This window comes from Streptomyces sp. NPDC005151 (genome assembly GCF_053599875.1).
Genome location: NZ_JBSFYR010000006.1, coordinates 1 through 57,671, shown reverse-complemented (window position 1 = coordinate 57,671; position 57,671 = coordinate 1). Strand labels below are relative to the sequence as shown.

Annotated in this window: 46 protein-coding genes and 3 pseudogenes; 14 read left to right on the top strand and 35 right to left on the bottom strand. The window is 69.1% G+C overall.

What is annotated here, in order from left to right:
* The first annotated feature begins 387 nt into the window (after positions 1–387).
* Both ACWD6R_RS05465 and ACWD6R_RS05460 read left to right on the top strand, forming a co-directional pair.
* Entirely contained in the window at positions 388–651 is a 264-nt protein-coding gene (locus ACWD6R_RS05465; RefSeq protein ID WP_451817516.1) for a CopG family transcriptional regulator, read from the top strand.
* Positions 648–1,061: a type II toxin-antitoxin system VapC family toxin gene (locus ACWD6R_RS05460; protein WP_451817515.1), complete on the top strand. Its 414-nt coding sequence runs from the start codon at positions 648–650 to the stop codon at positions 1,059–1,061. The genes ACWD6R_RS05465 and ACWD6R_RS05460 overlap by 4 nt, the downstream gene beginning before the upstream one ends.
* Before the next feature lie 557 nt (positions 1,062–1,618).
* On the opposite strand, the gene ACWD6R_RS05455 is transcribed toward ACWD6R_RS05460, so the two are convergent.
* Positions 1,619–1,849 (bottom strand): hypothetical protein, encoded by a 231-nt coding sequence (locus ACWD6R_RS05455; RefSeq protein WP_451817514.1) that lies wholly within the window; start codon positions 1,847–1,849, stop codon positions 1,619–1,621.
* A gap of 56 nt (positions 1,850–1,905) precedes the next feature.
* Here ACWD6R_RS05455 and ACWD6R_RS05450 point away from each other — a divergent pair, with 56 nt between their 5' ends.
* The 3 genes and pseudogenes from ACWD6R_RS05450 to ACWD6R_RS05440 form a co-directional block, all read left to right on the top strand.
* Entirely contained in the window at positions 1,906–2,262 is a 357-nt protein-coding gene (locus ACWD6R_RS05450) for an HAD family hydrolase (protein WP_451817594.1), read from the top strand.
* On the top strand, positions 2,259–3,272 hold the full coding sequence (locus tag ACWD6R_RS05445) for a zinc-dependent alcohol dehydrogenase (RefSeq protein WP_451817513.1): 1,014 nt from the start codon (positions 2,259–2,261) through the stop codon (positions 3,270–3,272). Before ACWD6R_RS05450 ends, ACWD6R_RS05445 begins: the two co-directional genes overlap by 4 nt.
* Before the next feature lie 127 nt (positions 3,273–3,399).
* Positions 3,400–5,617: pseudogene (locus tag ACWD6R_RS05440) on the top strand (DEAD/DEAH box helicase); the annotation flags it as partial.
* Positions 5,618–5,715: 98 nt separating this feature from the next.
* On the opposite strand, the gene ACWD6R_RS05435 reads toward ACWD6R_RS05440, so the two are convergent.
* The 5 genes and pseudogenes from ACWD6R_RS05435 to ACWD6R_RS05415 form a co-directional block, all read right to left on the bottom strand.
* Complete coding sequence (locus ACWD6R_RS05435) at positions 5,716–7,149, bottom strand: ATP-binding protein (RefSeq protein ID WP_451817512.1); 1,434 nt, start codon at positions 7,147–7,149, stop codon at positions 5,716–5,718.
* Between the two features lie 395 nt (positions 7,150–7,544).
* Positions 7,545–7,781 carry a hypothetical protein gene (locus ACWD6R_RS05430; protein WP_451817511.1) on the bottom strand — a complete coding sequence of 79 codons (237 nt, stop codon included), beginning with the start codon at positions 7,779–7,781 and terminating at the stop codon, positions 7,545–7,547.
* 721 nt (positions 7,782–8,502) lie between these two features.
* Positions 8,503–9,132 (bottom strand): hypothetical protein, encoded by a 630-nt coding sequence (locus ACWD6R_RS05425; protein ID WP_451817510.1) that lies wholly within the window; start codon positions 9,130–9,132, stop codon positions 8,503–8,505.
* A gap of 259 nt (positions 9,133–9,391) precedes the next feature.
* A pseudogene (locus tag ACWD6R_RS05420) lies at positions 9,392–9,592 on the bottom strand (DUF397 domain-containing protein); the annotation flags it as partial.
* 254 nt (positions 9,593–9,846) lie between these two features.
* Positions 9,847–10,134: a hypothetical protein gene (locus tag ACWD6R_RS05415; protein WP_451817509.1), complete on the bottom strand. Its 288-nt coding sequence runs from the start codon at positions 10,132–10,134 to the stop codon at positions 9,847–9,849.
* Between the two features lie 450 nt (positions 10,135–10,584).
* Between ACWD6R_RS05415 and ACWD6R_RS05410 the strand changes: the two genes are divergently transcribed.
* Positions 10,585–11,556 (top strand): ParB/RepB/Spo0J family partition protein, encoded by a 972-nt coding sequence (locus tag ACWD6R_RS05410; RefSeq protein WP_451817508.1) that lies wholly within the window; start codon positions 10,585–10,587, stop codon positions 11,554–11,556.
* Positions 11,557–11,619: 63 nt separating this feature from the next.
* On the opposite strand, the pseudogene ACWD6R_RS05405 reads toward ACWD6R_RS05410, so the two are convergent.
* The 3 genes and pseudogenes from ACWD6R_RS05405 to ACWD6R_RS05395 all read right to left on the bottom strand — a co-directional run.
* Positions 11,620–11,805: pseudogene (locus ACWD6R_RS05405) on the bottom strand (pyridoxal phosphate-dependent aminotransferase); the annotation flags it as partial.
* A 115-nt stretch (positions 11,806–11,920) separates the two neighbouring features.
* Complete coding sequence (locus ACWD6R_RS05400; RefSeq protein WP_451817507.1) at positions 11,921–13,147, bottom strand: 3-deoxy-7-phosphoheptulonate synthase; 1,227 nt, start codon at positions 13,145–13,147, stop codon at positions 11,921–11,923.
* A gap of 402 nt (positions 13,148–13,549) precedes the next feature.
* Complete coding sequence (locus ACWD6R_RS05395) at positions 13,550–15,148, bottom strand: FAD-dependent monooxygenase (protein ID WP_451817506.1); 1,599 nt, start codon at positions 15,146–15,148, stop codon at positions 13,550–13,552.
* A 236-nt stretch (positions 15,149–15,384) separates the two neighbouring features.
* On the opposite strand from ACWD6R_RS05395, the gene ACWD6R_RS05390 reads away from it, so the two are divergent.
* A complete protein-coding gene (locus tag ACWD6R_RS05390; RefSeq protein ID WP_451817505.1) occupies positions 15,385–16,158 on the top strand; it encodes a DUF6081 family protein in 774 nt (257 codons plus the stop codon).
* Here the strand turns inward: ACWD6R_RS05390 and ACWD6R_RS05385 are convergent.
* Genes ACWD6R_RS05385 through ACWD6R_RS05345 form a run of 9 tightly spaced genes read right to left on the bottom strand, consistent with a single transcriptional unit; the run spans position 16,151 to position 24,935 of the window.
* A complete protein-coding gene (locus ACWD6R_RS05385) occupies positions 16,151–16,852 on the bottom strand; it encodes an SDR family NAD(P)-dependent oxidoreductase (RefSeq protein WP_451817504.1) in 702 nt (233 codons plus the stop codon). The two genes, ACWD6R_RS05390 and ACWD6R_RS05385, sit on opposite strands and share 8 nt — an antisense overlap.
* A gap of 56 nt (positions 16,853–16,908) precedes the next feature.
* Positions 16,909–17,547: an isochorismatase family protein gene (locus tag ACWD6R_RS05380; RefSeq protein ID WP_451817503.1), complete on the bottom strand. Its 639-nt coding sequence runs from the start codon at positions 17,545–17,547 to the stop codon at positions 16,909–16,911.
* A gap of 29 nt (positions 17,548–17,576) precedes the next feature.
* Entirely contained in the window at positions 17,577–18,362 is a 786-nt protein-coding gene (locus tag ACWD6R_RS05375; protein ID WP_451817502.1) for a 2,3-dihydro-2,3-dihydroxybenzoate dehydrogenase, read from the bottom strand.
* Between the two features lie 2 nt (positions 18,363–18,364).
* Positions 18,365–19,552 (bottom strand): FAD-dependent monooxygenase, encoded by a 1,188-nt coding sequence (locus tag ACWD6R_RS05370; protein WP_451817501.1) that lies wholly within the window; start codon positions 19,550–19,552, stop codon positions 18,365–18,367.
* A 10-nt stretch (positions 19,553–19,562) separates the two neighbouring features.
* Positions 19,563–20,879, bottom strand: coding sequence for a phenylacetate--CoA ligase family protein (locus tag ACWD6R_RS05365; protein ID WP_451817500.1), 1,317 nt, complete (start codon positions 20,877–20,879; stop codon positions 19,563–19,565).
* Positions 20,876–21,637, bottom strand: coding sequence for an amidohydrolase family protein (locus tag ACWD6R_RS05360; protein ID WP_451817499.1), 762 nt, complete (start codon positions 21,635–21,637; stop codon positions 20,876–20,878). The genes ACWD6R_RS05365 and ACWD6R_RS05360 overlap by 4 nt, the downstream gene beginning before the upstream one ends.
* Positions 21,638–21,672: 35 nt before the next feature.
* A complete protein-coding gene (locus ACWD6R_RS05355; protein ID WP_451817498.1) occupies positions 21,673–22,776 on the bottom strand; it encodes a 3-dehydroquinate synthase II family protein in 1,104 nt (367 codons plus the stop codon).
* A gap of 50 nt (positions 22,777–22,826) precedes the next feature.
* Positions 22,827–23,651, bottom strand: a complete 825-nt coding sequence (locus ACWD6R_RS05350) for a 2-amino-3,7-dideoxy-D-threo-hept-6-ulosonate synthase (RefSeq protein WP_451817497.1) — start codon at positions 23,649–23,651, stop codon at positions 22,827–22,829.
* Between the two features lie 15 nt (positions 23,652–23,666).
* Positions 23,667–24,935 (bottom strand): aspartate kinase, encoded by a 1,269-nt coding sequence (locus ACWD6R_RS05345; protein WP_451817496.1) that lies wholly within the window; start codon positions 24,933–24,935, stop codon positions 23,667–23,669.
* A gap of 237 nt (positions 24,936–25,172) precedes the next feature.
* On the opposite strand from ACWD6R_RS05345, the gene ACWD6R_RS05340 reads away from it, so the two are divergent.
* Complete coding sequence (locus ACWD6R_RS05340) at positions 25,173–27,182, top strand: anthranilate synthase family protein (protein ID WP_451817495.1); 2,010 nt, start codon at positions 25,173–25,175, stop codon at positions 27,180–27,182.
* 23 nt (positions 27,183–27,205) lie between these two features.
* On the top strand, positions 27,206–27,577 hold the full coding sequence (locus ACWD6R_RS05335) for a DoxX family protein (protein ID WP_451817494.1): 372 nt from the start codon (positions 27,206–27,208) through the stop codon (positions 27,575–27,577).
* A gap of 49 nt (positions 27,578–27,626) precedes the next feature.
* Here the strand turns inward: ACWD6R_RS05335 and ACWD6R_RS05330 are convergent, their stop codons facing one another.
* Together ACWD6R_RS05330 and ACWD6R_RS05325 are read right to left on the bottom strand one after the other, a co-directional pair.
* Positions 27,627–29,609, bottom strand: coding sequence for a multicopper oxidase family protein (locus tag ACWD6R_RS05330; protein ID WP_451817493.1), 1,983 nt, complete (start codon positions 29,607–29,609; stop codon positions 27,627–27,629).
* The gene (locus ACWD6R_RS05325; RefSeq protein ID WP_451817492.1) at positions 29,606–30,073 is read right to left on the bottom strand and encodes a DUF6220 domain-containing protein; all 468 of its coding nucleotides are present in this window, start codon (positions 30,071–30,073) and stop codon (positions 29,606–29,608) included. The genes ACWD6R_RS05330 and ACWD6R_RS05325 overlap by 4 nt, the downstream gene beginning before the upstream one ends.
* 225 nt (positions 30,074–30,298) lie before the next feature.
* On the opposite strand from ACWD6R_RS05325, the gene ACWD6R_RS05320 reads away from it, so the two are divergent.
* Positions 30,299–30,991, top strand: a complete 693-nt coding sequence (locus ACWD6R_RS05320) for a response regulator transcription factor (protein ID WP_451817491.1) — start codon at positions 30,299–30,301, stop codon at positions 30,989–30,991.
* Between the two features lie 299 nt (positions 30,992–31,290).
* Here the strand turns inward: ACWD6R_RS05320 and ACWD6R_RS05315 are convergent, their stop codons facing one another.
* The gene (locus ACWD6R_RS05315; RefSeq protein ID WP_451817490.1) at positions 31,291–32,991 is read right to left on the bottom strand and encodes a solute symporter family protein; all 1,701 of its coding nucleotides are present in this window, start codon (positions 32,989–32,991) and stop codon (positions 31,291–31,293) included.
* Positions 32,988–33,323, bottom strand: coding sequence for a DUF485 domain-containing protein (locus ACWD6R_RS05310; protein WP_451817489.1), 336 nt, complete (start codon positions 33,321–33,323; stop codon positions 32,988–32,990). The genes ACWD6R_RS05315 and ACWD6R_RS05310 overlap by 4 nt, the downstream gene beginning before the upstream one ends.
* A 259-nt stretch (positions 33,324–33,582) precedes the next feature.
* Here ACWD6R_RS05310 and ACWD6R_RS05305 point away from each other — a divergent pair, with 259 nt between their 5' ends.
* Positions 33,583–34,182 carry a VOC family protein gene (locus ACWD6R_RS05305; protein WP_451817488.1) on the top strand — a complete coding sequence of 200 codons (600 nt, stop codon included), beginning with the start codon at positions 33,583–33,585 and terminating at the stop codon, positions 34,180–34,182.
* Positions 34,183–34,292: 110 nt separating this feature from the next.
* On the opposite strand, the gene ACWD6R_RS05300 is transcribed toward ACWD6R_RS05305, so the two are convergent.
* A complete protein-coding gene (locus ACWD6R_RS05300; protein ID WP_451817487.1) occupies positions 34,293–34,700 on the bottom strand; it encodes a DUF6223 family protein in 408 nt (135 codons plus the stop codon).
* Positions 34,701–34,791: 91 nt separating this feature from the next.
* On the bottom strand, positions 34,792–36,972 hold the full coding sequence (locus ACWD6R_RS05295; RefSeq protein ID WP_451817486.1) for an MMPL family transporter: 2,181 nt from the start codon (positions 36,970–36,972) through the stop codon (positions 34,792–34,794).
* 233 nt (positions 36,973–37,205) lie between these two features.
* On the opposite strand from ACWD6R_RS05295, the gene ACWD6R_RS05290 reads away from it, so the two are divergent.
* Positions 37,206–38,444 (top strand): sensor histidine kinase, encoded by a 1,239-nt coding sequence (locus ACWD6R_RS05290; RefSeq protein WP_451817485.1) that lies wholly within the window; start codon positions 37,206–37,208, stop codon positions 38,442–38,444.
* 349 nt (positions 38,445–38,793) lie between these two features.
* Positions 38,794–40,257 carry a DUF6851 domain-containing protein gene (locus ACWD6R_RS05285; RefSeq protein WP_451817484.1) on the top strand — a complete coding sequence of 488 codons (1,464 nt, stop codon included), beginning with the start codon at positions 38,794–38,796 and terminating at the stop codon, positions 40,255–40,257.
* Positions 40,258–40,348: 91 nt separating this feature from the next.
* Here the strand turns inward: ACWD6R_RS05285 and ACWD6R_RS05280 are convergent, their stop codons facing one another.
* The 9 genes from ACWD6R_RS05280 to ACWD6R_RS05240 form a co-directional block, all read right to left on the bottom strand.
* Positions 40,349–41,998 carry a prenyltransferase/squalene oxidase repeat-containing protein gene (locus ACWD6R_RS05280; protein ID WP_451817483.1) on the bottom strand — a complete coding sequence of 550 codons (1,650 nt, stop codon included), beginning with the start codon at positions 41,996–41,998 and terminating at the stop codon, positions 40,349–40,351.
* Positions 41,999–42,272: 274 nt separating this feature from the next.
* On the bottom strand, positions 42,273–43,160 hold the full coding sequence (locus tag ACWD6R_RS05275; RefSeq protein ID WP_451817482.1) for an aromatic prenyltransferase: 888 nt from the start codon (positions 43,158–43,160) through the stop codon (positions 42,273–42,275).
* 67 nt (positions 43,161–43,227) lie between these two features.
* Positions 43,228–44,403 carry a hydroxymethylglutaryl-CoA synthase gene (locus ACWD6R_RS05270; RefSeq protein WP_451817481.1) on the bottom strand — a complete coding sequence of 392 codons (1,176 nt, stop codon included), beginning with the start codon at positions 44,401–44,403 and terminating at the stop codon, positions 43,228–43,230.
* A 2-nt stretch (positions 44,404–44,405) separates the two neighbouring features.
* Positions 44,406–45,467: a hydroxymethylglutaryl-CoA reductase gene (locus tag ACWD6R_RS05265; protein WP_451817480.1), complete on the bottom strand. Its 1,062-nt coding sequence runs from the start codon at positions 45,465–45,467 to the stop codon at positions 44,406–44,408.
* Positions 45,464–46,585, bottom strand: coding sequence for a type 2 isopentenyl-diphosphate Delta-isomerase (gene fni, locus ACWD6R_RS05260; RefSeq protein ID WP_451817479.1), 1,122 nt, complete (start codon positions 46,583–46,585; stop codon positions 45,464–45,466). The genes ACWD6R_RS05265 and fni overlap by 4 nt, the downstream gene beginning before the upstream one ends.
* Positions 46,582–47,691, bottom strand: coding sequence for a phosphomevalonate kinase (locus tag ACWD6R_RS05255; protein ID WP_451817478.1), 1,110 nt, complete (start codon positions 47,689–47,691; stop codon positions 46,582–46,584). The genes fni and ACWD6R_RS05255 overlap by 4 nt, the downstream gene beginning before the upstream one ends.
* Positions 47,688–48,737, bottom strand: coding sequence for a diphosphomevalonate decarboxylase (mvaD, locus tag ACWD6R_RS05250; protein ID WP_451817477.1), 1,050 nt, complete (start codon positions 48,735–48,737; stop codon positions 47,688–47,690). The genes ACWD6R_RS05255 and mvaD overlap by 4 nt, the downstream gene beginning before the upstream one ends.
* Positions 48,727–49,830, bottom strand: coding sequence for a mevalonate kinase (gene mvk, locus ACWD6R_RS05245; RefSeq protein ID WP_451817476.1), 1,104 nt, complete (start codon positions 49,828–49,830; stop codon positions 48,727–48,729). Before mvk ends, mvaD begins: the two co-directional genes overlap by 11 nt.
* The gene (locus ACWD6R_RS05240; protein ID WP_451817475.1) at positions 49,830–50,918 is read right to left on the bottom strand and encodes a polyprenyl synthetase family protein; all 1,089 of its coding nucleotides are present in this window, start codon (positions 50,916–50,918) and stop codon (positions 49,830–49,832) included. Before ACWD6R_RS05240 ends, mvk begins: the two co-directional genes overlap by 1 nt.
* A gap of 440 nt (positions 50,919–51,358) precedes the next feature.
* Between ACWD6R_RS05240 and ACWD6R_RS05235 the strand changes: the two genes are divergently transcribed.
* Positions 51,359–54,046: an AAA family ATPase gene (locus ACWD6R_RS05235; protein WP_451817474.1), complete on the top strand. Its 2,688-nt coding sequence runs from the start codon at positions 51,359–51,361 to the stop codon at positions 54,044–54,046.
* Positions 54,047–54,238: 192 nt separating this feature from the next.
* On the opposite strand, the gene ACWD6R_RS05230 is transcribed toward ACWD6R_RS05235, so the two are convergent.
* The gene (locus tag ACWD6R_RS05230; protein ID WP_451817473.1) at positions 54,239–56,176 is read right to left on the bottom strand and encodes a LuxR C-terminal-related transcriptional regulator; all 1,938 of its coding nucleotides are present in this window, start codon (positions 56,174–56,176) and stop codon (positions 54,239–54,241) included.
* A gap of 651 nt (positions 56,177–56,827) precedes the next feature.
* Positions 56,828–57,622, bottom strand: a complete 795-nt coding sequence (locus tag ACWD6R_RS05225; protein WP_451817472.1) for an ISAs1 family transposase — start codon at positions 57,620–57,622, stop codon at positions 56,828–56,830.
* Positions 57,623–57,671 lie beyond the last annotated feature (49 nt).

Below are 57,671 nucleotides of genomic sequence, written 5' to 3'. Positions count from 1 at the left end.
CGCTACCAGTCGGCCGTCCCACGTCGCCCTGCACTGTGGGACATGCGTGGGACGCGAGCAACATCCCTTTCTGCCCTGGCGCTTGGCACTCCGCGCATGCGAGCCGATGGCCCAACCGCCTCCCCCGCGATAGGGAGTGGGCTCCCGACGTCCCGCGCCTCCGCTCGCTGATCCACCCCCTACCGCGGGGGAGGCCGACGAATACGGCCCCGCAACGAGCCTCGGCCGGGGGCAGAGGCGAAGCGGAGCGCTACCAGTTGGCCGCCGCACGACGCCCCGCGTTACGGGACATGCGTGGGACGCGAGCGCGCATTGAAACGGGCGGGGCCATCCCCCCTTTTCCAGCTCCGCCCGAGCATCGGGAGGATCGCAGGTAGGATGGATAGTATGAGCGAGCCTACCGGTAAGTACTCGATCACCATGCCCCGCGACATCGCCGAAGCCGCCAAGGCCCGCAGCGGCCCGTCGGGGCTGTCCGCCTACGTGGCCGCCGCCGTCGCCCGCCAGATCGAGCGCGACAACCTCAACGAGCTCATCCAGGTTGCCGAGGCCGAACACGGACCCATCACCGAGGACGAGATCCAGGGCCTCCGCGACCAACTCCACCAAGCGCGCCGGCAGCAGGCCCACAATGAGGCGAACGCGGCGTGACGCGCTCCCCTGCGGTCCCGGGCGGCACACTCGTCCTCGACAGCGAAGGACTGGCCAAGGCCGTGCTGCGCGATCGCACCGTCACTGCCTGGCTCACCCTTGCCCGCACCGACGACCTGCGCGTGATCACGTCCGCCGCCACCTTGGTGGAAGTGGCCCACCCTCGCATCAACCGTCCAGCCCTGGAGTGGACCCTTTCCCGCCTTGTCATCGAACCGATCACCGAGCCGATCGCTCGCCACGCTTCCACCCTCCTCGCCGACGCCGGCCTGCACGGCCACAAGTACGCCATCGACGCCATGCTCGGCGCGACCGCCCTGGCCTCACCCGGCCCTGTCACCGTGCTCACCTCCGATCCGGAAGACCTCACCGCACTGTGTGGCAGCCGAATCACCGCCATCAAGATCTGACACTTCACATTTCGGGGCGTACAACGCATTTCGTAGGACATACGCGGGACGAGGCACCCGACGACCCGTCACCTAAGCCTTTGACCTGCGAAGACGCGTGAGACGTTTACGGCCCTCCGGAGCCGGGTGCGCAGGTTCGAATCCTGCCGGGGGCACCCACAAGATGGGAACGGGATCGGTGGTTTCCACGAGTATTCCGCCCATGGGTGCCACGATCGGGTGTCAGTACTTCGGTACTGGCGCCCGATTTTTTGTTCCATGGGTCCAGCTCGCGGGCGACGGCCACCAGTCCGTCAACCAGATGTGCCGGGACCGTCACCCGTAGCGCGAGCTCTTCGCGGGGGCGGCTGTAACGGGCTTCCAGGCCGAAGGGAGCGAGATACTCAGCGACATCACACGCCCTCGCCTTCCGTAGCCGCTCGGTGATCCCGGCGGGCCTTGCCGATCGCCCTGGCCAGCAAGGCAGGGGCAGTCAGCGGCCGGGGCCCGGGAGGCAGCGCGTACCAATGCGGCCCCGGCGGAGTCACGGCGGTGGCGGGCGGCACTATGACGTGGCATCAGGCACCCAGGGCGATGGTGCCCGGCTCCGTCCAGACGGCCGCCGTTCCCAGCGGCGTGAGGAAGTACATGCGCGGCCCGGGGCCCTCGTCCCCGAGGAAGACCGGCCCGACGGTTTCGCGCTCCACGCGGAGCCGTTGTACTGCGCGCCGACCAACGTCCTCGGGTACGCGGATGACGTCCCACCACTGCCCGACGGGGCACAGTTCGGGGTCGTCGCCGATCGGCATCCAGCGGGGAGGTACGGCAGGAACTCGGGGGCGCTCTACGAGGTGCCGGAGCACGTCTGGCGCTGCTCAGCGACGCGTCGCCTGACATCGCCGAGTCATGGGCCGAGGCGCCCCTCTCGTCGTACTTCGAGGTGTCGGTGTTCAGCTGCCGCGAGGGGGCGGTAAAGCCGTCCGCCCGCCTCTTCTCTTTGGTACTCACCCAGCTCGGTGTCGCCGGTCGAGCCATCGTGTACTGCGGTGACGGCGGGGGCGACGAGTTGGCCGGCGCACGGCGCTCGGGGATGCGGGCCCTCCGCGTGGTACGTCGAGGCGGCCCGCACGGGCTCGCCTTCGGCGAGACACCGTGGCACGGCCCCACGCTCCCGGCGGTGGAAGCCCTCCCCGCCGCCCTGCGCGAGGGACGGTCTCGATGAACACGCCCACCGCGTGGGCGGTCCGCGCCGGCACACTACGGCGCACCGCCGCTCCGGCCGATACCGCCACCCCCACCCACGACACAGTGCTGATCCGTACGCGGTACACGGCCCTGTGCGGCAGCGACACCGCCAAGCTGCTCCCGGGCTGGCACGGCCCCACGCCCGACCCATGGTTCCCGGGGCACGAGATCGTGGGCGTCGATCCCCGGAACGGCGACTGGGTGGTGGTGAACCCACTCGTGGGCTGTCGCGCATGCCACGAATGCGCCAAGGGCCGGACCCAGTTATGCCAAGGGCTCCGCCGCATCGGCTGGGATCTGCCCGGCGGCCTCGCGGAGTCCGTCAGAGTGCCGGTGTCCAGCGTCGTCAGGCTCCCGGCCGGCCTGGCCGACCCCGCACACGGCGTCCTCGCCGACCCCATGGCCGTAGCCCTGCACGGAGTCCGCTGCGGACTGCGACTGCGTACGTCACCTGGCCGCCTGGGGGTCATCGGGACCGGGCCGCTCGGGATATGTACCGCTGTGTACGCGGCATCCGTCGGCTGGGACGTCCACGTCACGGCTCGATCGGCCGCGCGACGAGAGGAGTTGAGCCAGGCTCTCGACGGCTCCGGCGTGATGGTGCACGACAAGAACCTCCCGTCCTGCGACGCGGTGATCGACGCCGCGTCCGGACACGACGACTCCCCGCTTCTCCAGGCCGTGGAGTCCGTCCGCGACGGAGGGACCGTGGTCGTCCAGAACGCCTACGCCCCACCCGTCACACTCTCCCTGCCGCTCCGTGCCCTCTTCCGCCGATCCATAACCGTCCGGGGCTCCTTCTCGTACTGCCGCGCGGACGACCGCGACGACTTCGGGGACGCCCTCCGTCTCATCGCGCGGGGCGGCGCATGGGCCGGCGCACTGACACGAGACCGGTTCCCGCTGCTCGACCTCCCGCAGGGGCTCTCCGCACTCCGCCGAGACGCCCGCCGCCCGCTCAAGGTTCTGCTCACCTCCAACACCTGATCTCCAGGAGCACCGTCCATGGCCACTTCCATCCCGCCCCTCGTCCACAGGATCAACTCCCCTGCGGGCATCGACCCTCACGACATCTATGACGGTGTCCTCCGTGTCCTCTCCCTCCCCGCCGACGGGCAAGACCCCGGTCGGGATGGTCGCGGCGCTCGACGCGCATGCGCGCGGTCGCAAGGCTGCGTGGCTGGTGCCGCAGCGCTCGCTGACCGACGAGCTCGACCGGGATCTTGAGCTGTGGCGGCGGCGCGGTCTGCGGGTGGTGCGGCTGACCGGTGAGGCCGTCGTGGACACCGAGCTGATCAGGTCGGCCGATGTGTGGGTGGCCACCACGGAGAAGTTCGAGTCGCTCTGCCGTGCGGGTTCGCTGCGTGACGCACTCGCGGAGGTCGGATGCCTGGTCGTCGACGAGATCCACCTGCTCGGCGACCCCGCGCGGGGTGCCGTCCTGGAGGCGGTGCTGACCCGCGTACGGGAGGACAGTGCGGCGACGCGGATCGTCGGTCTGTCCGCGACGGTCGCCAACGCGGACGAGGTCGCCGACTGGCTGGGTGCCCGCCTGGTGCGTACCGCCTGGCGGCCCACCCGTCTCGCCTGGCAGCTGCCTCATCTGCCCGCCGTCGACGAGGCGGACTGGGTGGCGCGGGCCGCCGTCCGTACCGAGGCGGCTGCGCGGATCGCCCGCGAGGTCACCGCGGACGGCGGCAGTGTCCTGGTCTTCTGCGGCAGCAAGCGACGCGTGCGGGCGAGTGCGCTGGCGCTGGCCGCCGACCGGGGTGTGCCGACGGCCGGGGTCGACGCGGACGACGCCGAACTCGTCGAGCGGCTGTGCACGAAGGCGGGTGTACGGCTGCACTACCGTGACTGGCCCTACAAGCGTGAGGCGGAGCAGGCGTTCCGCGCCCGCGAGGCGGATGTGCTGGTCGCCACCTCGACCGTGGCCGCAGGCGTCAACCTCCCGGCCAGGGCGGTGATCGTCAGCGACACCACCATCGGCCTGGACCGTATCGAAGTCTCCATGGTCCAGCAGATGTTCGGGCGCGCGGGGCGCATCGGCGCCGGCGAACGCGAGGGGTGGGCCTTCCTCCTCGCCGACCCGGCGGAACGCGCACACTGGCAGGCCCGGCTCGCTGCCGGATACACCGTCCGGTCCCGCCTTGCCGATCATCTGCCCGACCACCTACTTGCCGAGACCGTCCAGGAACGCCTTGCCACTCTTGAGCAGGCCGAACAGTGGTGGGCGGGTACGTTCGCCGCGTACCAGGGGGACGACAGTGTCGAGGCCCTGCACGAGGCGGCGCGGTTTCTCACCGCGGCGGGCTGCCTGCGCGCCGACGTCGATGCGGGTCGGCTCGGACCGAGCCCGTTGGGCCGGCTGACCAGCCGCTTCATGGTCGACGCCACCCTCGCCGACGAGCTGGCCGCGGCGGTGCGCGAGGCCCCCGTACCCGAAGAGCCCTTCGCCGCCGAGCGGCTGCTCGCAGCCTTCCTCAGCACTCGCCTGCCCGTACTCGAACAGGCGCCCTTCACCGACCGGGCCCGCACTGCACTGCGCCGCGTACTGCGCGAGATGGAAGACGAAGACGGCGAAGACACCGACGAGCAGACCGGCAGCCCCATGGCAGCGGACGAGGACCCCGACCGGAAGCCGCAGGCCGGTGATCTTGCCCGCGCGGTCCTGCTGCTTGTCGCGAACCGCCCCCGCCTCTTCCGCGGCCGCCCCGCCTACGTTCTGGGCATCCCCGTCGGCTCCATGACGGGCATCCTGGAGGAGGCCCAGCGCTATCTGGCCTGGCTCGGTGCGCAGGGTCCCATCGGCACGGTCCACCCCTGGGCGGCCGTGGCTGCCGAGGACCTCGCCCTACGTATTCGCTGGCGCACTCTGGGACCTGGCCGAGGCTCCGGACGGCTGCTGTGGATGTGCGAGCGGATGGCCACCGCTCCGCTCGCACCCCGCCTCGTCCCGCGCATGTGGCGCGCGGCCCGCGACCACGGCATCGGCGCGCCCGACTGGAGCGGCACCACGCCACCAGGAGACTGCGCTCTGCCTCCCGACCGCTACCGCGCTCTGCTCGCGGAGCGCGCCACCGGTGCCACTCTCCTCTGTGAAGACGGCACGTTCCGGGTGACGGCCCCGCCCGGCTCGGTGATGCGGCTGTGGAACGGCACGACTACCACCCTGCGCATCAGCGACGGCGAGGAGACCACCCTGCTCCCGCCGCCCGCCGCCCGCCGACTCGTCCGACCCGTCGGCGGGCCGCATCGGGGCGGCCGTCTTCACCCGCGCGGACCGACTGGCAGCAGGGTGGCTCGCGGCGTACGCGGCGATCCGTCCCTGACAGCAGCTGAGCTTCCCCGAGTCGGGCGGAGCCGACGGGCTGCCCTGACCGGCATCGCGAACGCCGTGGCCCGCACCGTGAAGACCGGGGTGTGCGCCCTACTGCCAGGCACGCACCAGGTCTTCGGGACCCCAGTGCGCCGCCAGCGGCAGCCCGCCCTCGACTCCGCAGCGGGATACCGCGACCAACGGGGTGTCCGGCACGGCCCCGGGCACTGCGAGCAGGTCCCGGGCCAGGGTGTCGTACTCCCGCCGCCCGAACGGCTGGTTCTCCAGCCACTTGACCGAGCCGACGAAGTGCAGAGCGCCCGCAGTGGGTGCGCGGTCGGCGCCGATCAGATCGACCTCGGGATTGTTCTGCCGGTTCCACCAACCACCGACCGTCTCCGTCTCGGGCCACACGTCATCGGGCAGCAGTCGCATCAGCGACTCTCTGATGACGGGTTCGACGGCCCGTCCGCGCCAAGTGGTCCAGGACTTCTCGATGCGCGCCAGGGCCAGGTCCCCGCGGCCGCGTTCAATCAGCGGAATGGCCCGTTGGAGGAAGGCGAGCCAGAACCGCAGATAGGGGTCGGCAATGCGGTAGCGCTTGTTCTTGGTGTCGGCCTTCGTGGACAGCGGAAGGTCGGCGGCGAGGATCCGCTTGGCCTGCAGGGTGTTCAACAGCGGCGACAGCGTGCCCGAGGGCAGCGCCCCCCTTCCCCCCGCCTGAGCCGCGATGGCACTGAAGGTGCGCTCGCCGCTGCCGACCGCTTCCAGTACCGCCCGCGAGTGGGACGCCTCGGGAAACTCACCCAGGAGTGACAGCTCTCCCGCGACCAGAAGCGGCGACAGCGGATTCGAGACGGCGTCGTCGAGAAAATCGGCGCGGCCCATACCCGGCCGCCAGGACTGGACGATCTCCGGGAACCCCCCGGTGATCAACAGCGCATCCACCGCCTCAGCGGCGCGAAGATCGGTCATGGCCTGCACATCGGCGAGGTTCAGCGGCTGCACGACCATCTTTGCCGCTCTGCCGAAGAACGGCCGCCCGTAGGACTGCAACGCCTCCATGACCGACATGTCGCTGCCGACGAGAACCATCAGGACCGGCTTGGCCGACAGCTGACGATCCCAGACGGTCTGCAGGGCGCCGTCGAACTCCCGGTCCTGCTCCACCAGCCACGGCACCTCATCGATCACCGCGATGCTCGGTACGTCGTCGGGCAAGGCCAAGGCCAAGGAGCGAAGTGCCTGGTTCCAGTCAGCGGGCTGCAGCCCCGACACCAGCTCCGCCCCCGGCACAGTGGACTGCGCCACAGCCGCGATGAAGTCGGCACGCTCGGCCACCGGGTTACGCCCTCGGGTGGCCTGGAAGACCGCGTACGGCCGCGCCGAACGGTCACAGAACTCCTGAACCAGGCGAGATTTCCCGACCCTGCGGCGCCCCGTCATGATCACGGCCTGCCCCCTGGTGGCACCACGCCCCTCGGAGACAAGACCCAGCTGACGCGCCAGCAGGTCGAGATCAGCTGCCCTGCCCTTGAAGTCCATGAGCACCCACCTCAACCCACCATTAGAAGGTTGGTTCGATATTACGTAGATTGAATCTTACTTAGATGCTAGCTCGCCCAACGCCTGACCCGCAACCGATCCACCGACCCCCGCACGGCCGGCAACCGTCACGGCAGTCGGACGACGGCCCCGATCGCCAGATCACCCCGGCCCATCTGCGGATTTCCGCGTTCCCATGTTCTGGGTGCCGGACCGGGGGCACTTCGCAGGAAGTGCCAAAAAGACCTTCTGACCTTCTGACCAGTGGAAACACTGAGCAGAGGGTCTTTTTCATGTCTCGGAAAGCTGGGTACTCCGCCATGGCGGAGCCCGGCATGCGGACGCGCATACGTCTCTGTCGCACAACTCTCGGGCCAGGCTTGATCTCAGGGGTATTAGACCGCCGTGGCCGCGAACGCGTTCCGGCTCAGTTCACGCCCGCCCGGTCCTTGGGCGGCGGCGGTCAGTTCCCCGCTCCGGGCGCGGACTTCGTGCAGCAGCCAGTAGCTGTCGGCCAGCGTCTCCGGCTGCAGGGCGAGGATGCCCCGCCCAGGCACAACCGGAACCTCGTTCAGGACGGCGTGCACGCCGTCCTCTCTGGTCGCCAGCAGCAGGGACTGCGGAGCACGCACGGAGTCCGCGTCAGGAGAGGCGAGCCAGGTATCTGTCCGGGAGATGTACGGCAGGCCCCTGCGCAGGACGTCCGCGGGCGCGAGGAAGGGGATTTCCTGCGTCTACGGCTGGGGGCGGGCGCGGCATGGGCCCGCCACGGGACCCGGAGTCGCGCCTCACGCACCACCGGAAGCGTCATCCCCAACGCTACGCGCACGCCCGCGGACCCGGCCCCGATCGTATCGGCTGCAGGAACCGTGCGGCGGTTCGGTCGGTAGGGGTGACGAGATCAGAAGGCCCGTGCCGGGACCGCCCGCAGTGGTCGAAGCGGCCCGGTGCCTGCGTCTGTATCCGGACAACGAGGCGTGGGCGCTGCTGGCACGCGGCACATGGCTGCCGTACGGCGACCTGTACCACTACGCGCACCCTGCCGTGCGCTGGAACTACCTGCCGGTCCTGGAGCAGAACATCCTCGGCACCCCGGCGTACACCCAGGTGCGCTGGTGCTCGGTGACGAGGCGGTCGTACGACATCACTTCCGGGCGCTCACGACGCGTGACGAGGCGGCAAGCGGTGGTGCTGCTGGTGCCGCGGCAGTGCGTGGCGGCCGCTGATTCCTCGGGGGCAAGTCGCCGTCCGCCTGCTCACAGGGCACCGGATCGGAATGGCCGGGATGTTTCATCCAGGCCCGGTTGCCGCGTCAGGCCGCAGGCCGGCGTTCGGGACATGCTGTTCAGCGCTCTACGGAATGCTGCTCGCAGGAGGGGGCGTCACGGACGGTTCGATCGTCGACCGGACGTAGATTCGAGTGGTGTCGGGCTTGAACTCGTGGGTGAAGAGGTCGATGCAGCGCTGGAGATACTTGCCTTCTGGGGTCGTGAGTTCATCGGGGCACAGGCTGATCCTCCGCAGCCCTTGGACGAACGTTTCCGGCTCGGCCAGTCCGAGGTGGCCGAAGGCGGCCGCAGGGCGGTAATCCTTCTCCTCGGGGTGGAAGTTCTCGATCATCTTGGTGTAGCTCTGCATGAGCCGGTCGGTGTACGTCTCCGCCTCGTCGCTCGGGAGGACGAAGGACAGCAGGCCGGTGTCGTAGCGCTGCCCGACTTTGTAACCTGCACGACGGTCCGATGCCGCCTCCGGAATGCGGATGCCCATCTGGCCGCTCATCCAGGCAGGCGTGGCTCCGTCCTCCCAGCAGCAGGTCATCTCCTGGTCCGACAAGTCCGACGACACGTCGTCAGCGACGCAGGAGACCACGCTGATCGTGGCGGCGACGCAGGCGAGGAGCACCAGAACGACGACGACTGCGACCGGCATTCGACGGCGACGCACGGGCTGCTCGCCGACAGCGATCTTGCTGGAACTGTCCATCGGTGGACTTCTATCGTCCTTCCTGCTGTTCACGACCTGGATCCGTGCGGTCGCCCTCGAGCTCGGGCTCGCCGCTTGACCAGCGGAGAGCGCAGTCCGGCAGCGAAAAGGCCGCCTTTGTGACGGTCCACAACTCCGCACGACCCTGCGGACTCAGCGACGACCAGTCGCCGTCCTCTGGTGCCCGGTGGAGAACGCTGATGCCGTGGGTGGTCCCCGAAGGGTCCGGGACCACCCACGCGTGACTGTCCGAGGCCGGGAGCAGCTTGCTGACGAACGCGTGCCAGGCGTCGTGGCCGAAGGCGATGACGGGGCCGGTGGGGCGCTTGCTGTCGCGGACGGGGACGAGGTGGGGGAGGTTGTTGGCGACCTCGACGTACTCGTTATTGCCACCGCTGTACGTGCTTGTGCGCCACCTTGCGTTCGGTGACCCCGGCATGTTGTGGCGCCCGTCGGGCATGACGCTTCCTCCCCGAGGGCCGACAGCTACAAATTCTCGAAGTCCCCGGCGTCCATACCGGCCACCTGAATTCCCCGCGCCGCCACCGCAGTTACCCTCGCAAGGTCAAACGGGTACGGCGCAGCCGCTTCCCGGCTAAACGGCCCGGCGATCGCGGTGTCCGCCATACCGGGCCACCCACCGTGTGCCTGGTCAACCTGCCGGAGCAGACCACCCGGACAGCATGACCAACCTACGCTACGTGGCATTGGGCGCTAGGGGACCAGGGCGTCGAACCACGGCATTTCTATCTGCATGGCGTGGTCCACGGTCAACGTGACAGAACGGCCGAAGCTCACTTCGGGCGACACTCGCTGGAACTTGGGATAGACGACCTCGGTCAGAGCGTTCCCGTGATCGAGGTCGAATTCTGTTCCCTCCTGCGAGGACGCCGGCACGGCCTTGGTGGGCGAATACCCCGGGTGCGGCTCCGCAGTCGCCTTGAACTCGCGACCGGAAATTCTCCGTGCGGTCGACCTGTCAAGTCCGGAGGCGATCGTCAACGGAATGAATCTGCTGCGCTGTCGATCGCCTGGCCCCGCACATGAGGGCGCTTTCCCGGGATTCTGGTGTGTCGCGGCCGCCAGCTGGTCAAGCCCGGCTGAAAAAGAGGCCGGTACACCCTTGCGAATTCGGTGACGACGCTAGCCGACCGGCTTCCAGCGCGTCCACTACTCGATCGAGCAGTGGTCACTACCCACCTTGGAGCCCTAGTGGTGTTGCTCACATCCTGACCGGATGGCGATGATGCGGATGGAAGGCATTCGCTTTCCGAGGCTGGAAAACATATGTGGTGTCGGCCCTGCAGCACGGCCGGTCGCCGCGGGACCGGTTGCCGTACGCGCCCAACCCCTACCTTCTGACAGGTGAGTGGTCGTATGTGGAGCAATGTAGAGGCCCTAAAATTAGAAAACAACTCTGCCGACAGCGAATTTCCGACACGAAAGGCACAAATGGAGGGTGCCGCGGTGCTGGTGCCGATCTCCTCACTGCTGCCCGCCGATTCACCCCGACTGACCGGGGAGAACCCAGAACACGTAGAACTACTGGCCATGGCCCGGGATCTTCCGCCGATTCTCGTCCAGCGGAGCACGATGCGGGTGATCGACGGCATGCACCGGGTGCGGGCCGCGCGGCTCCGGGGCGAGAAGACCATCTCCGTCACGTTCTTCGAAGGGGACGGCAGCGAGGCATTTCTTCGAGCCGTCGACGCCAACATCAAGCACGGACTGCCGCTTTCGCTGGCGGATCGCGAGGCCGCGGCAGGCCGGATCCTCGCGAACTACCCGCAATGGTCGGACCGGACCGTCGCGGCCGCTACCGGGCTGTCCCACACGACGGTGGGAGCGATCCGACGTCGTTCCGGCGTCCCGGCCGCGGCGGAGGGCGGCCGGGTGGGCCGAGACGGACGGGTCCGTCCCGTGGACGGTGCGGCGGGCAGGCGACGGGCGAGCGAGGTCATCGCCAGGAATCCCGACGCGCCGTTGCGGGCCATCGCCCGCGAGGCCGGCCTCTCGGTGGGGACGGCCCGAGACGTGCGTGAACGCCTGCGAGCGGGCCGGGACCCGGTGCTGGGCTCGCAACGCGGCACCGCCCAGGAGCCGGGTCCGTCCGCCGACGGCCCGGCGGAGTCGCAGCGGCCCAACGCGGGCAGTACCCGTCAGAACGCGGACTGGCGCTCGGTGCTGGGCAGTCTGAGCAGGGATCCCGCGGTGCGGTACGCGGAGAACGGCCGCGCCTTCGTCCGGTGGGTCGACGGCCATGTGATCGAACCGGTCGAATGGTGCGAGCTGATCGATGCCGTGCCACCGCACTGGCGGAACTCCGTCGCCGAGCTGGCCCGGTCGTGCGCCGGAGAGTGGCTGGAGTTCGCGCGGGAGCTCGAACAGAGGGGTCGGACGAAACCCGAGCCGGGAGTGGCGTGAGCAGGGTCCCGCCGGATTCCCGCGCGGTAAGCCCGACAAGGGGGGAAAGCGTGAGCACTGCCAATGGAGCGCGCCACCGCAGATACTCACCGCGACCGCGTCGCCGACTCCGAAGCGGTGGGCCGGCTCCGCCTCCAGCGCCTGTCCCTGCGGGCCTTGGCCCGCGGGCCGGCCCGAGGAGAACACCTCGGCGACGGCGGCCAGTTCCCGCTCGCCCAAACTCGCGTGCACCAGGGGTATCGAATCTATCGTGGCCGCCTCTTGTGTTGAACGCGCTGCTGCCGGACGGGCGGCCGGTGCCCGGCCATCGTCACAGCAGCTTCCCGAAATCTGATGAGTCCTACGGCAACCCGGCTGAGTTCCCTCAGGAACGAACCGCCCCCGTTCCCTTGGCCCACGCCTCGATGAGCTCGGTGGCCTGGTCGGCGTTGAGCCTGGGATCGCACAGGGTGGTGTAGTGCCGTTGCAGTCCGTCCTCGTTCTCCACCGATCCGCCGATGCATTCCGTCACGTCATCGGCCGCGACCTCGATATGGAGTCCGGCGGCGTGCTGCCGCAGCCCGTCGAGGATGTCGCGGAATCGCAGGGCCTCGGTGATCACATCGGCGAGATGGCGTGTCTTGAGGCCGAGGCTGGATTTCACCGTGTTGCCGTGCATGGGGTCGCTCAGCCACACCACCGGGTGTCCCACGTTCGCCACCGCGCGGACGATGGGCGGCAGGGTCTGCTGGATCCGGTGGTGGCCCATCCGCGGTATCAGGACGAGGCGGCCGGGCTCACGCCGCGGGTCGAGTGCCTCGCACACGCGCAGGATGTCGTCGATGTTCGCGTTCGGCCCGATCTTGCACCCCACCGGATTGACCACGGCGGAGAGCAGGGTGATATGTGCCTGGTCCGGCTGGCGGGTCCGCTCCCCCACCCAGGGCAGGTGGGTCGAACTCAGGTACAGCTCATCCGTGTCGGGGTCGCGGCGGACCAGTCGGGACTCGTAGTCGACGACCAGGGCCTCGTGGCTCGACCACGGCCCGTCCTCGGTCGACGGCCGCCCGTCTCCGCAGCGGTGCGTCCGCATCGCTCGCTGTACGGCGGCACTGGCCTCGTAGGCCCACACCATGCGCCGTGGGTCGGGCTGCCGCGTCTGCGGCACGGCGAGCTCAGAATTGATCATGTGCCCCCGGAACGAGGGGATCACCAGTGCGCCATGGTTCTCGGTCGACTGCGACCTGGGTTTGGCGAACTGTCCTCCTATGCGGCCGACGCGGAGGACGCGCCGGCCGGTGAGCTCGCTGAACCGGCTCCCCAGCCGGTCGATGACCTGGAGTTTCTGAGCCGTGTGGCGGGGGGTGCACTCGTAGAGGCTCTCCGCGCAGTCGCCCAGCTGGATGAGGAGCGCGTCGGTCGTCAGCAGGTCCACCAGCGACCACCGCAGCTGCCGGATCTCCTCGGCCGTCACCAGGGGCGGAGCCGACTCCAGCGTCCGACAGGACTCGTGGTAGGCGGCGTGGTCCCGCCACTCCGGTTGCTGCGCCGCGGGCCTGCCCTCCCACGGCCCGCTGTGGGTGACGTCCGCCGTAACGCCTGATGGCTGCATGTGTGCTCCTGTCGAGGATCAGCACCGCCCGGTGGAGGAGTGCGGATAGCGTGTCCCGGCGCGACGGTGCTCGGTGAGCCGCCGTCGCCCGGGGGTCGTGCGGTATCCGGAGACCGATGAGCGCGTTCGCGCCGGCACGTCGCCGGCCGACGACCGGTGTGCGGCGCGAGCGCGGGAGACGGCACCGGTCGAACGTCTCAGAGCCTGTCGGGTGACCTCTGATCGGGCGGCCACGCCCTGGCACGCACGCTTCCCGCGTTGCCGAAAGGCCCTAGTAGCTCCTTCCCCAAGCTCTCAGCTTCGTTCGAGCAGGGGAGACCCCATCCGAGGGCCTTCCGGCGACTTGGAATCGCACGCACCAGACCGCGTTCGCTTTCCGATCGAAGGTCACCCGACAGGCTCTCACCCGGCACCCCGTACCCGCCGGATCACGGCGGCCGGGTCCGGATGCGGCTTGTTCCCGCGCCAGGCCACGTGGTGGTCGGGTCGGAGAAGGACGAGGTCCCGTTCCCAGATCTGCCGGGCGCCAGCGTCGGTGACCACGGTGTGGGCAACCGGCAGCCCCTGGGCGGACGCCGCGTCGAGGAGCGGTGCCGCGCGGCCGTCGCCGGCGAAGTCGACCAGGGTGAAGGACGGTGCGAAGCGATCGAGGATCGGCGTGCCGCCGTCGAGGAGGAGGCCGGGCGGGCGGCCTCCGGGCCAGGTCGTCGGCGTGTACTCCCGAGGGCTCCACAGGGGTGCGGGGGCGTCCTCGTGGCAGATGACGGGCGAGTCGCTGTAGCGGTAGCCGAGCTCGATCCCCCGGTACTCGTTCTCGCCCCGCTCGGCGTCGAGATGGGAGGCCACGACATCCAGCGGGGCGCCCTCGCGCAGGAGCGTCCCCGCCTTCAGGTGGACACCGAGGTGCCGGTGCGAGGTGTGCATGTTGCGCAGACCCACCGGGTGGCGTTCGGCCTGGTAACTGTCCAGCAGAGCCGGGCCGCCGAAGCCCTTGACGAGAGCGGCGGTCTTCCAGGCCGCGTCGATCGCGTCGCCGATGCCGGTGTTCATCCCGTAGGCGCCGGTCGGGAACATGCGATGGGCGGAGTCGCCGGCAAGGAGGACCCGTCCGGCGCGGTAACGGTCCGCGATCATGAAGCCGGGTCGCCAGCGCGAGGTCAGCAGCACCTTGTCGATCTTCAGCTCGGTGCGCATCGTATCCAGCAGGAAGGCCGCCGGATCGGCTGGCGGTGTATCGAACTCGTCCGGCTCCAAGCCGTTGACATGGGCCGTCCAGGTGTCCACCTCGTCCTGGGCGATGATGACGTATCGGAAGGCGAAGTAGTGCCAGAACCGGCCGTGCCGGTGCAGGGTGTCCAGATCCCGGCTCTTGAAGTGCACCATGAAGGCGCCGGGCAGCCCGGGAACGTCGAAGCCCTCCTCGCCGATGCCCGCAACCTCGCGGACCCGGCTCGACGCGCCGTCGCACCCGATCACGTAGCGGGATCGCAGCAGAACCTGCTCGTCGGTCATCATGTCGACCAGACGGCTGGTCACCCCCTCGTCGTCCTGGGTGAGCGTGTCGAACCGCAGGCCGCAGCGCAGCTCGACCAGCGGCTCGCGCCGGCAGTGCGCGCGCAGTACCAACTCCAACTCGATCTGGGAGATGCGCTGGCCGGGCTCGGCCGGCTGGGTGCCGTCGTTCTGCTCCGCGATACGCCGCCGTTCCTCGGCCACCGAGGGAAGTCTCCAGGTGGTGATCGGCTCACCGGCGAGGCCGGTCGACCAGATCACGTCGGCCCGGTGCTCGGGAGCGACGCCGGCGGAGCGGATGTCGTCGGCGATGCCGAGCTGGCGGAAGAACTCCATGCTGCGGCTGTTGACGTAGTCCAGCTTGGGATGGACGGAAGTCTCGACGCCCTGGTCGACGAGAACGCAGGAAACGCCCTGTCGGGCGAGCGCCAGAGCGGCGACCATCCCGACTGGGCCCGCGCCCACGACCAGTACCGGTACCGGATCCACGATTGCCCCTCCAAGAGCGGTGGCTGAATGTCTTGCTCTTCCCGGTCGGGCCCGCCCGCGCTCACGCTCACGGTGGGCAGATGTGACGGTCAGTACGCAGTCTCGGATCGACGCTCCCGCACGGGCATGGCCCATTCACGGGAATCCGACGGTCAATGAAGACATGGCGCGCGTCCCCGGCCGAACGGCGTGAACGTGTGATGGCCGGGGCCGGCGGCGGGACCGATGGTGGCGGCATGACGTCGCCTCAGACCGATGCGTTGCCTCAGACCGATGCGTTGCCTCAGACCGATGCGTGGACGCACGACGACTTCACGAGCGCAGACCTCGACCCTGCCCTCTGGGCGATCATGTCGATCACAGGGGTCGACGGCGAACGGCACCAGTACCAGGACCGCAACGCCCGGGTGCGCACCGGAGACGGGCGACTGGAGCTGACCGTCAACCCGTTCACCCGCTTCCACGACACGGACCCGCAGCAGAACAACGCCAAGCAGATGTACCGGTCGGTGCGGCGCTTCGCCGTGCCGGCGGCGGGCAGGCTGACGTTCGAGGTCACGATGGGGGTGCGGACCTACGACCAGGTCCCCTACGACCTGCTCGACGCCTACGGCACCGTGAACGTCTTCGACATGGAGACCGGTGTCGTGCTCAACGCCGCCGCGACGAACGACACCGTGTACGCAGTGATCGAACGACTGGCGCTGCCGGGCGTGACCCAGCCGCACGAGCGCTACATCCACCGGGTGGTGCTGAACGTGCCGACGGAGCCGGGACAGGAGCACCGGTATGCCATCAGCTACCGGGCCGACACGTCGGAGGCGGAGTTCCACGTCGACGGCCGGCTCGCCTATGGGACACGGCTTCCGGTAGCGGTGGCGGGCTTCAACGCCGGTATGGCCCTGTTCTCGGCCCGTGATCTCTCGCGCTACACGCGCGCGGAGCGGGAGCACGGACAGGGCGCGACCGGCTGGTGGGGGCCGTGGCGCATCACGACCGGCGTCAGATGAGCACTTCTCCGCCGTCGATGTTCAGGTTGACGCCGTTGATGGCACGGTTCTCCAGCAGAAACCTGATCGCGTGGGTGCAGTCCCCCATCGTCACCGGCCGCTTGGTGAGCGCACCCGCCGCGGCGGCCTCGCGTGCGGCGGGCTTGTCGCTCCAGAACGGCGTGTCCGAGACGATGCTCGGGTGCAGGGCGTTGACCCGGATCGGCGAGAGCTCCACCGCCAGCGTCCGCACCAGCGCGCCGATGCCGCCGTTGGCGGTCGTCACGGACGTGGAGCCGGGGTAGGGCCGGTGGCTGGCCAGGCCGCCGATCAGGACGGCCGCACTGTCGTCGGTCATCCGCGGGGCGAGGGCGTGCAGCACCTCTGTGTAGCCGGTGAGCTTCACCGTCAGCAGCCGGATCGCGTCGGCCGGCCGGTACTCGCGCACCGTGTTGTGGTCCCGGTCGAGCGCCGCGAGCACCAGCTGGTCGACGCGCCGCACATCGGCCAGCGCGGCCGCGATCCGCTCCGGGTCGGCCAGCTCCAGGGCGAGCCCGCGGGTCTGCTCGCCGATCTCATGGGCGACGCTCTTGGTCCGCTCCTCCGAACGGCCGGTGATGATCACGTCGTCGCCGCGTTCGGCGCACGACTGGGCGAAATGCCGCCCGATTCCCGACGTTCCGCCGATGACAACGACATGAGTGCGTTCGGACATGGATGTGTTCCTCCATTGATGGGTGATGGTCGGGCAGGGCACGCGGCGGGTCCGGCTCAGGGCTCCAGCCCGGCCAGCACGTCGGCCACGGTCAGAGGCACCGCGCAGCGGTCCGCGGCATAGCGGAGCGCCATGAGGTGGTCGTCCAGCGAAATATCGGCCAGGGCGTCCGCCACGAGGAACGGCTGGATGTCGCGGCTGAACGCGTCGCAGGCGGTGATGAGGCAACCCATGTGCGCGTAGACGCCGCAGACGATGAGCTGGTCCCGTCCGGACCGCCGCAGCCGCTCCTCCAGATCGCTCCGGAAGAACGCGCTGTAGCGCCACTTGGTCAGCACCGTGTCGCCCCGCTCGGGGGCGACCTCGTCGGCGATGCCGCGATCGGCCTCCTCGACCCCCATGCCGGGACCCCAGAAGTCGTGCAGCAGCCCGCGGTCCTTCCGGCTCATCCCACCCGGCTGCGCCGTGTACACCACCGGCACGCCGGCCGTACGCGCCGCCGCGAGCAGCTTGGCGACGTTGCCGACGAGCTCGGTCAGCGGCGACCGCCCGGCCGGGAACGGGCGCAGGAAGTACCGCTGCATGTCATGCACCAGTACGACGGCGCGGTCCGGCGCCGGGCGCCAGGTCACCGCCGGGGTCGGCAGATCGCCCTGACCGGGCATGCGGTACGGCTCGATCGGGGTCATGGCCATGTTCGCCTCCTGAAGTCCGTCTGTCGGCGTCACACGTGCAGGGCGGCGCCGCCGTCCACGTAGAGATCGTGCATCGTCACGTGACCGGCCTGGTCGGATACGAGATACGCGACGGCCTCGGCCACGTCCTGCGGCCGGGCCAGCTTCCGCAGCGGGATGCCGACGCGGTACGCGCTCGGCGAGCCCTCGATCACCTGGCTCGGATCGGCGCCCTCGCCGAGCATCGCGCGCAGCATGGGCGTGTCCGTCGAGCCGGGCGAGACGACGTTGCACCGGATGCCGTAGCCGGCGAGCTCCAGCCCCAGGCACCGGGTGAACTGGGCCGACGCCGCCTTGGACGCGGCGTACGCGGACATCTCCGTACGCGGCACACCGGCGGCGTTGGACGCCACGGTCACGATCGCTCCGCGGCGGCGACGGATCATCCGCCGGGCCACCGCACGGGACACGTGGAACACCCCGCCGGCGTTGACCGAGAAGATCTCCTCCCACTGCCGGTCCGACAGCTCGACCACCGGGCCGGTGTGCAGCACGCCGGCCGCGTTGACGAGGATGCCGATGGGACCCAGCTCGTCCTCGACGCGCCGCACGAGCGCGTCCACCGGCTCGCTGTCGCACACGTCCGCGGAGTAGCCGTGGACGGACGCGCCCTCGGCCTCGAGCTTGGTCACGACGGTGGCGAGCGTCTCGGAGTCGCGGTCCACGGCCGCGACATGCGCCCCCGCGCCCGCCAGGGTGCCCACCACGGCGGCACCGATGCCTCGCGCCGCACCGGTGACCAGGGCGACCGTGGATTCGATTCCGGTCAGTTCCATCATCAACTCCTGCTAGTCGTGGCGGCCTGCTCGGCGTCGTATCCGAACAGCCACTCATGCCGCTCCAGACCCGACGAGGTCTGTGTGGAGGCGTCGCGACGGCGTTGTGCGTCTCCGTCGGCCAGGTGGAAGGTCGTCGCGTTGGCGCGGGACTGCTGCTGGATGCGCGTGGTGCGGGGCAGGCGTATCCGCTCGTAGCGGCGCAGGGCCGCGCCGAGGCTGCCCGGGCCCGCGTCGGCCAGACAGGCCGCGAGCACGACGGCGTCCTCGATCGCCTGGTTGGCGCCCTGCGCCTGGAAGGGCAGCATCGGATGCGCGGCGTCTCCGATGACGGCCACCCGTCCGGCGCTCAGCCGGTCGAGGCTCTCACGGTCGTACAGCGCCCATCGGCTGACCGTCTCTGCCGCGCCGATCAGCCGGGTGACGTCCGGATGCCAGGCCGTGTACGCGGCCGCGAGCTCGGCGCGGTCACCCAGCGCCGACCAGGACTCCTCCCGCCAGTCGGAGGCGGAGACCGTCGCGCCGAAGCTCACTTGCCGCCCGGAGGACACCGGGTAGCACACGCAGTGCTGGTCCGGTCCGAACCACAACCGCACCCGGGGATCGGCGGTGCGGAAGGGCACCCGGTCGGCCGGCACCAGGCCCCGGTAGATCGTCTGCCCGGAGTACCGCGGCCGATCGGCCACGATCTGCTCGCGGGTCACCGAGCGGATGCCGTCTGCTCCCACGACCAGTTCCGCCGTCACCGTCGTACCGTCGGACAGGTGCAGCCGCGCTTCGTCGGCGCTCTGCGTCACCGCGACGAGGCGGGCGCCGAGGTGCACCCGGTCGGGCGGGACGAGGGAGAGCAGGGCGTCCTGCAGATGGGCGCGGTGCACAGCGTAGTACGGCGCCCCGAAGCGGCGGCGGCACAGGCCGCCCAGCTCCGTGCGCTGCAGCAGACCGCCGTCGTCCCAGCGGCGCATCTCGATCGCCTGCGGCGCCACCGCGACGGCTCGCAGCCGGTCGTACAGCCCCAGCCGGTGCAGCAGCCGGGTGGCATTGGGCGTGACCTGCACGCCCGCCCCCACCTCGGTCAGCTGCTCCGCCTGTTCGTAGAGGTGGCAGTCGATGCCGGCCCGGCGAAGGGCGAGGGCGAAGGTGAGGCCGGCGATTCCGGCCCCGGCCACGGCCACCCGTATCTGCGGCATGTCGTCCCCCTCAGTAGTAGAGGAGCGCTTTGCCCCAGTCCTCGTCGGGCCCGAACAGGCTGCGCGGTTTGACCACGTCGGGCATGGTCGTCAGCGCGGCGTGGGGGATCAGCGTGCCCGGGGGCAGCCCGGTGACCTCGCTGTCCACGCCGAAGGCGGACCGTACCGAGGCCGTCAGTTCCGCCACGGCGGCGGTGCGGTGCTCCTCGGCCACCTCGATCTCGATGCGCAGGACCGCCGGTTCCGCCCGCGCCCGCCAGAACAACACTCCGTAGGACTCCGGGAGGGAGAAGACGAGCTCCTCCAGCCGGTGCTGGGTGATCGTCGCGCCGCCGACCTGGTAGCCGAACGCCGACCTGCCGAACACCTGGACGGTGGGCAGGTTCCAGCCGCAGTCGCAGTCGTCGTAGGAGACCGCCACGTTGTCCTCGAGGTTGTAGCGCAGCAGGGGCATCGCCTCCCGGAACAGGGGCGTGACCACGAGCTGACCCTCGCCCTCCACGCCGACCTTGCCGGTCTGCGGGTCGTACACCTCGAACAGCGCCCGGTCCGCCCACAGGTGCATCCGGCCGTGCGGGCACTCGCCGGCGAGGCTGCCGGTCTCCGTGGAGCCGTACTCCTCGATCACCGGCACCCCCCACAGCCGGCTGATGCGGCGGCGGCGGGCGGGGGTGAGCGGCTCGCCGCCGACGAACAGCGCACGCAGCGCGGGGAAGTCGGCGTCCGGCCGGTGCCCGGCCGCGGTCGCGGCGACGGCCCAGATGAGGCATTCGGTCGGCACCGACCAGGTGAGCGTGACGCCCAGGTCGTGCATGGTGCGGACCACGCGGGCGTACGGCATGGCCAGCGACCGGTTGTCGCCCGGCACCACCGTGGCCCCGCACAGCCGGCCGGCGGCGTGCGCGAGATGCCCCGTCAGCAGCAGCGCGTAGGGGGTGCGCACCAGGAAGACGTCCTCGCTGGACATCCCGATCCACTTGCGGGCGAAGCGCTCGGCCAGGTCGGTCCAGTCCTCCGCTGTGTAGTACGACGGCGTGGGCCGGCCGGCGGTCCCGCTCGACTCGTGGTAGGTGGCCAGCCGCGCCTTCGGGACGGCGAGCATCCCGAAGGGGTAGTTGTCCCGCAGGTCCTGCTTCGTCGTCAGCGGCAGGCCGGCGAGATCGGCGGCGGTGGCGGGCAGGGCCGACGCGTCCAGCCGCCGGCGGTAGAACGGCGAGCGGGCCGCCCAGGCGACGGTCTGCGACAGCTGTTTCTCCTGGATGCGCTGCAGCTCCTCCGGCCCGTGCCACTGGCCGAGTCGAGGCAGGCTCGAATGTGGGTCGTTCACCGCTTCTCCTCTCCTAACAGTCGATGCGCGTTGTCCCAGGCGATCTGCCGCCACTGCTCGGGCGGCAGCGGCAGCACCCGGAACTTGGCCAGCTCCACGGCCGGGTGCTGGAGCGGATACTCGGAGCCGAACACCACCCGCCCGGCGCCGAGACGGCTCACCGCCGCCTCGGCCACGCACGTGTAGCCGCCGGAGGTCTCCAGCAGGATGTTGGGTTCGTCCCGTATCAGGGTGAGTGCGTGGAAGTCGATGTTGCCGATGCCGCTGTGCCCGAGCACGAAGCTCACCTGCGGGAACCGGCGGGCCAGGGCGACCAGGTCGGCCACCCCCGCACCGCGCCGGGCCAGGCAGACCACGTACACCGGGTGATCGAACTCCGCTGCCACACCGACGAGTTCGGCCACGCGGGGATCGGTCAGGCCGACGCCGTGCACCGCGGGCGAGATCTCCAGTCCGCGGAATTCGGCGGCCCTGGCCCGGTACGCCTCGGGCGAGCGGTGCGGGTTGGCGAAGAAGAACGGCACCAGGCGCCCGTCGGTGCCCGCGCAGGCGTCCAGCACCGCGTCGTTGTCGGCATCGGTCTCGACCTGCCCGCCCTCAATGAGCTGGCGGGACAGCCGGTCCAGATCGATGGTGCCGCCCGCGCACACCACCGCCCGCGTCAGCCCGCACTCGTCCAGCGTCGCCAGCAGCCGCTCCGCGGCCCCGGGCCGGGGAGCGAGACGGACGTGGAAGTCCAGCACGGGCTGTGCGTCCATCGCGGTTACCGCTCGCTCCCCCTCGTGGCCGTCGCTCACTTCTCGATGCAGAACTCGTCGATCGGGTAGCCGACATGCCGCTGCTCGACCGGCAGACAGCCGAGAACCTTCGTGCCCTCCGTCAGCTCCGTGACGTTCAGCACCGTGCCGCCCGGCCCGAGCACCCGTACGTGCCAGTCGTCCTGGACGATGAGGTTGACCTTCACGCCCGAGGGCGCGACCGCGTCGATCGCGAGCAGCGGCCGCGTCTCGATCTTGACCCGGCCCACGGTGACGACCCGTGACTTCCCCTGCGCGTCGACGGCCAGCACGCGGCCGCCGGAGCGGAGCTCGCTGAGGTAGTTGGTGCGCCCGTCGGCCGACAGCGTGTACGAGTGCAGCGCGCCGGCGTTGACCCGGAACGGCCGGGTCGGCATGTACGGGAGCGGGTGGGTCTCGCTGCAGCACAGGATCATGCCGGTGGAGTGCGAGCCGACGAGGATGCCCTCGTCGAGCCCGAAGTTCGTGCAGGTGTCGACGCAGGCCCGCTCCCCCATGCCCACCCGGCGGATCCCGGTGACCTCCAGCTCCACCAGATCCAGGTCCGCGGCCTTGCTGACCGCGGCGGCCTTCAGTTCGGTGGCCTCCCCCACGGTGCGCGGGGCGAGCATCACGCCGTCGGAGCCGTGCTCGAGGACACCGAAGACGATCTCCGCCTCCTCGACGTCGGCCACCTGCGTGATGATGCTGCCGTCCGCTCCGGCCGCGGCGGCCAGCACGATCTCCAGCGGGATCTTGGTGGGGTCGCGGAAGTACAGCAGGCTCCACCTGTCGTGGCGCGCGGCGCGGCAGGCGTCCTCAAGGCTGTCGGCGTCCGTGATCTCCACGAACCGGCCGAACTCCACATCGGGGTACTGCTGGGCCAGCTCGGCGGGCTCCCCGTGCCGGGCCGGCTCGACGATGACGAGGTCGGCGGACGACAGCTTCTCGGGCAGCGGCCCGTTCTGCGGGAACAGGACCTTCTTCACCGTCGGGGGCAGCGTCTCCAGATCAGCCGGATCGGCCGCCACGACGGCGTCCACCCGCTGGTGGACGGCCTCCTCGACTATGGCCTCCTTGGCCCCGGTGACGTTACGGATGTCCAGCCAGCACAGCTTCACAGGTATCTCCTCGGCGGAAGGTCGCAAAAGGGGCGGAAGGTCAGGGGGTGTCAGGACGTGAGGGCGAGCCGGTCGTCGACGCCGTCCCGGCCCGGGACGTGCGGCGACTCGTGCACCAGCCGCGCGATCGTGGCTGCCATCCAGCCGGGCTGGTCAGCCTGGAAGACGTTGCGTCCCATGGCCACGCCGGCCGCGCCACCGCGCAGCGCGTCGGACACATAGGACAGCACGGTGTCGGTGTCGGTCGAGCGCGGGCCGCCGGCCACGATGACCGGGATCGGGCAGGCCCGGACCACGTCGGCCATCTGCTCGGGTGTTCCCGCGTAGTCGGTCTTGACGATGTCCGCGCCCAGGTCCGCGGCGAGCGTGGCGGCGTGCGCCACCAGCTCCGGCGCCCGGGAATCGGTGATCTGCGGTCCGCGGGCGTACACCATGGCCAGCAGCGGGACGTTCCAGCGGTCGCACTCCCGCGCCACGGCCGCCATGTCGGCGATCTGCCGGGCCTCCTGGGGCGACCCCATGTTGACGTGCACGCTGACCGCGTCGGCGCCCAGCCGCAGCGCCTCGTCCACGTCGGCGACCAGGTATTTCGCGTCGGGATCGGGAGCGTGCCTCGTGCTCACGCTCAGATGCACGATGAGCGACATGTCACGGAACCAGCCGTGGCTGACGTGGCGGAGACTGCCCTTGTGCAGCACCACGGCGTCGACACCGGTGCCGGCGAGCTCACCGAGCAGGGAGTCCAGGTCGCCACGGCCCAGCGGACCGTCCGTGACGGAGTGATCGAGCGGTACGACGAGCAGCCGCCCGTCGCCCTGACGGAAGAGGCGCCGCAAGCGCAGACTCCGAGCGAACGGCGCGTTGTGTACAGCCACTGTGCCCTGCCTCTCTCAAGCGGTCGCGGAACGACCGGAGTTCGTCGCGGACGTGACGTCTGCCGGCCCAGGCTGGTCGAGGTGGAACTCGCGGTGCAGGGTCTCGACGGCGTCGACGACGCGTTCCCGCGGCACGACCACGGAGAGCCGCATCTGGGAGGTGGAGATCCAGCTCGTCGGAATCCCGGCGCCGGCCAACGCGGACATCAGCCGGGCGGTGTACTCGGGACGGCTGAGCAGGCCCATCCCGACCACCGACACCTTGCCGACGTTCTCGTCGAAGTGCACACCCCCGCCGAAGGTGGCCGTCAGCTTGTGCAGTGCGTCCCGCACAAGTTCGGCCTGGCTGCGGCGGATCGTGAACCCCATGCGGAACTCGTTCTCGTGGGGTCCGGACCTGGCGACCAGGTCCACCACCGTCCCCTGGGCGGCCAGCACCTCGAAGACGTCTGGAGCCATGTCCTGGTGGATGTCCCGGCAGTGCACCAGTACGCGCGCGACGTCGGTGTCGTGGGTCACCGCCACGACGGCCCGCCGGGTCTCCAGCGGCCCGGCGTCCTGCCGGTCGGCGACGGTCGTTCCTGGCACCTGCGTCGACGCGTTACGGACGTGCACTTCGACCCCTTCCATGGCGGCCAGTTCGATGCAACGGGTATGCAGCACCCTCGCGCCCGCGAACGCCATCTCCGCCATCACGCCGGGTGGGACCCACGGCAGGCAGCGAGCCGCGGGCAGGATGCGGGGATCGGCGCTGAAGACGCCGTCCACGTCGGTGTAGATCTCGCACACCGACGCGCGCAGCCGCGCCGCCAGCGCCACCGCGGTCGTGTCGGAACCGCCGCGGCCGAGCGTGGCGATGTCCCCGGTGCGGGTCACCCCCTGAAACCCCGTGACCACGGCGACCCTGCCACCCTCCAGAGCCGACCGCACCCGGTCGGCCCCGATGCTCGTGATGAGCGCGTCGCCGTGCCGGTCAGTGGTCCGGATTCCGGCCTGGTGCCCGGTCAGCGAGATCGCCGGCACCCCCAGCCCGTTCAGGGCGAGGGCCATCAGCGCCGCCGACTCGGACTCGCCCACGGCCAGGAGCTGATCCAGCTCCCGGGACGGATCGGCGGCACCGACGTCGGCCGCCAGCCGCAGCAGATCATCGGTCCGGCTGCCGCGCGCCGAGACGACCACGGCCACCGCCGATCCGCTCCGCCGCGCCGCCGAGATGCGCAGGGCGGCGCGACGGACGCACTCGAGCGTCTGGAGGGAAGTACCGCCGAATTTCTGGACCAACACATCCACAGTCGATTTCGCCACCCCTCGCCGAACGTTGTGTCGGATTGGGCTCGACAGTAGGCGGGCCGTCGCGCCGGGGCCCACTACTCGCCCGAGTAGTGCCACCGCATTCAGCAGTTCACGCCATGCCGCCGGGCGTAACCGGAATCACGCGATGGCGGCTTCACGTCATGTCCGGTGCCTTTCGCCACCGCAATATCCAGAGGGCGATCTGAGCTCACGCGAAGGGGAGCACATATGCACGGGACGGATTCGAGTACGGCCAACTCCCCGGACGCTCCGGCCGACCCCGGCGATGCGCTGGCCGGCCTCGGTGCGGACGGGCGCGCCTTCGCCCTGCTCTACCGGCCCGGCTCGGCGCCGGACGCGCGCGTGGAGGTTCTCACCGGCGAGGTCCGCGACGTGGGCAGCCTCGCCGAACTGCCCCTGCCCGACGGGCCGGCGGGCGGCGCGCGGCACGACCTGCTCGTGGCGGTTCCGTACCGGCAGATCACCGAGCGGGGCTTCGCCTGCCGCGACGATCACGCGCCCCTGCTCACCATGCGGGTCGCCCGGCAGACCACGCTCAGCCGCGACGATGCGCTGGCCGGCCTGCCCGAGCAGGACGTACGCGTGTCCGAGGCCGGCTTCGACATCAGCGACGAGGAATACGCGGCGGCCGTCAAGCGGGTGCTGAGCGAAGAGATCGGACAGGGCGCCGGTTCCAACTTCGTCATCAGACGTTCCTTCACCGCGCGGCTGGAGGACTGCTCGGTCCGCACGGAACTCGCCGTGTTCCGGCGGCTGCTGACCGGTGAGCTCGGGTCGCACTGGACGTTCCTGTTCCACACCGGCGCGGGAACGTTCATCGGAGCGTCACCGGAGCGGCACGTCGGCATGGCCGACGGCACCGTCTCCATGAACCCCATCAGCGGGACCTATCGGCACCCCTCGGCCGGCCCGGACATGTCCGGGCTGCTGAAGTTCCTGAACGACCCGAAAGAGGCCAATGAGCTCTACATGGTCGTGGACGAAGAGCTGAAAATGATGGCCCGCATGTGCACCACCGGCGGCCGGGTGCACGGCCCCTTCCTCAAGGAAATGGCGCGCCTGACCCACTCCGAATACATCCTGACCGGCGACAGCGAACTCGATGTGCGCGACGTGCTGCGGGAGACCCTGCTCGCACCGACCGTCACCGGCAGTCCCCTCGAGAACGCCTTCCGCGTCATCGCCCGCCACGAGACCACAGGCCGCGGACACTACGGCGGCATCCTCGCCCTCGTCGGCCGCGATGCGGCGGGCAGCCGTACCCTCGACTCGGCGATCATGATCCGGACCGCCGAGGTCGGCGACGACGGCCGCCTCCGCCTGGGCGTCGGCGCCACCCTGGTCCGCGACTCCGACCCCGGCTCCGAGGTGGCCGAGACCCGGGCCAAGGCCGCGGGCATGCTCGAAGCGCTCGGCCTCGCACCGCCCGGCAGCGGCGCCAGGGGCCGGCCCGCCCCCGTGGGAGCGCCCGCGTCACCGGCCGCCGACCCCCGGGTGCGCCGGGCGCTGGAGAGCCGCAACGCCACGCTGTCGCGGTTCTGGCTCGCCGGTGAGCACCGCGGCGGACCGGACCCGGCTCTGGACGGGCGGCGCGTGCTGCTCGTCGACAACGAGGACACCTTCATGGGGATGCTCGGCCATCAGCTGCGCGCCCTCGGCCTGAAGACCACGATCACGCGCTTCGACAGTCCGCTGCCGCGGGAGGGATACGACCTCGCCGTCGTCGGTCCCGGCCCGGGCGACCCGCGCGACGCGACCGCCCCCCGGGTGAACACGCTCCGCGCGCTCACCCGCGACCTGCTCGCCGGCTCCGTCCCCTTCCTGTCCATCTGCCTGGGCCATCAGATACTCGCCAGGGAGCTGGGCTTCGACCTCGTCCGGCGCACGGTGCCCAGCCAGGGCGTCCAGAAGCGGATCAACCTGTTCGGCCAGTCCGAACTCGTGGGCTTCTACAACACCTACGCCGCCCGCTCGGAGCACGACTTCGTTCCAGGCACGGGGCAGCACAAGCCCATCGAGGTGAGCCGGAACCCCGACACCGGCGAGGTGCACGGCCTGCGCGGCACGGGGTTCCGATCCGTGCAGTTCCACCTCGAGTCCATCCTCACCCAGCACGGCCCGCGCATCCTCCGTGACCTGCTCGTCTCGCTGCTCAGCGACGCGGGAGACACCGGCGTGGCGCGCGTCGACGCACAGCACCGCGGAGGGACACAGTGAGTAGGCGAGCAACGTCGCCGGGCGTGAGACCGCGCGGGGCCGCGAACGTCGCCCTGCTGGTGATCCAGGTGCTCCTGGTGCCGTTCTATCTGGCCGCCGGCACCGCGAAGCTCGTCGGCGCACAGCAGATGGTCGAGTTCTTCGACGAGATCGGGGCCGGCCAGTGGCTCAGGTACCTCACCGGCACCGTTGAGGTCATCGGCGCCCTCGGCCTGCTCGTGCCGCGGCTGACGGGTCTCGCCGCGCTCGGGCTGACGGGCCTGATGACCGGCGCGGTGATCACGAACCTCGTCGCCGGCACGCCCTCGGTCCTGGCGGTGGTCCTCCTCCCACTCGTCGCCGTGCTCGCGTGGGGACGGCGGGACCGCACCATCGCGCTGCTCCGCCCGCAGTGACACCGCCGGCGGCACCGGTCACGGTGCCGCCGCTTCGGGTCGCCGGCTCCTACCCGTGACTGGCGTGTGCGTCTCCGAAGGGCGTGGTGACCCCGTGGTAGGAGACGCGCAGCATCATTCCCTGCTCGGCGTGGGGCAGGTTGTGGCAGTGGTTCATCCAGATCCCGGGGTTGTCGGCTTTGAACGCCACCTCCCAGACCTCTCCCGCCCGCACGTCGAACGTGTCCACCCACAGGGGACTGCCGGATGAGGACGTCCCGTCCCTGGACAGGATCAGCACGGGATGGCCGTGCAGATGCCAGGGGTGGGTCTCCAGGCTTCGGTTGACGACCTTGAACCGGACGACATCGCCTTCGGTGACCAGCAGGTCCGGGATCGATGGGTGCCCCAGCCCGTTGACCGTCTGTGCGTAGGCCGGCCGGCCGTCGACCATGGCGACAGCGCGGTCCAGGACGAGGGTGAAGTCCCGGTCGGCGGCGTCCGGATCGAACGGGGCACGAGCAGGCGTTCCGTACCGCAGGAGATCGAGCTCCGGCCAGCCGGAGGTGTCCTCGATCCGTGGCTCGCCTTCGGCGTCCTCCTCCGGGCGCAGCAACACCCCGGTGTCGCGGTCGTTGTCGAGCACCAGCGCGACGGCCGTGTCCGGCATGACGAACACCAGGTCGTAGCGCCCGCTGGCGGGCAGCCGCAGGCTCACGTCACGGACCTGCTCGGGATGGTTGAGGTCCCGGCCGTCGACGGCCGCGATCCGGAACTGCGTCCCGGCCAGCGCGAGCACGTGCGGATCCGAATCGGTGTTGATCAGCCGCAGCCGTACCGCCGTACCGGGTGCCGCGGTGTGTGCGGTGCGCCCGTCCTGGTCCCCCACGACCGCGGTACCGGCGAACGTGTGCACGGGCAGCGTGAGGTCCACCTGCTGCGGGCCGGAGCCCTCACCCGTCGGCTGTCCGTCTCGTGGTGTGACGACGAGCGTCCCGTACAGTCCCTTGCGCACGCCGGGGTCCGATGCCTCGTGGGTGTGGTACCAGTAGGTGCCCACCTGGTCGGCGCGGAATCGGTAGACGAACTCCTCACCGGGTGCCACCGGACGCTGTGTCAGGTCCGGCACGCCATCCTCACCACACGGCACGTCGTAGCCGTGCCAATGCAGTGTGACCCCGTCCTCGATGTCGCTGTTGCGCAGCGTCACCTCGATCAGATCACCCTCGGTGGCGGTGATCGCCGGGCCCGGTACCTGGCCGTTGTACGTCCACGCGTCGATCTCCCGCCCGGACTCCAGTCGTACGGTGGCCTTCTTCGCGGTGAGCACGTGCCGGCGCCTGGCACCGCCGGGAGACGGACTCCCGAGCCCGCGCAGATCGGCCACCGACAGTGCCGGACCGGAGCTGGACGAGTGAGCTGCGCCGCCTCCGGTGACCACGGAGTCGGTGGATCGGAACAGCAGGCCGACGCCTGTGCCCCCCGCACCCACGACACCGGCTCCGACGGCGGTGTTGATGAACCGCCGCCGGTTGAAGGCGGCATGACGGTCCGTCTCTGCGCGCACCCCCTCGCCGTCCGCCTCTCGCGCCACGACACGGGCGGTCAGCACGGCGCCGGCCGACACCAGCGAGACAGTGATCAGCGCGGTCGACAAGGTGAGGGGGTACCCGGCGAGGAAGGTCACCAGGAGGCCGGCCAGCGCGGCGTAGGCGGCGATGAGCAGCGAGACGACGCAGCTCGCCGGCAGGCGCTCGCCGGCCGCCTTCCTCGCCGCCCACAGCCGAGGCCCCGCGATGAGCACCGCGGCCACCCCGGCGACACCGAGCAACGGAAGCCCCAGCAGCACCTTTTCCGCTACGAACCACCAGCCGCGGCCGACCAGGACCGACACGGTGGCGACCCGGCTGAGCGTGACCAGGACAGCCGCGATGAGCAGTCCGAATCCGAGCTGGTGGCGCCGGAGGGCCACCGCGACGCCGGCCCCGAACCACGACACGACGCCCAGCAGGGCAACGGCATGGTCCAGGAGAATCAACTGGGCCGTGGTCACTGAGCGGATCCCGGGGCGGGTCCGGCAGCTCGGGCGTCGTCGCCGGCGGCCCGCGCGGTGGATTCCGAGGAGTTCGACAGCTCTCGCGCCTGGCGGAGGATCCTGACGGCCACGGCCATCATGATCAGCGCGTTGACCGCGTGCAGGCCGAAGACGAATTGACCCGCGGTCGAGGAGTCGTCTGTGTCACCGAATGCCTTGGCGATGGTCGCGATCACGGGCTGGGCGATCCCCAGCCCGGCGAGCAGACCGGTCATGCCGACGAGCCGACCGGGCACGCGGGCCAGCGCGGCGGTCAGCGTCGTCACGAGCGCAAGGAGGACGATCATGTAGCCCAGCGCCCGGTGCGGCCGGAATGCCTCGTCGATGGGCGCAGTGTCGAACGCTCCACTGCCGGCCAGGAAGAACTGCACCACGATCGCGAACATGATCACTGCCGCCAGTCCGGCGATGGCTTTACGCATCGAAGAGCGCCCTTCGGGTTGGTGTGGTCACTGACGTGCTTGTTTCCGTCGGCGGGTTCACAAAGGAATCGTCGCGTCGACGCCCCGGAACGTCCTCCGATAGCGGATGGCTCTGCGTACGCAGATCTGCGTACGGGGTTGGCGTTTGATCGCGCTCTGCGCCGTAGGTGATCACGGATAGTCGAGCATTCGGCGTCACCCGCCCCGGCAGTATGATCCTGGGCTATGAACGCGGCAGGCACCTCCTCGCTCGGCAACGCTCCGATCAAAGTTCTGCTCGCCGATGACGAGCGTCTTGTGCGATCCGGGTTCAAGGTTCTGATCGACGTCGAGGACGACATCGAGGTGGTGGGGGAGGCCACCGACGGTGCCGAGGCCGTCGAGCGGGCCCGTACGACCCGCCCCGACGTCGTGCTCATGGACATCCGCATGCCGAAGCTCGACGGGATCCAGGCCACCAGCCAGATCGCCAAGACGCAGGGGCTTCAGCATGTCCGGGTCCTGATACTCACCACCTACGAGACCGATGCGTACGTCTTCGAAGCACTGCAGGCCGGCGCCAGCGGCTTCATGCTCAAGGACGCGGGACCGGCCGAACTCCTCCATGCCATCCGGGTCGTCGCCGCCGGAGACGCGTTGCTCGCCCCGCGGATCACCCGACGCCTGATCGCCCAGTTCACCGCGCACCGGGTCGCCACGCAGGCCGGCGAGAACCGACTGGCGGTCCTGACCCAGCGCGAACGTGAAGTGCTGGCTCTGGTGGGACAGGGCCTGAGCAACGACGAGATCGGCACTGCGCTGTGCCTGAGCCCGGCCACCGCGCGCACCCACGTCAGCCACGCGATGGTGAAACTGGGTGCGCGGGACCGCGCCCAACTGGTCGTCATCGCCTATCGGACAGGGCTCGTCACCCCTTAGAGCCTGTCGGGTGACCTCTGATCGGGCGGCCACGCCCTGGCACGCACGCTTGCCGAAATGCCCTAGTAGCTCCTTCCCCAAGCTCTCAGCTTCGTTCGAGCAGGGGAGACCCCATCCGAGGGCCTTTCGGCGCCTTGGAATCGCACGCACCAGACCACGTCCGCTTTCCGATCGAAGGTCACCCGACAGGCTCTTAGCCGCGAGCGCGGCGGTCTGCTTGGCGTTCCGCTGCGACATCTGTGTGGAGTCCGGCGGCGAACTGCCGGACTCCACACAGAAGGTCAAGGAACTGCGGCACCTCAAAGTGCTGCGCTGGGTGTCTGGCTCTCCCGGTCCTGTCCGTCCGCGAGCGGGTCCTTACGAGTGGGGGCAGTGGCGCCCGTGAAGGCACGGACCTGCAGCTCGGCGAAGCCCGCGTCGTTGCGCTCGCTGCTGGTGACTGTTCCGATGTAGCCGAGCAGGAAGGCGATCGGCGTCGAGAGCAGTCCGGGCTCGATGTCAAAGAGCTTGAAGTTGAGGTCGGGGAACATGGCGGTGGTGGGAGCACCCGACACCCCGTTGGAGAACACGACCATGACCAGAGTCACGGCCATCCCTCCGTAGACCGTCCACATCAGTCCCCGAGTGTTGAAGCGCCGCCAGTACAGCGAGTAGAGGATCGCCGGCAGGACCGTGGCGGCTCCTATGTCGACTGCGGTCGGAATGAAGACGTGGGTGAACAGGGGCACCATCGCAGAACCCAGGACGAGCGAGGCGATTCCGATGCGCAGCACATTGCGCCGTATGTCCTTCAGTTCGGCGTCCGGATCCGGCTGCCGGCCACGTGCCGCATTGATGTCCTTGGTGAAGGACGTCGCTCCGTTGATCAGCAGAGCTGCAAAAATTGCGGCGACTGAGATCAGAGCAAGCCCACCGAACAGGCCGGACGCCCACGTACCGCCGAGGTCGTCCACGAGCTTGGGCAGGGTGATGTCCCGGTGTTCGCCGCGCCCGCCGATGTTGTTTGCGCCGAGTATCGCGACGGCACCGAGACCAAGGATGATCAGGCACTGATAGAACCCGACGGCGATCATGGCCGCCCAGCCGGCCGACTGCCGCGCCTCCCGTCCGCTCCTCGCCACGTAGAAACGCATGAAGACCCATGGCATCCCCATGCCACCGACGGCGATGCAGAAGAGCTTCGACAGGTGAACCCACGGATCCTGCCCCGACAGCGGGGTGGAGCCTTCGCCGAACAGGCGGCCGGGACCCAGGAGATCAAACCCGCGATCGTCCGGCTTCGCATTGGCCTGGGCGTCATCGAGCAGGTCGAAGATGTTCAGCTTGTACTTGACCATGACCACCGCGGTCAGCACCGCCACGAAGGCGGTCATCAGAACCGCCTTGAGCACCAGCATCCGGGTGACTCCGAGCATCCCGCCCATGAACACCCACACAATGACGACCAGGCTGACGACGACGACCACGACGCCCGCGATGGCCATGTTCGGCTCGGGACTGTTGTCGAACATACGGGCGCCGACCAGACCGATAGCGGCCAGCATGGAGACCATGAACATGCCGTAGACCGTCAGAGTGACCACTGCTGATGCGATCCGTGCGGGGCGCTCGCGGGCGCGCAGCACGAACAAGTCGCCCATCGTGTGCCCGCCCACGTTCCGCATCGGCGAGGCGTAGATCAGCACCCCGAGCACCGTGCCCATCATGAAGGCCGTCAGCATGAGAATGGCGTCGAAGCCGTTCAGCGCGACGTGCCCGACTATGATGATCACAGTCGAGTACATGATGAACCCGCCGAGCATCGCGAGGGTGTTCTGACCGGCGCCGATCGTCCGGCCCGCGAGGAGGAAGTCGTCCGGGGTGCGTATGCTGCCGCGCGCCGCCCTCACGAGAGCGAAGACCACGGCCGCGAGGGCGATGGCGACCGCGGTGGCGATCGCGGGCGCCGCCCATGTGTTCTCCACCGGGGGCATATGAGGGGCCGCAAGAATTCCGGTCATCGGACACTTCCTTCCAGGTCCGCCCGGACCCGCTCACTGAGGGGATCCAGCCGGGTACGGGCGAATCGCAGGTATGCCGAAGAGACCACCACCACCAGGTTGAGCGACAGAAATACGAACAGCAGGCCCACATTTATGGGGCCGACGAGCCCTTCCCGGAAGAAGTCCGGCACGAAGGCGGCGAGCAGGATGACGAGGAACCACCACCCATAGAAAATGCCGCTCGCCCAGGCGATGAAGGTATTCGATTGGCGCCGCAAGGACCTGAACTGAGGGCTGTCGTGCAGCGTGACGTAGCGGTCACCATCTGCAGATGGATCGATCGTGCCCATGACACCTCCGCTATCGAGGACGTCGTGGTGACGACGTCGTCATATGTGCGCGGTACAGCACTCTCGGGCCATCCCGCCCCTGCGCACATGGCCCATTCACGGGATTCCGGCGTGCCGTGGCGAGATGGCGCGCCACCCCGGCCGGACCACGACGGCTCGGCCGTCGGGGACTGCCCGTCACTCCCGTCCGGCCGGAGTCGTCATGCCCCGCTGGCATATGTGCAGAGCAGCGCCGCCGTCCCCATAGAGGTCGCGCCTCGTGCCGCGCCCGGCCTGGTCGGACACCGGATACGCGAAGATCCTCGGCCGCATCACGCGGCTACGCCAGCTTCCGCAGCGGAATGCCGACGCGGTGAACGGGGTGGATGCGGCCTATGCTCTGACCGTCAACGGCCGTGCGGCAGAAGGCCGTTCCGGCCTCACCGCGCACTTTGCCGACCGCCGCCACGAGGAGAGATCCTGCATGACCGGGAACGAGAGCGAGGGCGCCCTGGCGAGCGTCCGCTACATCGTCGACGACGTCCAGGCCGCGATCGACTTCTACACCACTCATCTCGACTTCACCGTGCTCAACGCGTTTCCGCCCGCCTTCGCCGATGTCGTACGAGGGCCGCTGCGGCTACTGCTCTCCGGCCCGCCCAGCTCGGGGGCGCGCGCCACGCCCGCGGACGTAGCCTGCAGCGGGCGCAACCGCATCCACCTCGTCGTCGACGACCTCGAGGCCGAGCGGGATCGGCTGCAGAAGGCCGGCGTGGTGCTCCGCAGCGACATCGTCTCGGGGCCCGGCGGACGCCAACTGCTGCTGGCCGACCCCGCGGGCAACCTCGTCGAGCTGTTCACTCCGGCAGCCCGCCGCTGAGCCCTGGCCGAGGAAACGCGCCGCCGGCCGCCACGTGCGTGGCGGCCGGCGGCGGCGAGATCGAGCCGTACGCCCTACCGGGCCCGTCGATCAACAGATGCCCTGCCTGGTCAGGCGGTGCGGCGCGAACGGGCCAGCGCCAGGCCGCCGATGGCCATGCCGATCAGCGCGAGCACCACCGCGACGACGCCCCCGCCCTGCCCGTTGCCGGTGCCGGCGTCCGCGTCGGAGCCGGCCAGCGCGACGGCGCCGACGATGGCGCCGACCAGTCCGAGCGCCACGGCGGTGAAGGCCCTGCCCGGTCCCTGGCCGCCGCCGGCGCGACCGGCGGAGCGCAGCGCCAGCACGCCGACGACGACGCCGGCCAGCGCGAGCAGCAGGGCCACCCCGGACACGGCCCGGCCGGAGCCGCCGCTGTCCTCCTCGGCGAGCGAGACCTGTGCGGCTGCCGGTGCGGCAAGTGCCAGCACCCCGAGCAGGGCTGCCGGTGCGGCGGTGAGCAAGCGACGGACGGACATGGAGTTCCTTTCGGATGCTTGATACGTAGTTGAGAAAGCGCAGGGGGACAGCCTGGATCCACCGTGACGGTGGATCCAGGCTGCGGGAGGGTCAGACCTTGACCCCTCCCTCGACCTCGGCCGGGGGTGCCGAGACCGTCTTCGGTGCCCGGCGTCCGGGCATCCACCAGTTGGCCTTGCCGCACAGTTCCATCACCGCGGGGACGAAGATCATCCGGACGATGGTGGCGTCGATGAGCACGGCGACGGCCATGCCCAGACCTCCCTGCTTGACCGCGACGTCGGGGCCGAGCAGTGAGGTGGTGAAGACCGCGATCATGATGGCGGCCGCGGCCGTGATCACCTTGGCGGTCCGCGCCAGCCCTCGGGCGACGGCCTCGCGGGTGTCGCCGGTGCGCTCGTACTCCTCACGGACCCGCGAGATCAGGAACACCTGGTAGTCCATCGACAGACCGAACAGGACCGGGAACATCATCATCGGGACCCAGGTCGTGACCGGCATGGCCGCGGGAAAGCCCAAGGCCGGGCCGAACCATCCCCACTGCACGACCGCCACCACCACACCGTAGGCGGCGCCGATCGACAGCAGGTTCATCACGGCGGCCTGCAGGGCGATCGTGACCGACCGGACCAGCGCGATCAGCAACACCATGGACATCGCGATGACGACCGCGATCATCAGGGGCAGGCGCGAGCCGGACTCCTCGGCAACGTCGATGGTGCTGGCGTTCGGTCCGCCGACGAGGACCTGTTCGCCGCCGGTGGTCCGGGGCAGCACGTCGTCGCGGAGCTCGTGCACCAGGTTCGCGGTTGCCTCGTCCTGGTACCCGGTCGTGGGGAAGGCGGTGAAGGTGACGGCCTGCCCGTCCTCACTGACCCGGGGCGGCGTGGCGGAGGCGATGCCCTCGGTCTTGCTGACCGCTTCGACGACGGGACCCAGATCGGCGTTCTTGGAGTCGACCTCGGTGGCGAAGACCAGGGGTGCTCCGTAGCCCGGACCGAAGCCCTCGGAGAGGATCTTGTACGAGATGTAGCTGCTCCGGTCGCGGGGCTGGACGCTGGCGTCGGGCTGGCTCAGCCGCATCGACAGCGTGGGGGCGGCCAGTACCAGCAGGATCCCGCCGGCGAGGAGTGCGGCGACCAGCGGCCTGCGCTGCACCACGCCGGCCCAACGCTCGGCGAGCGTACTGCGCTCCTGGGACGGCGCACTGACCTCCTGGTTCCGGCGGGACGCGCGGCGGGGCAGGCGCAGCGAGTTGATCTTGTAACCGGTGAAGCCCAGGAGCGCGGGCAGCAGCGTCACCGCGGCGATCATGGTTACCAGCACCGTGATCGACGTGGCGACGGCCACCCCGGTCATCAGCCGCTGTCCCATGACGAACAGGCCCAGCAACGCGATCACAACGGTCGTGCCGGCGAACAGCACCGCGCGACCGGCGGTGGAGATGGCCGTGACGGTTGCGGTCTCGGGGTCATCGCCGTCCCGAAGGCTGTCCTTGTAGCGGGTCACGATGAACAGTGCGTAGTCGATGCCGACGCCGAGCCCGATCATCGCGCCGAAGACCAGAGTGAAATCCGGCGAGGGGAACAAGTGCCCCACCAGCTTCGTCAGCGCGAGGCCGGCCACAATGGCCAGGAGGGCGGTCACGATCGGCAAGCCCATGGCCACCAGTGACCCGAAGGCGATGAACAAGATCACTGCTGCGGCCAGGAGGCCCACGCTTTCGGCCGAACCCTGCGGGGGTGTCTCGGCCTTTTCCGCCATGTACCCGCCCAGCGCAAGCGTGACGCTGTCGTCGGAGGCGTCCTTGACGATGTCCACCAAGGGCTTGACCTCGGTCTTCTCCACCTCCTTGTCGCTCAGCGGGACGGTCATACGGGCGATACGACGATCCTCCGTCACCAGGCTCTTGTCCTGGTACGGCGACGTCACCGGTCCGGTAACAGGTGAGTCAGCGAGATCGGCGATGGTCTTCTCGATCTTCTGCTTGGCGGCAGGATCGTCGATTCCCTTGTCAGCCTTGATCGCGAGGGTCAGCCTGTCCCCTTGCTCCTTGGGGAAGTGCTTCTCCATCAGCTGCTGCGCCTTGGCCGACTGCGAGTCTCCTCCGGAGAAGTCGTTGTCGGGGGCGGCGCCGTAGCCGAAGCCGACGAACGCCACGACGATCACACCGACGATCCAGGTCAGGAGGACCAGGCGGCGGCGGCGGAAACAGAAACGACCCAGTCCCGCCAGAGCTCCATCCGTACGTGGAGACTCGGTTGTCGTCATCATCTGCTCCTCAGTGGTTGAGCGTTGCGGCATGGCTCGCTGCTCGATATGGGGGAGGTTGATCGGTCACAACGGCGATCGTCCCGCACGCAAGGCGGCCCTGGCCTCTGACGACGGATGGCGATGTCTACGCAATCGGGCGTAACCGGCTGTGCCGCGCTGCGCCTGTCGACGTAGCAAGTCGCGCGTCTGAGCGGAGCGTTGTCCGTGGACCCGAACAGTAGGATCACGGTATGAAACTCCGCCCCGGGTCGTTCTCGCTGCGGGTGCTGACCCAAGATGTGCTGCTCGCGCTCTTCGTCACCGTGATGCAGGTGCAGGGAACGGTCGCCCTCGCCGCCGCCAGGGGGACAGAACAGCGTTCGCTCGCCGACTTCGGATACCTCGGATACGCGCTGCTGGTGGCGGGTGGCCTGGTCGTGGCCGTCCGCCGCGTGTGGCCCGTTCCGGTGTTCGTCACCGCCGCAGTCGCCAGCTTGGTGTATTACGCCCTCGAGTTCCCGGACGGGTACGGCTGGCTCGGACTCATGATCGCCCTGTACACCGTCGCCGCCTACGGTGACGGGCGCCGGTCCTTGGCGATCGCCGGCGTGGGCACCACGGTCCTGGCCGCCGGGTGGCTGTTCGCATCCGCCGACGTGGAGCCGCGCGAGGCCATCGGCTGGGTGTTCTTCCGCATCGGTGTGACGGTCATGAGCACGACTCTCGGCGAGTCCGTCCGGTCGCGGCGGGTCATCGCTGCCGACGCTCAAGAGCGTGCGGAACTGGCGGAACGGACCCTCGAGGAAGAAGCACGCGCGCGGGTCGATGCCGAGCGGCTCCGGATCGCGCGCGAAGTCCACGACACCGTCGCTCACGCCATTGCGATCATCAACGTACAGTCCGGGGTCACCGCGCACGTGCTCGACAAGCGACCGGAACAGGCGCGCGAAGCGTTGCAGACCATCGAGCAGACAAGTTCCCGGACGCTCCAGGAGATGCGAGCCATCCTCGGCGTTCTCCGTGGCGACAACGACGACCCGGTGCCGCACGCCAGCCTGGAACAGATCGACGACCTCACCGCCGAGGCACGCGCCGCCGGACTGGACGTCACGCTCGAAGTGGACTCGCCCGCAGCGCCGTTGCCGAGCGCGGTGGACAGTGCCGCCTACCGGATTCTCCAGGAGTCGATCACCAACATCATCCGGCACACCGGCCCGACTCAGGTGACGGTCGCGGTGAACCCGGGGATCGACCATCTGGAGATCCGCGTCACCGACCAGGGCCGCGCCGGTGCCAACGGCACCCCCGTGCGTCGGCCGTCCGGCAACGGCACGGGCACAGGCGGGCGGGACAAGCCCGGCCGCGGGATCCTGGGCATGCGCGAGCGCTGTCAACTGCTCGGCGGAGATTTCAACGCCGAGCCGACTCCGGGCGGGGGGTTCGAGGTCACGGCACGGCTGCCCCTCGCACCGACCGGGTCGCTCCTTTGAACGCAGCGTCCCGCAGCCATTCGAGGCAATTCGCCGGGCGGCAGTGACAGTGCCCTGGAAAGCGATGAAGCTTTCCAGGGCACATTATTGCCAGCGGACATCATGGCGAGCAACACCCGCTCCACCTCCAACGTGAGTAGTGTCGACTACCAACACGAGCAGTGGCCAAGCGGAAGCGAACCAACTAATTTCAGTGCGGCAGAGCTCAAATTACCGTGCGGCTACTCCCGTGCCCGAAAGGAACCTCACTCTTTCCGCCGGCGACCTCCGAGGGCTCGAAAAGTCGACTGAAAGGAAGATTCCGGTGAAGGATTCAAGGCGGCCGCAAAGCAGGCGCCTCAGGTACGCGGTGGCCATCGCCACCGCGGCAGCCCTGACCGGGTCACTGACCAGTGCTGTCACGGCCTCCCCGCAGCAGGCGGCGGCCTTTGACCTCGATCACGGGAATGCCGTGACCCAGGTCGTCTATCCGAAGTTCAACACGGTGTCACGTGAGACCAACACGGGCAGCAGTCCTGTGAACAGGGACGAAACCGTCCTGCTGGAGGTGCCGTGGTTCGACGCCATAGCTCCGTATCACCCGACGGCGGTGGGCATCTTTTCGGACCTCGGCCGCCGACCGAGTGCCGAACACACGACGCGCAACAAGAACATCGCTGTCATATACTCCGCCTTCACGTCGTTGAATGCGCTCCACCCGGAATACAAGTCCAGGTGGCGCGAGATGATGGAATCAGCAGGTCTCGATCCTGACAACACAGCGGAGGACCCGACCACGCCGAGCGGTATAGGCATTCTTGCCGCCAAGAATGCCTTCGCAGCGAGAAAGCATGACGGCACCAACAGGGAAGGCGCGGAAGGCGGCCGTCAGTACAACCGGCAGCCCTACGCCGACTACACCGGATACAAGCCGGTCAACAGCGCAGACACCCTCCGCAACCCGTCCCGCTGGCAGCCGAATACGTTCGAAAAGAACGGCGTCTTCACCGTCCAGAATTTCGCGACTCCGCACTTCGGCCGGGTGCAGCCGTTCACGTACGACAGTCCCGCTCAGTTCGACGTCTCGCCGCCGCGGGAGAGCAACCACCACAACTACGCGGCCTACAAACGCCAGGCCGACCAGGTGCTGAAGGCATCGGCAAACCTGAATGATCGCCAGAAGGTGGCCGCCGAGCTCTTCAACAACAACATTGAAACCTTCGGCCCCGTCGGCGCTGTGCCGGTAATCGTCGGGGGCAACCTCGGCACCGAGGAGACGATTCGCTTCGCGACTATTCGTGACATAGCGTTCTTCGATCTCGCCATCGCCACCTGGCACTTCAAGCGCAAGTACGATTCAGTTCGGCCGTTCAGCGCGATCCGCTACTTGTACGGGAAGAAGAAGGTAACGGCGTGGGGCGGGCCCGGAGAGGGAACCGTCAATGACATCACAGGAGGCGAGTGGCGGGCCTACCTGGACGCATGGCCGATCAACCATCCCATCAAGGCATCTGACCACCCCGAGTATCCTTCAGCGGAAGCCGCAGAGTGCCTTGCCTACGCCGAGCTGACACCGCGTTTCACCGGCACCGACAAGGCCGACATCTCCTACCGCGTCGCCAAGGGCTCCTCCGTCATTGAGCCGGGAGTCACGCCGGCCCAGGATATGGCGCTGCACTGGAGCAGTTGGAGTGAGTTCGCCGGAGAATGCGGCGAGAGCCGCCTCTGGGGCGGTGAGAATTTCCGCCCCGCCATTGAGGCAGCGTCCCAGTACGCACCGCAGATCGGCGACCTGGCCTACGAGTTCGTTCAGCGCAAGGTGAACGGCGGCTGATCTTCTCGGCCAACGACAGCCGGCTGCCGGCGAAGCCCGATGGCTTCGCCGGCAGCCGGCTTTCTGTCCCGTCGACGAGTCGCGATCGCCGCTATGCCACTTCCCGGAGCAGGGACGCCGTGCCCTGCACTCGGTGGCGCACATGTCCCAGCGCGAGGAGCACGGGGGCGTCGGTCAGGATGGGGATGTGGTACGGGAACGGGCGGGGGCCGACCATGTCGGGCGGACCGCCGTACCCACCGTCCGCATTCTGGTGTGCGAGCAGCCAGGAGATGGCGCGCCCGACGGGCCGGGACTCAGTCCCGTAACACAGCGTGATCAGCCCGTAGGCGGTGCTGATGTCGTCGCTGGGATCGCCGGGCTGCATCCCCCAGCCGCCGTCGGCGTTCTGTGTCTCGCGCACCGAGCGCTCGATCCGCCCGGCCATGCGGGCCGCACGGTGGTCGTCCGGGTCCGCGGTGCATGCTGCGAGACGTGCACGGAACATCGTGTGCAGGCGACTGCGGCTCCACCCCGGCTCGAATCCGCCGTCCGGCAGCTGGCTGTCGGCGAGGAACGCCAGGGCACGCTCCCGGGCGGGTGCGGTGGAGGGATGCGGGGCGAGCGCGTTGACGGCCGCAGCCGTCATGCACGGCTCGGAGGAGGCGCCGGCGACATACGTGGGGAACCCGCCGTCGGCGCCCTGGACGGCCAGCAGACCGTCCACGCCGCGCTGCACGGCGCCGCCGTAGGCGACAGGGCCGATGGCCTGCAGGAACTCCAGGATGCACGAAGTGCAGTCGACGTCGTTCTGCGCCACATGGGGGCCGAAGGACCAGCCATCTGTGAGCGGCGCACCGCGGGAGAGGGAGAGGCACAGGGAGCGCTGCGACTCGTCGACCTCGTGGGCGGCGAACGCCTCTGCCATCGCCCGCAGCACGCCCGGCGGTGAACCGGCTGCGGCGAGCGCGATTCCGGCGGTTGACGTGCACCAGTGCTGCAGGTCCACCACGAACGGGAAGCCGCCGTCGTCATGCTGGTACCGCAGCAGTGTCTCCAGGCCGCTGCGCACGGTCTCGCCCTGCCCGGGAACGCCGGCGAGCGCGTGCAGCGACAGCAGGTGCAGCAGAACGTACCCCTCCCACACCGTCGTCGCCGGACGTACGGCGGTCAGCGTCCGCAGCGCAGCGGCCGTGGCTCCATTGCTGACCCCCGTAGCGGTGGCAAGGACCAGCGTGACCGCGGCCTGCTGGACGGCGGCCCAGGAGTGCACGGGATCCGTGGAGGCCTCTTCGTCAGCTGCGGGGGCAGCGTCGGGCGGCACCGGGCATCCGAGCAGCGACAGCACGGCGTACAGCATTCTGCGGCGGCGGGCGGAGATGAACGCCGGTGCGGCGCCGAGCAGGGCGTCGGTCAGCTTGTCGACGATGTCGGCGTCGCCGGCGGATGCCCGGTCGGTGGCCCGTCCGACCGCCAGCGTGGCGATGACCCGGTCGAACTCCTGGGAGGACCCGAGGTGCCCCTGGAGGAAGACGAGCACGCGATCCCGAGCGGGTAAGGCCGCACCGGTGCGCGTCATCAGCGTCAGCGCGAGCGCGGACTCCAGCACCCGGCTCCGGCATTCCCCGCGTATCGCACCCTCATCGTCAACCTGGCTGCTGACATACGTGACCAACCGGGAGGTGGCCTCGCGCAGGTGTTCCGGGTCGACTCCTACGGGCCACGGAATGAGGGCCCTATGCGCTTCATTCACTGGTTTCATGGCGCACTCCTATCTGGATTCCTGGTGGTCGGTGGTGGACTCGAGAACGGCACCGTGTGCCCGCGGCAAGCAGAAAGACCACACCCTCGGCATTCCGTCGTATGACGTGACCGCCTGTTCGCCGGCCGTCTCAGGGCATGGGTCAGCCGGCCGCAGATTCCTTGCCGGTGGACACGAAAGGGCCAGGAGCTGCGCGAATTATGGGTGGCCGGCGGTGCCGAACTTCACGGACGAGTGGCTCGGCAACAGGACGAGAACCGGGACCGGCGTCGGCTCAGATGAAGGCCACAGTCCCGGGGTTCCATTTGTAGTGTGTCTCGAGTTTGTAGTACTCCCCTTCGGCTGTCGCCGCGACGCCGTGGACGAACTTACGACCGGCGCCACCGTAGGGAACGCTCTGCGCGAATTTCTCGAGCTGTGGGTCGATGGGGACGGAAAGGCTCGACAGATCCGTGGTCGTCACGCCGAAGCAGAACCGCTCGATCCCCGGAGAGTCCCAGCTCAGGGTGATGTACAGCCCGAACGCCTGTCTGCCGAGCCCGAGCATCTGCTCACTCGGCTCCGGCAGTCCGATCTCACGGAGCATCGACCGGATGCCCTCGGCTTCAAAACATGCGGGGGGCACGTCGTTGAAGTACACGTTCACCGTTCTGTGCAGGTAGTCGAGCGCGACAAAGGCGATTTTGTCGTCCAGGCCATGACGGACGAAGAAGTCGACATTGCCGGCAAGGCTGCGCGGCATGGCCGGGATCTCAACGAGCTTCGACAGCTTCTGCAGGTCCTCCGGCGCGAAGCCCGCATAGACCTTCGTGAAGCCGCTCACCACTCCGAAGTCGATACCGTACCCGTCGATCGGAAATCGCTCCTCGATGTCCGAGAGCAAGGTGCCGACGGGGTGGCTCGTCTTCGGGGTGAGCCCTTTCGACAGGGCCAGGGGATATGGGTTCCGGTCCTTTGGATGCGTGACGAAGCGGCAGTCGAGATCGCCCACGTGCTGCGCGTCGGTCGCCGACCTGAAAGCCAGTGGCATGGCGTGCGTGAACGCGTCCCCGTACGCGGACAGGATGGGCCAGACCTTGTCGCGCGAGGGGACTATTCCCATCTTTCTGGCTGTTTCCGTGACGGCCGAATAGATTTCTGCCGCCTCAGAATTCCCGGACATGTGCCCTCCAAGCAATAGAGGCATGCACTTGCATGCACACAGGCAGCTGATGGGTGCGACGGTGGCCTTATCGCGTCGCGTAAATGCGCTTGTGGCCGGAGAGTCCGACGAGCCGGTACGGCCCGGTGGTCTCACTCGGCACGGGATGGTCTCCGCCGTCGACCGGGAAGGACCGCTCGTGGAGTTCGCGGTACCTGGCGTAGCCGATCTCCTCGCGCCGGCTGATCGCCTCGCGGTGCGCGTCGGAGCGCAGCTGCGCGCGGTATCCCGGGACGACGGTGCCGGCGAAGAACTCGGCGACACTGCCGGACCCGTAGCTGAGGAAGCCGATGGTCCGGCCGGTCAGGTCGTCGGCGTGGTCGAGCAGCGCGGCCAGCCCGACGTACATCGCCGCGGTGTAGCTGTTGCCGATCTCGGCGTTGTAGGCCGTCGTGTGCCCTATGACGCGGGTGATCTCGCCCTCGTCGTCGGCGTGCCCACAGTGCTGAAGCAGGTGCTGGTGCGCCTTGTAGGCCATCTTCGTGAACGGCTGGTGATAGCAGAACGCGCTGAACTCGTCGAGCGCTCGGCCGCCGCGCTCGGTGTAGTCCTTCCACGCACCTTCCACCGACTGCAGGTACGCGGAGATGGACTCACGCCCGTCGACCAGGGCGGTGGTGAGATAGTTCGGCCGCCAGAAGTCCATGATGTCGGCGGTGAACATCCCCGACCGCTCCTCGATACGCACCAGTGCGGGATCCGCGCCGACCAGCATGGCCACCGCGGCCGCGCCCTGAGTCGCTTCACCTGCCGTGCCCAGTTCATACCTCGAGACATCGCTGGCGATCACAAGGACCTGTTCCGACGGGTCACGGTGAACGAGGCCGATGGCGAACTGCAAGGCCGCCGTCCCGCTGTAGCAGGCCTGCTTGAGCTCCACGACCCGGGCGGCAGAAGGCAGCCCCAGCAGCGAGTGGACGTAGACCCCGGCCGCCTTCGACTGGTCGACGGATGTCTCCGTCGCGAAGACGACCGTCCGGATCCGGTCGGCGCCATGCCGGGCGACGACGGGGGCGGCTGCGTCGGCGGCCATCGTCACGATGTCCTCGTCAGCGGCCGGCACGCTCATCGAGCGCTGGCCGATGCCCCGGTGGTACTTGGCGACGTTGGCGCCGTTCTGGGCAGCCAGCGTCTCGTGCGTCAGGACGTACTGCGTCGTGGCGAGGGACAGATCGTGGATTCCGATGGTGACATCCCCGGGCATCACTAGCCTCCGATCGTGGTTGTCGCGTTTTTGCGTTCCAGTCGAACGTGCGCCCGCATGAGCTCGCCCGGGTTTGTCTGCGCCGCCATGAGGGAGAGTTCGCCGCACAGCACCGTCGCGGCCGCGATGACCGCGAGCCGGCGCGCGTTGTCGCCGGGTTCGCGCACCGCGCGGCAGCCGAGCCGCTCCAGGTTCTCCTCGACGAAGTCGAGGCCCTTTCCATTGCCGACCGTTCCCACGATCAGGTTGGGCAGGGTGCAGGAGAAGTAGAGGTCGCCGTCCCGGTCCTCGGCCACGGTCACACCCTGGGAACCCTCCACGATGTTCGCCGCGTCCTGGCCCGTCGCCAGATAGAAACCGAGCAGCATGTTCGCGTAATGCGCATTGGCTGAGCGAATTCCGCCGGCGAGAAGGGTGCCGATCAGGTTCTTGCCGACGTTCAGGTCGGCTATCGCAGTGGCCGATGTGCGCAGCGACCTGTGGACGATGTCACGTGGCAGGAGGAGTTCGGCGATGACCTTCTTGCCGCGGCCGAGGATGCCGTTGATCGCGGTCGCCTTCTTGTCCGTGCAGTAGTTCCCCGAGATCGACCCGTAGGTGATTCCCGGAATGGCTTTCAGGATGTGGGTGAGGAGCGCATCGGCGGCCAGCGTCGCCATATTGTGCCCGGACGCGTCGCCAGTGGTGAACTCGAAGCGGAGAAACAGCAGGTTGGCCGCGATCTCATGGTGGAACCCGATGAGTTCGACGAATCGGCCGCAGGTGCGCACGATCTCACGAAGTTCATCGAGGCGCGCGTCGACCTCCAGGGCGGCCATGTGCGCGGTCTGCGCGTCCTGGGCCCTGACGAACACCGAGCGCGTCATCCGGTCGTCAACCAGGGTGGTGACGATGCCCTGCTCGACCATGGTGGAGAGCCTCGCGCCCCGGCCGACGGAGGGCCACAGCGGTGACTCGTAGGTGGCGAGCGGCACCTCCGTCTCGAGCTCGGCCACGTTCCCCGATATACGCAGGGGACCCACCCATTTCATGGGAACGCCGGCAACCGCTGTGGCGTCGGTCATCGAGTGCCTCCAATCGTCTCGTGTTTCGTGCTATAGGAGTTGGTGCTGTAGGAGCTGGCCCGGCAAGACCGGGAGCGGGTGGCCAGCCACCGGGTCTCGATCCCCCGGTCGGCGCAGAACGCGCGCAGGTCGCCATGGACGAGCACGTCGCAGCGGGTCAGGTCGGCGGGGGTCCGCGCGCCCAGCGCGGTCATCACGGCTGTGACCTGATCGGTCCACGAGGAGAGCAGCGAGATCAGTGCCGGCGCACCGCCGTCGAGCACGGTCTTGAGGAACAGGCCGGACGCCCCGGCGGCGGAAGCGCCGAGCGCCAGTGCGCGCACGACGTCGAGCGGATGGCGGACACCGCCGGAGGCCAGCACCGGGAGACCGACGCCCTGGGCGTCCAGCAGGCAGGCCGGAGTGGACTGTCCCCAGCCGTTGAGGTACGAGTAGTCGGGCTGATCACGCCGGTCGTTCTCGATACGTGCGAAGTCCGTGCCGCCGCTGCCGGAGACATCGGCCACCCGCACGCCCATCTCCTGGAGCTGCAACAGGGTTTCGCGGCTGAGCCCGAAGCCGACCTCCTTCACGATCAGCGGGACGTCGACGCCGGCCGCGATCTCCTCGATCCGCGGGCCCCAGGAGGCGAACGACCGGTCGCCCTCCGGCATCACCGTTTCCTGGATCACGTTGACGTGGATCTGCAGAGCATCGGCCTGCAGCAGGTCGACGGCCCTCCGTGCCTTCTCGACCGTGGCGTTGGCGTTGACGTTCGCCAGGATGAATCCCTCCGGGTTCTCCTTGCGCATCACGCTGAAGGTGTCCGCCACAGATTCGTCGGCGAAGTACGGGCTCATGGACCCCGTCGCGATGGAAACACCGGTCTCGCGGGCGGCGATCGCCAGATCGCGGTTGATGACGCCGGTCTTGGGGCTGCCGCCGGTCATCGCGTTGATGTACAGCGGAACTTGCCATTCGATGCCACCGAACCGGGTGGCCAGCGAGACGTCGGAGCTATCGATACCGGACAGCGCATGATGCACGAAGGACACGTCGTCGAACTGGTTGTGCCCGCTGCGTTGGCGATGCTGCTCGGTGGCGAACCGGACGTGGTCGTCCTTACGCTCAGCGATCATGCTGCGCTCCCTTTCGTCGGCTGGATGTGAATCGGCATGGGGAGCACCCCGGCGGCGGCCCACCGCTTCCGCAGTCGCGACACCTTCCGTGCCGCCGCGGCGTCCAGGAACGCGATGCCGCAGTCGCCGCCCCCGGCGCCCGAGGGCTTTGCGGCGCCGCCGACGGCCTCGGCGGCGTCGCACAGCGCCGTCAGCCTGGTGGTGAAAATGCCGAGACGAACCGCGTCGTCCAGATCGGCGAGCATCCGGCGGGCACCGCGGATCCGGTGCAGCAGCTCGTCGTCGTCTCCCCGTTCGAGCGCGCGGATCGAGGCATGCACGCAGGCGTCGCTGCGCTCGACGAAGTCCCGCTGTGCCACGCTGCCCCGCCACTCCCCCGTCTCCAGGCGTCCTGCCAACGAGGAGGTGCTGGCCGGTTCTCCCGTCCAGCCCACCTCCAGCGCGAGTCCGCGGGGCGGCGGCAGCCGGCGCAGCGCGAAACCCGGCCACGGCGCCCGGAGGGTCTGCTCGATGCCCCCGCGCCGCGCCATGGCGAGCACGGCTGCCCGGTCGGGCGCCTGGTAGGCGACCCAGCCGCCCCAGACGCTCGCGGCGAGATCGCCGCCGGAGGAGCGGGGGTCGCGCCGCGCCGTGGCCAGCAGCGCGAGCCGGAACCGGGCATCGGGTGACAGTTCCATGCCGTAGTACGCGGCCACGGCGGTCACCGTGGCGACCGTCACCGCGCCGCTCGACCCCAGGCCGAACTTGGTCCCGTCGCGGTGCAGGCGGCTCGTGATCGAGACGCGGATCGACGGCGCGCGCCGTCCGCGCTCGGCCAGCAGCCCGTCGACCACGTCGATCGCCGACACCACATGGCCGAGGCGGTTCAGTGCCCGCGGCTCGTCGTCGGCGTCGAGCCCGCCGTCACCGCGCCGCAGGCGCGCTCCTTGCGGGCTGAGGTCGGACTCGATCACGACCTCGGCCCCGTCGGCTGCCGACACGGTGACGCTGACGTGGCGGTCGACCGCCACCAGGATCGCCGGGTGGCCCGGCTCCAGCACCGCGTACTCGCCGACGACGAACAGCTTGCCCGGGGCCTGCCGGGTGATCGCCCGGCCGACGGTCACCGCTCGGCCCCCGTCTGCAGCCAGGCGCCCGGTCCGCGCCGCGCGATGACCACCGAGCAGCCGGGTGCGGCGTCACGCGCCGCATCGGCCACCCGGGCGGCGTCCGCACGGTGGCAGAGCACCTTGACGTTGGGTCCGGCGTCCATGGTCGCGTAGGCCGAGACGCCGTCCGCACGCAGCCGCAGCACGCCGTCGAGCACGGCCACCGTGGGCGGCGACAGATAGCGCACCGCCGGTCGCGCGGCCAGCATCGTCGCGTGCATGCCGAGGGCGTTCCGCTCGGCGATCTCCCCCACCGCGTCGAGATCGCCCCGCCGCAACGCTGCCCGCAGCTCGGCCAGATCGGCCTTGCTGGAGGTCGCCCACGCCTGGTAGAGCGGCGAGGTGTCGACGGTCCGCCGCATGGCCGCCCGGCTGGACACGGCCTTGGCACCCGCGTCGACCAGCGCGATCACCAGCGCCGGGTCGAAATCCGGGGCCGGTACCGGCTCCGCGTAGGAGCCGAGGTCCGCGGCCGCGCCGGCGCCCCGGCCCGCATGGCAGATCGCGAAGCCGCTGAAGATCGACCGGGAGGCCGACGCGGACCCTCGGCGGGCCAGCCGCGACAGCGCGGTGCGATCGAGATCGAGTCCGTATGCGGCGGCGCCGGCCAGGGCCAGGGCGGCGAATCCGCTCGCCGAGGACGCCAGACCCGCCCCGGTGGGGACGGAGTTGCGGGTGACGACGGTGGCCGGCTCGGAGCGCCCGGACCTCTCCCGCAGCAGCTCCAGGAAGTCGATGACGCGCCGCCGCGCCTCGCCCTCCGCGGGCGAGCCGTCGAACGTGACGCTGTCGGCCGACGCCTCGGGGTCCAACCGGACGGTGGTGGTCGTCGGGAAGACGTCCAGGGTCATCGACAGGCTGTCGACGTACGGAATCATGAGCCGCTCGTCGCGCTTGCCCCAGTACTTGATCAGCGCGATGTTCGGATGGGCCACGGCCGTCGCGCCGTGGCCCAGTGCGCTGACGGCCGCCTCGGCCGGCTCCACCTGGTGGTCAGTCCGCATGGTGCGCATACCTTCCTGCCGGCACGATCCAGGTCCGGTCGGCCCCGGCTTCTTGGAGACCGCTCACGACCGCCTCGGCCTGGCCGGGCTCGTCGGCCAGCGCGATCATGCAGCCGCCCAGGCCGCCGCCGCTGATCTTGGCGCCCAGGCTGCCGGCGGCGAGCGCGGCTTCGACCAGGGCGTCGATTCGGTCCGTGCTGATCCCGATCTCGCGGAGCAGCCGGTGGTTCTCGGTCATCCGCGCGCCGAAGTCGCTCCACCGGCCGCGAGCGAGGTCCCGCACGGCCGCGTCCGTCAGGTCCGACACCTGGCCGACGAACGCCTCCCGCGTCTCCGGTTCGCGCTCGAACCTGTGCCGCAGCAGCTCCACCGCCTCCCTGGTGCCGCCGCTCGCTCCGCTGTCCGCAATGACGAACAGTCCGTCGGAACCGGGAGGCCGGCCGGCGTCGGCGCGGCCCTCGGTCCGCTCCCGGGTGTGCGAGGAGCCGTCCCCCGGCATCGGAAGAGGCAGCTCCCGGGCAGTGCCGGAGCGGAACAGCAGGGGGGAGGTCGCACCGGTGGCGATCGCGTCGATACCGCTCGCCCTGCCGTGCGCCACCTCCTCGGAAGCCTGTACGAGATCGAACGCCGCCCTGGCGTCGAGGCGGCGGCCGAGGAGATCCGCGAGCGCCAGCACCGCCGCCCGGGCGCAGGCGGCGCTGGAGCCGAGCCCACGGCCCTGCGGGATCGCGCAGTCGATGAGCACGTCCGCACACAAGCCGTCGACGACGCCGGCCCATTCTTTGAACTCCGCCACCAGGCGCTGCAGTCCGCTCGAGGACGACGGTATCTCCGACGTGAACCCCGGTCCTGCCAGCGCGAAGGTGACCTGGTCCGCGCCGTCACCCGACCCTGGGCGCCGCGTCGCGTTCGCGGTGACCGTCAGCTGCGGAACCGGAATCGCCAGTGCCGGAGCGCCGTACACGACGGCGTGTTCGCCGAGCAGGATGGCCTTGCCGTGGGCACGTCCGACACCGGTGCGCCGGTGCTCGGCGTCCGGCTCACCCGCGAGATCCGTGCGGTCGGTGACGGTGCGCGGATGTGTCGCTGCCATCAGTGGCCCCGCTGCGTCGCCTTGATCGCCATCTCGGCGAGCTGTTGCTTTGCGGGACCGGTGGCGCTGCTCGCCTCCAGCACGGCAATGGCCCGGTCGGCGCGGCGCGCGATCTCCCGTTCGATGTGATCCACGGCGCCGACGTCGGTGAGGACGGCGCGGACCCGGGCGAGGTCGTCGTCGGTGAGGTCGGTGCCGATCGTCGCCCTGAGGAACGCCGCCGCCTGCGGATCGCGTTCGTCCGCGCGCTTCAGCGCTGTCGCGAGCAGCACTGTCCGCTTGCCCTCGCGCAGGTCGTCTCCCGACGGCTTGCCCGTCACCGCCGGGTCGCCGAACACGCCCAGCAGGTCGTCCCGCAGCTGAAAGGCGATGCCGATGTCGGCGCCGAACGCCCGGTAGGCCGCGACGAGGCCGACGTCGGCGCCGGCGATCGCGGCGCCGAACTGCAGGGGTCGCTCCACCGTGTACGAGGCCGTCTTGTACTGGTCGACCAGCAGCGCCGCGTGGACGTCCTCCTCGTCGCTCGCCTGGCTGATCAGGTCGAGCAGCTGACCGTACATCACCTCGTAGCGCACCGCGGACCACACCGGTCCGAGCCGGGTCTGCGCATCCGCCGGCAGCCCGGACGCGCGCACCATGACGTCGGACCACACCAGGGCCAGGTCCCCGACCAGGATGGCGGCTCCCACGCCGAAAGCGCCCGGGTCACCGGAGAAGCGCCGCATCCGATGCCGCTCGGCGAAGACCACATGTGCGGCGGGATGGCCGCGACGGGTCTGGGACGCGTCGATGATGTCGTCGTGGATCAGCCCCGACGCGTGCAGCAGCTCGAATCCCGCGCAGGCGCGCAACACCGCCGAGGCGACCGGGTCGCCCGGGTCGCCGCCGGCACCGATCCAGCCCAGCCAGGCGAAGGTCGGCCGGATACGCTTGCCGCCGCGCAGGATGTAGTTCTCCAACTCGGCGACGGTCGCCGCGAAGTCCTCACCGAGCGAAGCGGCCTCGGCTCGGCGTTCCGCGAAAAAGTCACTGATCGCGGCATCGATGGCTGCCGGGTCCACGGCTGCTCCGAGATAACTGACGGTCATGCTTTCATCTCCCGGTCGAGGCGACGGTCACTCTCACACTCATGCATCTCGGACTCCCGTGAATTCGCTGAGTTCAGTCACGTCGAGCGCGGAGCGGTTCCCGGCCCATTCCGAATGCACGTCATCCCGCAGGAAAACAAGGCGATCTCGGGAACAGCGCGTCAAAGTCGTTGCCCTGCTCACCAGCGAATCGGAACGACACGAACGGTAATGACAAAACGTCCGCGCTGCCCACTACTCGGGTGAGTAGTTCGAATGTAACCAGGTATTCCCGCCACACCGGCGGGCATCCCGTATAACTGAACAGGCCACGCTGATCGCTCGAATTGATCACTGGTGAACGCCGGGTGTTCAACTGGCCAGTCCGGACAGTTGCACACCGCGTTGCGCCTGACGGAACGCTGCTTGGACGGCTCTTCAGAGCAACACGGGGGGGAATCATGAATCCATTGGCAGGGCGTGAGCACATCCTGGCTGCGTTGGGCTCCCATTTGGACGCCACCGCGCAGGGGTCCGGGAGCTGCGTCATCTTCGAGGGCCCGTTCGGCGTGGGCAAGTCTCAGCTGTTGCAGGCCGCGGCCCTGGAGGCGGCCGAGCGCGGCCTGACGGCGGTCGTGGGGCGGACAGGCGGCATCGATCAGCCGACCCCCATGCACCTGCTGATCAACTTCTTACGGCGGGCGCTGCCCGGTGCGGCCGGACTCGACGATCTGGTGCGCCCGGGCAGCAATCCCTTCTGGCTCATGGACCGGATCGGTGAGCTGGTCGAAGACGCGGCGCGCAGGCACCCTCTTGTGATCGTGCTGGACGACGTCCATCGGATCGACGATGTCAGCGCACTGGCCCTGCGGGAGCTTGTTCGGTCGCTCGCTTCGTCTCCGGTGCTCTGGCTGCTCGCCCGCCGGCCGGTTCCCTCGTCGATGCTCGCCCAGCACGCCCTCGACTGGCTGATCGACCACGCCGCCGTTCGGCTCCACGTGGGGGCGCTCGACGATGAGGCGGTGGCCGAGCTGTGTACCGGCATCCTCGGCGCCAAACCGGACTCATCGGTGCTCCGCTGGGCGGCTCGCTGCGAAGGCAACCCCTGGTTGGTGAAGAACGTCTTCCGCGCGCTCATGAAAGCCGGACAGGTCGTCGTCCTGGACGGCACGGCCTCGGTGCTGACCGAACGTGTACCCGCCGGACTCCGTACGGCGATCGGCAGGCTGCTGGATGGTATGTCGCCCGGGGTTCGACGGCTCCTCGAACACAGCGGGCGGTCCGGCCGTCCGTTCACGGTCGAGCAGGTGGCAGATCTGCTCGGCGAGCCGACCGCCGGTCTGTCCACCGCTGTCGAGGAGGCGGTGCAGGTGGGCTTGGTACGAAGGGAGGGCCCGGAGTTGGCGTTCACCCACGAGGTGATCGCTGAAGCGCTTCGGTATGCCGCGCCCTCGGACAGTGAGTCCGCCAGGCCTGCCGCCGCGCCCGCTCCCGCCGTGCGGCCCTCCCAGACCGGCGCGGCGGACTTCCGCCCCGATCGGCCGGGCCCTGTCCCGTCGGTCGTTACACCCGCCACGCCACCGCAACCGTCATCGCCGAGACACAGGGACGACGCCATGGCGGCCCGGGCCGTCTCGGCACTGGCGCGTCACTGCGAGAACACACCGGGAGCGCTGGCGCGTGTACTGCGCCTACTCGTCGCGGTGGGGCGGGATGCCGAAGCCTCCCGTCTCGTGGACACCGCCGTGCGCCCCGGCCTCGACGCGGCGGCCGAGACGCAGCTCGTGCTGGAGCTGGGGCAAGGGCTGCGGGACGCCGACTGCCACGACTTGTCCGCCCAGCTGCTGCGTCGAGCGCTGGCCCGGCAGGATATCTGCGAGCTGGACCGCGCCAAGCTGAGCCGGGCAGTCGCGGACACCGCGGAGACCGCGGAACGCGTGAGCGGCGAACCAGGCGCGGTGGCGGCACCGTGGCGTGGGCAGCCGGCAGCTCTGCCTCACTCCGACGGGTACGAACGCCCGTTGTGGACATGGCTGGCCCGGGCCCTCGTCGCGGTCGATCAGTTCGATGCAACGGCGGCCGTCCTCACCGCCGTCAAAGAGGAGGCGGACAGGCTCGGCGAGACCTGGCCTGAGTCCCTGTGGCACGGACACCGAGCCGAACTACTGGCGGCGACAGGCCGGCTCGAGGAAGCCCGTGCCGAAGCCGAGAGCGCGCTCCGCCTCGCGGAGCGGTCGGCGCCCGAGCACTCGGTACCCGCACGCCTGGTGCTGGCCCGCATCAGTACGCAATGTGACGATCTTGCCACCGCCAGCGAGCAGCTGCGCATGGCCGAACGACTGGTGCCCGGTGATGCGGCAGCCGACAGGACCCGCCTGGACTGGGCGCTCGCGCAGTTCCACGCGGCCAGTGGGCGTCCGGCGATGATGGTCCGGACACTGATCAACGTCGAGGCGCCGACCTCACCCGACCCGCTGCTCTTCTCCGAGGCTCCGACGGCGGCCGCGACGCTCATTCGCCAGGCCAAGCAGGCGGGACTCGGCGCGGAAGCCGAGCAGGCAGCCGCGTTCGCCCGGCACGTCGCCGAGCGCAACCCGGGCGTGCAGTCGTTGAGGGGCGGAGCCGAACACGCGGAGGGCGTTCTGTGCGGCGATGCGACCGCACTGCATCGCGCCGCGGAGCTCCACCGGCTCGCCGGACGTCCTCTGGCGGCGGGCAACGCACTGGAGGACGCGGCGCGGGTGGACCAGGGCATGGGGGACAAGAGCCGAGCGGTCCAGCTCCTCGAGTCCGCCCTGGACCTCTATCTGGACTGCGGGGCGACGCGCGACACGGCACGCGTGCAGAAGAAGCTGCGTCGTCTCGGCGTGCACCACGTGCGCCGACTCGTCGTCGGCCGACCCAAGTCGGGCTGGGAGAGCCTCACGAGTGCGGAGCTGCGCGTTGTACGAGCGATCGTCGACGGCAGGACCAACCGTGAAGCGGCAAGCGTCCTGTTCCTGTCGCCCCACACCGTCGACAGCCACCTCCGGCGGGTGTTCTCGAAGCTCGACATCAACAGTCGCGTCGAGCTGACCAGGCACTTCTTCGCGCACGAGGCCCCCTCGCCGGTGCCGGTCGGCGCACGCCAGTTCGGATCCACAGGCTGATCCGGCCGCGGCGCGGTGCGAAAAGGGTCGAGCGTGTCCTGAGAGGGAACCGACGAGCCCCCGACAGCCGGGCGAGACGCCTGTGTCTCGACCCGGCCGACCAAGGACCTCGCCCATCACACCCACCGCCGCCCGCTCGCGGTGCGCGGGCGGAACACGCTTAATCATGAGCATGACATCCAGCACTGCCGATCAGATGGCGTTCTTCTCCTCGCCTTCCATCGCGTAGACGGCGGCTTTACTCGAATAGGTCGCCGCCTGGCGCGCCAGTTCGACGCGCGTGTTGATCCCCATCTTCCGATAGATCTTGCGGAGGTGGTAGTTCACCGTATGCGCCGATAAGTGCACGCGTCTGGCGATCTGGCGATTCGTCAGTCCCACACTCACCAGATAGGAGATTCGCCGCTCCATCTCGGAGAGGCGCGACCAGCAGGTGACATTCTGCAGTGAGAAGGCGTCCGCGGATGGCGGTGAAATCGCCTGCCGCCACCGTGCCGGAACTTGGGCCGTATACAGCTTGGCGAGTTCCTCTGTCGCCAGGGCCACGGAGACGGGGTCCGGCGACTCAACGACGATGTGTGCCAGGGCAGCCGGGTCGCTGTTGGCCAACGCGTTGGCATGCATGGCTGTGAGGCCCACGATCGAAATACCGGGGTTGTCGCCCACAAGACCGTCCACAGTGTCGAGGACGCTGCGCTGGAGGTTGCTGTCACCGACGTCGCGTGCCAGGCGGACCAGAAAGGCGGCAGAACTCGGATCCTCGATGTAGAGAGACCGCTGCGTCGGGAGGCGACCGTACTTGTCGGACAGCAGCTCGAAAGCCGCCCGAGGTCCGTCCTTCTTGGCCGCGATGAGTATGTCCGTCCAGGCGTACTGTGCGGACTCCAGCACCGCCTGACTGCTCGCCAGGTCAGTGTGCATCCGCTGCACGTGCTCGATCGCTGCGGGTAGGTCCCCCAGATACACAGAGATGGTGCCGAGCACGGAGGACGCCAGTGGGCGGAACATGGGAACAGCTTCCCGCTCCAACGCGACAATCGCTGCCTCCGCCTCCCGGCGGGCATCGCCCAGACGTCCGGACTGGAGGAATATCCGGGCCCGCATGGCCGCGGGCGCAGCCGTCCAGACCGGTGTGAGCAGTCCTCGCAGGCCGGCGTCCACGTCATCGATCAACGATTCCGCCTTGTTGAATTCGCGAAGGCTTGCGAGCTTTCCCGCCAGCGCAAGCTGGAAATGCAGACGCCATACGGGATCGACATCGTCGCTGTATTGCACCGCGGTACGGCCAAGGCTGAGACCCTCGGACAGCTCTCCGGCCCGCCAGTGCACATTGGAGAGAGTAGTCAGCGCCATCAACGCGGCGATATCACCCGACCGAGTACCGCGCTCCCGCAGAATTCGCTCGGAGAGCTTGACGGCTTTTTCTTCGCCGAGCAGGAAGTATCCCAGGATCGCTGATGCTTCCGCATCCAGCCGCGCCGTCTGCGAAATCCCCGGACTCGTGAGAACACTTTCCGCGACATGTATGCCGGCTGCTGCATGTCCGTTCATGATCAGATGGTACGCCCTGGAGTACTGGCCACCAGCTCCCTCTTCGACCGCATAGCACGGCTCAGCCGGACGCCCAGTCACCCCGAAGTGCTCATCGCTTTCCTGGATACGCTTTCCGGGGAGCCCTATCGCCTCACGCCGCAACGCGCCACGCGCAGGAGCGGGGATGGACTCGACGACCCCCCGAAAAAGGAACTCACTCTGGAACGCGAGTTGGTGCTCGGCCTCGATGACGAATCCGGAGAGCAGCGCCTCGTCCAGGGGCGCGAGCAAGCTGGCCGAGGACCGATCCAGCATTCTGGACACATCCTCCAGCATGAAGGACCTGCCCAACACCGCTGCGACCTTGAGGAACTGCTGGCAGGCCGCGCTCAGCTCGCTCAACTGACCACTCACAGCAGTCAGCACACGACGCGGAATCTGCCGTACGGTGAGCCGCACCGCGCCATTGCACTCCTCAACGACCCCTTCCTCGGCGAGCCCGAACGCGAGCTCGGCGAGCAAGTGAGGATCTCCGCCGGCACCCGCCGCAAAGTCGATCAGCTCGGGGCTGATATCAGCCCCGAGAATATCCAGCAATATTTGCCTCCGGGCGTCTTCGTTCAGCGGCCCCGGAATCCGCCCACTGATTGCGGCATCAGATATTGCATCTGGTCTTCGGTTCCCAATTGTCGGTCTCGTTGACATAGCCACACCCCGATCACACTCATGCAACTGAAGAGAACATGTCGAATTGGATCAACCGCAGGGCACCAAGAGCGGTGCGGTTTTTCCGACTTCAAACGTGAAGTCCATCAATTGTTGGCGCGGACGCATGATCAGCATCGGAGCGATTCAAGGTATGCCATCGTCTGCCATGACTTCCCCCCCGTATACCGTGCGGCCATGGGAACCGGAACACCTCGTGCGGTCGCCTGTTACTCAGCGTGCTATTGACCGGATGTCAACACCTGCAGATGAGGGTCTACACCTTTCTGGTCATAGCGGGCATATGCAGCGACCCACGGCCTGTCGACCATAGCACGACACAATTTCTCGGCCAATCACTTCTTAAAGATCTTCTACTCGGGAGATTTCCAAGGAGTTTTCCTCGCGACATGGGATACTGATGGTTTTCCCTGCCATCTCCATTACTTTTCATCACAAGGCAGTTGAGTCGCCCACAGAACCGGACACGACTGGGCGAACGTCTGCCTGCGGGGCCGAACCAGGGCTGCCGCAAAGTCGCATTCATGAGGAAACCTGCTGGTCAGCGGGTACTCCGAAGAGGTCGAGCGGGGCCTTGTGCGGTGCCAGTCCGAGGCGCCGTTGCGCGTCGGCGATGGAACTGCCGGTCCAGCAAAGGAAATTGATGGCGATCGATCTCAACGTGGAGATGTTTTGCGGGCCGTGGCCAGTGCGGATCCGCGCGGCGTCCTCGCCGAAGGTCACATCCCGCACATAGTGGATCTTGTTTTCCACTCCCCAGTGGCCCCTCGCGTACCGCGCGAAGGTCTCGGGAGCCGCCCGCCGCGAGGTGAGGTCGGTGATCAGGTAGACGATCTCGCGGGTCCGCTTCCCCGACGCCTCCACCGTGCGGTGCCGGACGACCCGGGCGACCTGCCGCACATAAGGGAAGGCCAGATCGCCCCAGGTCACCGCCTTGGTCACCGGAGTCTCCAGCCGGCTGTGCCCGCGCTCGCTCTCCTTGTGCACGGCCGTCACCTCCTTCCACGGGATCGAGCGGCACGCCTCCCACAAGGTCAGCTGGTTCCGCTTCACGGTGAGAACGAAGTGCGCGCCCATCTCCCCCACCAGCACCTTCGCGGTCTCCGCCTGGGTATGCAGGGCATCGGCCGTGACCACCACACCCCGCAGGTCCAGGACGCTGAGCAGCGGGCCAGGGCCGGGATCTCGTTGCTCTTGTCCGCGACCCGCTGCTGAGCGACCAGCGTGCCGTCCTGAGCCATCGCGCCGATCAGCATCACTGCGCTCTCCGTACCGTTCCTGAACAGTGAGCAGGAGTGAGTCCTGTCTCGCTGGCACGCCCCGAACGGTCTTGGGCGCACTGGTCCTCCGCTTTCTCGTCCTGGGC

Bases quoted from the DNA above. Each gene is read 5' to 3' on its own strand.
- ACWD6R_RS05465 (WP_451817516.1), top strand. From the start codon at position 388: ATGAGCGAGCCTACCGGTAAGTACTCGATCACCATGCCCCGCGACATC.
- ACWD6R_RS05455 (WP_451817514.1), bottom strand. From the start codon at position 1,849: ATGCCGATCGGCGACGACCCCGAACTGTGCCCCGTCGGGCAGTGGTGG.
- ACWD6R_RS05445 (WP_451817513.1), top strand. From the start codon at position 2,259: ATGAACACGCCCACCGCGTGGGCGGTCCGCGCCGGCACACTACGGCGC.
- ACWD6R_RS05435 (WP_451817512.1), bottom strand. From the start codon at position 7,149: ATGGACTTCAAGGGCAGGGCAGCTGATCTCGACCTGCTGGCGCGTCAG.
- ACWD6R_RS05425 (WP_451817510.1), bottom strand. From the start codon at position 9,132: ATGGACAGTTCCAGCAAGATCGCTGTCGGCGAGCAGCCCGTGCGTCGC.
- ACWD6R_RS05410 (WP_451817508.1), top strand. From the start codon at position 10,585: ATGGAGGGTGCCGCGGTGCTGGTGCCGATCTCCTCACTGCTGCCCGCC.
- ACWD6R_RS05400 (WP_451817507.1), bottom strand. From the start codon at position 13,147: ATGCAGCCATCAGGCGTTACGGCGGACGTCACCCACAGCGGGCCGTGG.
- ACWD6R_RS05390 (WP_451817505.1), top strand. From the start codon at position 15,385: ATGACGTCGCCTCAGACCGATGCGTTGCCTCAGACCGATGCGTTGCCT.
- ACWD6R_RS05385 (WP_451817504.1), bottom strand. From the start codon at position 16,852: ATGTCCGAACGCACTCATGTCGTTGTCATCGGCGGAACGTCGGGAATC.
- ACWD6R_RS05380 (WP_451817503.1), bottom strand. From the start codon at position 17,547: ATGGCCATGACCCCGATCGAGCCGTACCGCATGCCCGGTCAGGGCGAT.
- ACWD6R_RS05375 (WP_451817502.1), bottom strand. From the start codon at position 18,362: ATGGAACTGACCGGAATCGAATCCACGGTCGCCCTGGTCACCGGTGCG.
- ACWD6R_RS05370 (WP_451817501.1), bottom strand. From the start codon at position 19,552: ATGCCGCAGATACGGGTGGCCGTGGCCGGGGCCGGAATCGCCGGCCTC.
- ACWD6R_RS05360 (WP_451817499.1), bottom strand. From the start codon at position 21,637: ATGGACGCACAGCCCGTGCTGGACTTCCACGTCCGTCTCGCTCCCCGG.
- ACWD6R_RS05340 (WP_451817495.1), top strand. From the start codon at position 25,173: ATGCACGGGACGGATTCGAGTACGGCCAACTCCCCGGACGCTCCGGCC.
- ACWD6R_RS05325 (WP_451817492.1), bottom strand. From the start codon at position 30,073: ATGCGTAAAGCCATCGCCGGACTGGCGGCAGTGATCATGTTCGCGATC.
- ACWD6R_RS05320 (WP_451817491.1), top strand. From the start codon at position 30,299: ATGAACGCGGCAGGCACCTCCTCGCTCGGCAACGCTCCGATCAAAGTT.
- ACWD6R_RS05315 (WP_451817490.1), bottom strand. From the start codon at position 32,991: ATGACCGGAATTCTTGCGGCCCCTCATATGCCCCCGGTGGAGAACACA.
- ACWD6R_RS05310 (WP_451817489.1), bottom strand. From the start codon at position 33,323: ATGGGCACGATCGATCCATCTGCAGATGGTGACCGCTACGTCACGCTG.
- ACWD6R_RS05300 (WP_451817487.1), bottom strand. From the start codon at position 34,700: ATGTCCGTCCGTCGCTTGCTCACCGCCGCACCGGCAGCCCTGCTCGGG.
- ACWD6R_RS05295 (WP_451817486.1), bottom strand. From the start codon at position 36,972: ATGACGACAACCGAGTCTCCACGTACGGATGGAGCTCTGGCGGGACTG.
- ACWD6R_RS05290 (WP_451817485.1), top strand. From the start codon at position 37,206: ATGAAACTCCGCCCCGGGTCGTTCTCGCTGCGGGTGCTGACCCAAGAT.
- ACWD6R_RS05280 (WP_451817483.1), bottom strand. From the start codon at position 41,998: ATGAAACCAGTGAATGAAGCGCATAGGGCCCTCATTCCGTGGCCCGTA.
- ACWD6R_RS05275 (WP_451817482.1), bottom strand. From the start codon at position 43,160: ATGTCCGGGAATTCTGAGGCGGCAGAAATCTATTCGGCCGTCACGGAA.
- ACWD6R_RS05270 (WP_451817481.1), bottom strand. From the start codon at position 44,403: ATGCCCGGGGATGTCACCATCGGAATCCACGATCTGTCCCTCGCCACG.
- ACWD6R_RS05265 (WP_451817480.1), bottom strand. From the start codon at position 45,467: ATGACCGACGCCACAGCGGTTGCCGGCGTTCCCATGAAATGGGTGGGT.
- fni (WP_451817479.1), bottom strand. From the start codon at position 46,585: ATGATCGCTGAGCGTAAGGACGACCACGTCCGGTTCGCCACCGAGCAG.
- mvaD (WP_451817477.1), bottom strand. From the start codon at position 48,737: ATGCGGACTGACCACCAGGTGGAGCCGGCCGAGGCGGCCGTCAGCGCA.
- mvk (WP_451817476.1), bottom strand. From the start codon at position 49,830: ATGGCAGCGACACATCCGCGCACCGTCACCGACCGCACGGATCTCGCG.
- ACWD6R_RS05240 (WP_451817475.1), bottom strand. From the start codon at position 50,918: ATGACCGTCAGTTATCTCGGAGCAGCCGTGGACCCGGCAGCCATCGAT.
- ACWD6R_RS05235 (WP_451817474.1), top strand. From the start codon at position 51,359: ATGAATCCATTGGCAGGGCGTGAGCACATCCTGGCTGCGTTGGGCTCC.